This is a genomic window from Streptococcus sp. AM28-20, assembly GCF_003603595.1.
Lineage (GTDB): Bacteria > Bacillota > Bacilli > Lactobacillales > Streptococcaceae > Streptococcus > Streptococcus ilei.
This window is the reverse complement of record NZ_QTNK01000004.1, coordinates 1-57067: the sequence shown is the minus strand read 5'-3', so window position 1 is coordinate 57067 and position 57067 is coordinate 1. Positions and strand designations below refer to the sequence as shown.

The window sequence follows — 57067 nt, the reverse complement described above, 5'->3', positions numbered from 1 at the left end:
GATGGGGCCAAAGGATCAGCTCAAAGACTGGATGAACTCAGACGTCGGGAAGAGCAGTTAGAAAAGGCCATTCAGGCCTTGGAGCCTTTTATTCCTCAAAAGAAGGGATTAGAAAAACTAAAAGAAGCTCCCTTATCTTTGTCTTTTCACGATTTAGAGTCCCATGGGGTCATTCGTGATGAGCAACGTCTCTTACAGTCGGTGCAAAAACAATTGGCTGTCTTAGCAAAGGCACGGGATCGCATCCAGCTAGCCCAAGAAGAGCTTGCCTCTTTAGAAAAATGGGTTGACTTGTCAATGACACCTGACCAGCTCAAGCGTTTCCGCTATGTTCGTGGCTTAATCGGCACCATTCCCAATAGTGAACAGGATCAGGCGCGTCAAGCCTTGCTAGCGCACCCAGATGTAGAGGTTGATGTAGTTTTCAGCTCGGAAACAGAGCATGGAGTCGTTGTCCTGTATAAGTCTGGTGACTTAGCGGATATTCAAGATACGCTGACCAGTTCGCATTTCAAAGAGTTTGACTACAAAGGAGAGACCCTGCCCAAAGAACGTTTGGAGCAACTCAAGAGAGAGATCAAAGAACAAGGTGCTGTTGAAGCGGCTACTTTGGAAAGGCTCAGCCAAGCAAAGGAAGACCTCAATCAACTCAAGTACCAACTCGATTATGTCTTGAGTCTAGGAGCTCGGGAAGAGGCTAAAGGCTCTCTTGCCAGTACAACCCATCTAGTCGCATTAGAAGGATGGATTGAGACCTCTCAACTCGAAGCTTTAAAGGCCAAACTTCAAAAGGAATTTGGGGACCAAGTCGTCTTGCAGACGCGAGAGGTTACCCAAGAAGAATGGGATCAGGTGCCAATCAAACTGAAAAACAATGCCTTGGTGGAGCCCTTTGAGTTGGTGACCGAGATGTACGCCCTGCCCAAGTATTATGAGAAAGATCCGACGCCAATCGTCTCTCTCTTCTACTTTGTTTTCTTTGGCATGATGGTAGCAGATATCGGCTATGGCCTCTTGTTAACGCTGGCAACTGGCTTTGCTCTAAAAGCTTTCCAGCTACGGCCGAGCGCAGCAAAAAACCTTCGCTTTTTCTGCCTCTTAGGAATCTCAGTAGCCCTTTGGGGAGTCGTATATGGTTCCTTCTTTGGCTTTGAGATGCCCTTTGCTTTGATCAGCACGACCACCAATGCTATGACCATCTTGATCCTATCGGTTGTCTTTGGTTTCATCACCGTTTTGGTCGGCCTCTTCCTAGGTGGGATGAAAAATGTCCGCCTGAAAGACTACACCGAAGCCTACAATGCAGGCTTTGCCTGGGTCTTGATCTTATTAGGTTTGATGCTCTTAGCAGTCGGAAATATCCTACCAGGCTTATCCTACCTAGTTCCCATTGGCCAGTGGCTAGCTATTCTCAATGCGATTGGGATTCTGGTGGTGTCCATTGTCAGTGCCAAGAAATTATCAGGATTAGCAGCAGGTTTGTTTAACCTCTACAATGTTAGTGGCTATGTCGGAGACTTGGTCAGCTTCACCCGTTTGATGGCGCTCGGTTTATCTGGGGCTAGCATCGGGTCAGCCTTTAACTTGATTGTCAATCTCTTCCCGACTCTGGGACGGTTCACAGTTGGCCTTGTCCTCTTTGTCCTACTCCATGCTATCAACATGTTCCTGTCCTTCTTATCAGGATACGTGCACGGGGCTCGTTTGATCTTTGTCGAGTTCTTTGGCAAGTTCTACGAGGGTGGTGGCAAACCCTTCCGACCTCTAAAACCGTCAGAACGCTATGTTAAAACAAAAAAATAATTCAGTAAATCAATCATAAAAAATTTTATAGGAGTATATTCATGGAATCTTTAGCTTCATATTTCTCAACCCATGGGGGTGCCTTCTTTGCAGCACTTGGTGTAGCCATTGCAGTGGCTCTTAGCGGAATGGGTTCAGCCCTCGGTGTTGGTAAGACTGGTCAAGCTGCTGCCGCACTCTTGAAAGAACAACCAGAAAAATTTGCCCAAGCTTTGATCTTGCAATTGTTGCCAGGTACACAAGGTCTGTATGGTTTCGTTATCGGAATCTTGATCTGGTTGCAAATTAAGCCAGATATGGCTCTTGAAACAGGAGTTGCTTACTTCTTCACAGCTCTTCCAGTAGCGATTGTTGGCTATTTCTCAGCGAAACACCAAGGGAATGTCGCAACTGCTGGGATGCAAATCTTGGCAAAACGCCCAGAAGACATGATGAAAGGGGTTATCCTTGCGGCCATGGTTGAAACCTATGCCATCTTGGCCTTCGTTGTGTCCTTCCTTTTGACTCTTCGCGTCGGCTAATCTAGACACACCTAAGTCAAAGAAGAGGAGGCTTCTCTTCGTCTTTTATCGGTGGTGAAGAACTCCAAAGGAGGAAATAGAAACAATGACGGATTATTCCCAATTAAAGGACTCCATCCTTGAACAGGCCCATGAAAAAGGCCGGAAATTAGTGGCAGAAGCGACGGCTAAGGTACAAGCAGAAGCTCAGTTGCAGGAAACTCGTTTGGTAGAAGAAAAGTTACACCAACGGGCGGTTCAATTGCAGACGATTGAGCGCCGCTTGCAACGTGAAAGCCAACAAATCGAAAATCAAAAACGTCAATCAACATTGGTCACCAAGCAACGGGTTTTAAAAGAGCTGTTTGCGGACGCCTACCAGAAAATGGCGACTTGGTCGCGTGAAGAAGAACTTGCATTTCTTCACCGCGTTCTTCCTCGTTATGCAGACCAAGCAATGGTCTTAACCCTAGGTGCCGTGACGGCAGAAAAACTGACGGATCTAGATCGTCAGGATTTGATAGAGGCCTATCCACAGCTTCAGTTAGCGAAAGAAACTCTTGCCCAAGAAGCAGGTTTTATCCTTTCCTTTGGCAAAGTGGATGCCAGCTATCTCTACCGTGATCTCGTCGATGCTGTACGGGAGGAGCAGAGCTTCCATATGGCAGCTAGCATTTTTAAAGAAGAGAAGAACTAGGAGGGCCTATGAGTGAACGGACGTATTCTCAAGTAAATACCGGGATTAGTGTACGTGAAGCTAGTTTTTTGAGCCCAGCTCAGTTTGATGCCCTTCTGACTAGCCCAGATGCAGAAGCGCGTGCCAGTCTCTTGCAAGGGACGGCCTATGCCTTGGAGGCAGATCAACTGCGTCAAGTCCAAGTAGTCGAGCAAGCCTTGATGAAGCATCTTCTAGCAGAGTATGACTGGGCTTATCAAGTAGCTCCGAATCCAGCTGTGGTCGACCTCTTTGCCCTCAAGTACACCTATCACAATCTCAAGGTTTTCTTGAAAGAGCGAGCAACGGGGAGGGAGTTGAACTTCTTATTATTGGATGCAGGCCCCTATTCGTTAGCAGTTCTTGAACAAGTAGCCAAGACCTTTTCTTCAGAGAACTGTCCAGAGTTTATGGCTCAGGAAGTAGCAGCGACCTGGCAGGAATATGTCGACTATCAGGATATTCGGGTTCTGGAAATCGGCATGGATCTGGCTTACTTTGATCATCTCAAACGCTTGGCGGAAAACCTTGAGCATCCACTTTTAGAATCGCTGGTCACCTTGACCATTGATTGTTACAATGTCATCACAGTTGAGCGGGCCCTCAGCCTGAAAAAGCCAGGCAGCTTTATGAAGCAACTCTTGTCTGATGCAGGGACGCTCTCAGCAAGAGAAGTCATCCAATGTGTGGAGCAAGGCAACCTCATCAGTTGGTTCCAACAAGTCAATCCCTTGCCTTATGATGTGGAACTGACTCGGTACGAAGAGCAGATGCGAGCAGGGAGAGTGAGCGCTGAGACAGTGGAATACCTGGAGCATGTGATTAAGTACCGAATTTTGGAACAAGCTTCCTTTGAGACAGATGGCCCCTTGCCTTTAGCTCGCTATCTTTTCGGAAAAGAGCTGGAGGTGAAGAATTTACGTTTGGTCTTGACGGGTCTGGACAATCAGCTTCCAATTGACAAAATAAAAGAAAGGATGAGACCGATCTATGGCCAGTAAAACGCAAAAAATTGCCGTTGTGGGAAACCGAGATGCTATCCTTCCTTTTCAGATGATTGGCTTTCAGACCTTTCCCGTAGCAGAGGCTCAGGAAACCATTAATACCTTACGTCACTTGAGCCAAGAAGATTTTGGCATCATCTATCTGACGGAAGATATGGCTCAGGAAATCCCAGATACCATTGCCCACTACGATCGCCAAGTAACTCCAGCAGTCATCTTGATTCCTACTCATAAGGGCTCGACTGGGCTAGGACGCCAACGTATTCGGGATAATGTCGAAAAAGCAGTGGGGCAGGATATTTTATGAGAATAAATGAATTTGGCCAAGCGATTGGAGATGAACTGCCAGATTTTACACCGGGGCGTCTACCAGCTATTGAGCGGATTGAGGGTTGCTATACCGTAATCGAGCGCCTGTCAAAGGAAAAACACGGAGCGGATCTTTATCAGGTCTACGGGCCAGCCTCCCCAGCAGATATGTGGACCTATCTATTCAATGGCCCTGCCCACAATGAAGCTGAGTGGGATCGTCTGTTGGATGATCTCATGACAGCCCAAGGTCGCTTTTACTATGCGATTGTAGACAAAGATTCCGGCAAGGCTTTAGGGACATTCTCTCTCATGCGGATGGATCAAGCCAACCGAGTGATTGAAGTTGGAGCGGTGACCTACTCACCATTGCTTAAGAAGACACGCATGGCAACCGAAGCTCAGTATCTCTTGGCGCGCTATGTGTTTGAGGATTTGGGCTACAGACGCTATGAGTGGAAATGTGATGCCTTAAACCAAGCTTCTCGTAAAGCAGCTGAGCGCTTGGGATTCACCTATGAAGGCTGTTTCCGTCAGGCTGTTGTTTATAAAGGTCGGACTCGAGACACAGACTGGTTGTCCATCATTGATCAAGAATGGCCAGCTATCAAAGAGCGCTTCGAAGCTTGGCTGGATCCAACTAATTTCGATGAAAATGGTCAACAAAAGCAATCTCTAGCCGATATGGTGCAAAAGTAATACAAAGAAACAAAGGATTCCCAGGAGGAATACATGACTCAAGGAAAAATTATTAAAGTTTCCGGTCCCTTGGTGGTCGCATCAGGGATGCAGGAGGCCAATATCCAAGATATTTGCCGGGTCGGCGATCTTGGATTGATTGGCGAAATTATTGAGATGCGTCGGGATGAGGCATCTATCCAAGTATATGAAGAAACGTCTGGAGTCGGACCAGGTGAACCAGTGCTCACAACTGGGGCTCCCCTCTCTGTTGAGTTAGGACCAGGTTTGATCTCTCAGATGTTTGACGGGATCCAACGCCCCTTGGAACGATTCCAAGAAGTCACAGCCAGTGACTTCCTTATTCGTGGGGTTCAGGTTCCAAATCTAGACCGTAACACCAAATGGACCTTCGAACCGACTGTGGTAGAAGGGAGAGAGGTGGTCGCTGGAGACATCGTCGGTACCGTTCAAGAGACCAATATGGTGGAACACCGCATCATGGTGCCTTACGGAGTCAGTGGGCGTGTGACCAAGATTGCAGCAGGTTCTTACACAGTAGAAGAAGCAGTTTATGAGATTGAGCAAGCAGATGGCAGCCTCTTTACCGGAACCTTGATGCAAAAATGGCCGGTTCGTCGAGGCCGTCCCTTTGCACAAAAACTGATCCCAGTAGAGCCTTTGGTCACAGGTCAACGGGTTATCGATACCTTCTTCCCAGTGACAAAAGGTGGTGCTGCAGCTGTTCCTGGTCCTTTCGGAGCTGGAAAAACCGTCGTGCAACACCAGGTGGCTAAGTTTGCCAATGTGGACATCGTGATTTACGTTGGTTGTGGGGAACGTGGAAATGAAATGACAGACGTTCTGAATGAGTTTCCAGAATTGATCGATCCAACAACCGGCCAATCCATCATGCAACGGACGGTTCTGATTGCCAACACTTCGAACATGCCAGTGGCAGCGCGGGAAGCTTCCATCTACACAGGGATTACCATTGCCGAATACTTCCGTGATATGGGCTATTCCGTTGCCATCATGGCCGATTCGACGTCGCGCTGGGCAGAAGCTCTTCGTGAAATGTCTGGTCGTCTAGAAGAAATGCCCGGAGATGAAGGCTACCCGGCCTATCTTGGTAGCCGGATTGCCGAATACTACGAACGTGCCGGCCGGGTTAAGACACTCGGAACGACTGCGCGTGAAGGTTCTATTACCGCTATCGGTGCTGTTTCCCCTCCGGGTGGAGATATCTCAGAGCCCGTAACGCAAAACACCTTGCGGATTGTTAAGGTCTTCTGGGGACTGGATGCTCAGTTGGCGCAACGTCGCCACTTCCCAGCCATCAACTGGTTGAGCTCTTATTCCCTTTACCAAGATGAGGTAGGCCAATATATCGATCAGCATGAGCAGATTAGCTGGGCAGAAAAAGTCACCCGCGCCATGAATCTGTTGCAAAAAGAGAGTGAATTGCAAGAGATTGTGCGCTTGGTTGGTCTGGACTCCTTGTCTGAAAAAGACCGCTTGACTATGAATGCGGCCAAGATGATCCGTGAAGACTACCTGCAACAAAATGCCTTTGATGAGGTAGACACCTATACTTCTTTCAGCAAGCAGGTGGCCTTGTTGACCAACATTTTGACCTTTGATCAAGAAAGTCAAAAAGCATTGGAATTAGGGGCTTACTTCACAGAAATCATGGAAGGAACGGTAGACCTTCGGGACCGCATTGCCCGTAGTAAGTTCATACATGAGGATCAGTTGGCCACCATTCAAACCCTGAAAGAAGAAATCGTAGAAACCCTACACCAAATCGTAGCCCAAGGAGGAGTAGACAATGAGCGTGATTAAAGAATACCGTACTGTCAGCGAAGTTGTTGGCCCCTTGATGATTGTCGATCAGGTCCAAGGGGTTCGCTACAATGAACTCGTAGAAATCAAGCTCCATGATGGAACAACCCGTCAGGGACAAGTCCTCGAAGTCCAAGAAGACAAGGCCATGGTCCAGCTCTTTGAAGGATCTAGCGGGATCAACTTGGAAAAAGCCAAAGTCCGCTTTACCGGACGTCCCTTAGAACTTCCAGTGTCCGAAGACATGGTGGGCCGCATCTTTAACGGGATGGGCAAACCCATCGATGGTGGTCCGGAGATTATCCCAGAGAAGTACTTGGACATTGATGGACAAGCCATCAACCCAGTATCTCGGGACTATCCAGATGAATTTATCCAGACAGGAATCTCGGCCATTGACCACTTGAATACCCTGGTTCGGGGCCAAAAACTCCCAGTCTTCTCCGGTTCTGGTCTTCCTCACAAGGAGTTGGCAGCTCAGATTGCCCGTCAAGCGACGGTACTGAATTCCGAAGAAAACTTTGCCGTGGTCTTTGCGGCCATGGGGATTACCTTTGAAGAAGCAGAGTTCTTTATGAATGACCTTCGGGAAACAGGAGCCATTGACCGCTCTGTCCTCTTTATCAACCTAGCCAATGACCCAGCTATCGAGCGGATAGCCACTCCTCGGATTGCCTTGACAGCGGCAGAATATTTGGCCTATGAAAAAGACATGCATGTCTTGGTCATCATGACCGACATGACCAACTACTGTGAAGCCCTTCGGGAAGTATCCGCTGCTCGCCGGGAGGTTCCCGGACGTCGGGGCTATCCAGGTTACCTCTATACCAACCTATCCACCCTCTACGAACGTGCAGGACGCTTGGTTGGTAAGAAAGGATCTGTGACCCAGATTCCGATCCTCTCCATGCCGGAAGATGACATCACCCACCCTATTCCTGACTTGACAGGCTACATCACCGAAGGTCAGATTATTCTGTCCCGTGATCTCTACAACAGTGGCTACCGTCCACCGATCAATGTCCTTCCATCTCTTTCTCGTTTGAAAGACAAGGGGTCTGGTGAAGGGAAGACTCGGAAAGACCATGCGGCGACCATGAACCAGCTCTTTGCGGCCTATGCCCAAGGGAAACAAGCAAAAGAGTTAGCCGTGGTGCTTGGGGAGTCTGCCTTGTCAGATACAGACAAGCTCTATGTCAAATTTACTGATCGCTTTGAGAAGGAATACATCAATCAAGGCTTTACTACCAATCGGAGCATTCAAGAAAGTCTAGATCTGGGCTGGGAATTGCTGGCTATCTTGCCAAGGACAGAGCTCAAGCGGATCAAGGATGATATGATCGACGAATACCTCCCAAAAACTTCCAAGGAAGCACAAGCCTAGGAGTAGAAAGGAGGAAGTCAAATGGCACGATTAAATGTCAAACCCACCCGGATGGAGTTAAACACCCTCAAAGAGCGCCTGAAGACAGCAACTAGAGGGCATAAACTTCTCAAGGACAAACGAGACGAGCTCATGCGACGCTTCATCGAATCGGTCCGTGAAAATGACCGCCTCCGCCAGAAGGTTGAGGCAGCTCTCGTCGGAAATATGCAAGAATTTGTCCTCGCCAAATGTCTGGAAAATGACCTCATGGTCCAGGAAATCTTTGCGGTGCCGACGCGTGAGGTCAGCCTGCATATCGAGACGGAGAATATCATGAGTGTGCGCGTGCCCAAGATGCATGCCCATATCGATAATCCGTATGGAGACGATGAGGGAGACGTGGTCTACAGCTACGTGGCTTCCAATAGTCAGATGGATAGCACCATTCAAGAAATGGAAGAACTCCTCCCAGACCTGCTTCGTCTAGCTGAGATTGAAAAAACTTGCCAGCTCATGGCCGATGAGATCGAAAAAACGCGCCGTCGGGTAAATGGACTGGAGTATGCGACCATTCCAGACCTCAAGGAGACCATCTATTATATCGAAATGAAACTCGAAGAAGCCGAACGCGCCAATCTGGTCAGAATGATGAAGGTCAAATAAGATATAAAGCCCACAAAATGCAAGATGAAATTAGGAAATCCAACGACGGAGTGATTGCTCCTAGTTGGATTTATCTTTTTCCAAAGAGTTGTAGGCGTGTTCTATTAACAAGATACAAAGCCGTTAAAAATAGCACCCGAGTGATGTCTACAGGAGACGAACTTAGGGTGTTTTTAGCTTCTATTTTCGCTGAAAAATTCTCTAAAATCTCTTTGTTCAGGGCGTTTGAAGGCTTCTGATACAACAAATTTATTTGATTATCCAAATAGTACTAACTGTCACTAAATGTTAAGAGAATGTAACAAGGAAGGGTTAATGTTACAAATTAGGGTCAGTTAGATTAAAAGAAAAGAAGGGTCATTCCTCGGGCAAAAAATGTGGTAGAATATTAAATGTATCTGTCTGGAGATAAATCTCCGATAATAAGAAAACGAGGAAATAACGTATGAAGAAAGTAAACAAAAAAGCTCTAATTGCTTCGACTGTTGCTATGGCGGTCTTGCCATTTACAACTGGTAAAGCAGAATCAAATGGAGACTGGGTTGCCCGTTCTGTAGATGAAATTCGTGCAGATATTTCAACTTCAGAAAACAAACAAACCTACACTATCAAGTATGGGGATACCCTAAGCACGATTGCGGAAGCTTTGAATGTTGACGTAACTGTTTTGGCAAACTTGAACCAAATCAGCAACATTGATTTGATTTTCCCAGGAACTGTCTTGACAACAACTGTCAATGATCAAAACCAAGTGACAGGTGTAGAAATCCAAACTCCTACAGCAGGTAATGCTGATGCAACTGTGACAACTTCTGCTGATTTGACCAACAACCAAATTAAAGTAGACAACCAAACTGTTGCAGTGGGTGATTTGACAAAACCAGTAGCAGATGAGAGCAACCAACCTGTAGAACTCCCTCAAGCACCTGCAGTTGTAGCAGCAGTGGCAGACCAAGTATCAGAAAGCTTGTCAACTCCAGAAGCACCAGCAGAAACACCTGCACCAGCAGCCCCAGTAGCAGATGAAGCACCAGCACCAGTTGTTGAAGAGGCACCTGCGCAACCTGCTGCAGCGCCAGCTGAAGTAGCGGCTCCTGTAGCAGCACCAGTTGTTGAGGAAGCACCAGTAGCTCCAGTAGCTGAACCAGCTCCAGTCGTTGAAGTTCCAGCAGAACCAGAAGTTACTGCGGTTGCTTCAACACCACAATATGGTGCACCAGCACCAGTTGTTGACACGACAGCTTCAACTCCTTCAACTGCGACACCTACTTCAAATGAAGGTCTTCAACCTCAAGCGATTCGCTTCAAAGAACAAGTAATAAATGAACTTGGCTTGACTGATATCGGTGGTTACCGTCCTGGTGACCCAGAAGATCACGGTAAAGGTCTTGCAATCGACGTTATGGTTCCAGAAAGTTCAGCGATCGGTGACCAAGTAGCTCAATATGCAATCAATCATATTGAAGAAAATGGAATTTCCTACATCATTTGGAAACAACGTTTCTATGCTCCATTCGACAACATTTATGGACCAGCAAATACTTGGAATGAAATGCCAGACCGTGGAAGTGTAACAGAAAATCACTACGACCACGTACACGTGTCATTCAACCCATAATCAAGTCATAGCAAAGAGGTTGGGACAAAAGTCCCAGCCTCTTAATTGTCTTTGGATTGTCGAGCAAGACGCAGTGGTTGAGTGGGCTCTACTACGCTGATTTCATCAGCTTTTATAGCCCTACTCAACTGTGCGGAGGTGGGACGACGAAATCGAATTCTAACGAATGACCGATTTCTGTCCCACTCTCTTTTTTTGTATAAAAAATAAACCCCATTTGATCAATGGGGTTTATTGGATTAAAGGATAACATCAGATTTCTCTACTTGATAGAGAGCAATACTCATGAATAAAACAACAACCAGAAGAAGTAAAACTCCGGGTGTCCAAGAATGGAAGATTTGTTGGCTTGACCCAAATAAGATAGGTCCAAGTGCAGCAAAGATATATCCTCCTGTTTGAGCTAGCCCAGAGAGTTGAGCCGTTTTCTCAGGAGAGCTAGACTTCATGGAGAAGGTGACCATGAGGTAAGGGAATAAGATACTCGTAAAACTTCCAATCAAGATATTCAGAATCAACCAGTAAATGAAGTTGTTTGTCTTTATTAACAGCATGGCAATTCCAGTAAAACCAGCTAAAACAGTCGTTATCAGCATGATACGTCGATTTCGTTCAGTAAGGCTGGTGGTAAGACTTGGAATGGTCATAGAGAAAGGAAGACTCATCAGGGTGAATACAGATGCTAAAATTCCGGCATTGGCTTGACTGATACCAGCTTGGGTTGCCATAGTAGGAAGCCAGGTCATCGTGGTATAGAATAAGAGAGACTGGAGACCACAGAAAAGCATGATGGCCCAAACTTTGCCATTCTTATACCAGCTAGTCTTATTTTCATGAGAAGAAGAGCTTTTTTTCAAATAATGATTGTGGCGAGCATTAGGGAGCCAGATCACAAGAGCGACCGCACAGACAACTGTCAGCACCCAGACCAAGCCTTGCCAAGAGGTAGCTTGAGTAATAGGAACAGCGACAGAAGAAGCTACCGCAGTAGACAAGCCCATTGCAGTGATATAGAGGGTTGTTAAGAAGCCAAGACGTTTTGGTTCATTAGCTTGGATCAAGCTTGGTAGAAGGACATTGATAAAGGCAATAGCAGCACCAATCAAAAGAGTTCCCACATAGAGGAGAGGCAGATTGATGGTGCGTAGAGCAGATCCAATCGTCATCAGGATCAAAACTCCAAGAAAGAGTCGCTCAATCCCAAAGCGTCTCGCCCAGCTAGTAGCAAAAGGAGAGAAAATAGCGAATGTTAGGAGGGGTAGACTTGTCAAGAGGCCGAGAGAACTCACCTCAACACCAAAGCTAGCAGCAATATCTGATAAGACAGTGGAGAGGGTCGTAAATGGGGCCCGTAAGACCACTCCTAGTAATAAAATTCCTGGAATGAGAAAACGTGAATGGTTTTGTTTCATAGTGTACCTCCTTGCTTGAAAATGAACAGTATCCGTATCATTATAGCACAAGAACTTGGAGGAGGCAAAAGGATTATCGATGAATAAAGCTTGTAAAATAGCTGTTTTGCCTATAAATATAGTAAACAATAGAAAGATAGAGCTGAAAAAAATATTTTGAAGGTTTTCAAACTTTCTTCGCATATATATTTATAGGAACGTAGTTTTCGCTCCGCTCAAATTGCATCCATATCTCTAAATTCGGTTGAACTCTTTGAGTTCACCTCATTCAAATTTCTAAGGATCGTAGTTCTCACTAGCGTTCAAACTGCGTCAACGTACCTAAACTCACGGATGCTCGTAAAGATAAGGAACGTAGTTCTCTCTGTCGTTCGAACTGCATCAATGTACCTAAGCTCATCTACGTCCTTGTTAGGATTGGTTTAAGGAAATAGGTTTGGTAATAATTACATAACGCAGTGGTTGATTGGTATCTTTGTTCGCTCTTATAGCTCCAAAGATTACCTAATCAACTGTGCGGGGGGTGAGACAACGAACAATTTTAAAAAATTGTTCTGTCTCACTCCCATAAAAAAAGCCACCTGATTTGGTGGCCTTTATGGGAGATTATTATGAAAAAGTTTAGGATTTTCTATCAAACAAAGTTAGGAGGTCTTCATTTGATGGTATTAGTATAAATCGGAAAACTTAAAGAAAGCTTAAGATACCTTCCTGTAATTTAAAATCAGTCTTAAGACGGATGGTTTGATTTGTAGCTGTCATTCGATCTCATTCTAGGTTAACTTGCATTATTGTCAGAATTGTGAGAAAATAGTCTTCATCAAAGGAGGGAAAGGATAGCGAGATGAGAGAGGATATCAAGATTAACGACCGTGCCCTAGCACTGGAGAAACAATTGATTGAAAAGTTAGAGCTTGTGTTTGATACCGATGTTGAATTGGACGTCTACAACCTTGGTTTGATTTATGAGTTGGATCTGGATGAGGAAGGGACTTGCAAGGTAGTCATGACCTTTACCGATACCGCTTGTGACTGTGCGGAAAGTTTGCCTATCGAAATCGTCGCTCGCCTAAAAGAAATTGACGGTATTGAAGACGTCAAAGTAGAAGTAACCTGGTCGCCAGCTTGGAAAATTACCCGGATCAGCCGTTATGGACGTATTGCACTTGGCCTTCCACCGCGATAAATCAATAAAACTCACTTTACAAATTCGTAAAGTGAGTTTTTTCATATCTTATTGTTTACCAGACTGTTCCATATTCCAGAAGTCGGTTACGGCACCGCGTGAAGCAGAGGATACCGTGTGGGCATATTTTCCAAGAACCCCACGGCTATATAGTGGTGGCAAGGTAGTTTCAGCCTTCCGTTTCGCCAACTCTTCGTCTGAGACGTGCATGGTGATTTCTTTAGTATCTTGGTCAACTGTTACCAAATCACCAGTGTGGAGGTAGGCGATTGGACCACCGACCTGGGCTTCAGGTGCAATGTGTCCGACAACGAGACCATAAGTACCACCAGAGAAGCGTCCGTCTGTCAAGAGAGCCACCTTGTCTCCTTGGCCTTTCCCAACAATCATGGATGACAAGGACAGCATTTCAGGCATACCAGGACCACCCTTCGGACCTACGAAACGAACGACAACAACATCGCCATCCACGATTTCGTCCGAAAGAACAGCTTCAATGGCAGCTTCTTCGGAGTCAAAGACCTTAGCAGGACCGGTGATGTTACGCACTTTCACACCTGATACTTTGGCAACCGCCCCTTCTGGAGCCAAGTTCCCTTTCAGGATGATCAATGGACCATCCGCACGTTTTGGATTTTCAAGTGGCATGATGACTTTTTGACCTGGTGTCAAATCAGCGAAAGCTTCCAAGTTTTCTGCAACAGTCTTACCAGTACATGTGATACGATCCCCGTGAAGGAAACCATTCTTCAGAAGGTATTTCATGACGGCTGGCACACCACCAACATTGTAAAGGTCTTGGAAAACATATTGTCCAGAAGGTTTCAAGTCTGCCAAGTGAGGCACGCGCTCTTGGAAATCGTTGAAGTCTTCAAGCGTCAAGTCCACATTGGCCGCGTGAGCGATCGCAAGCAAGTGAAGGGTCGCATTGGTTGAACCACCAAGGGCCATAGTCACCGTAATGGCATCTTCAAAGGCTTCACGGGTCAAGATGTCAGATGGTTTGAGGCCCATTTCAAGCATCTTGACAACTGCACGACCTGCTTCTTCGATATCGGCCTTTTTGTCAGCTGATTCAGCAGGGTGGGAAGATGAACCTGGCAAGCTTATCCCAAGGACCTCAATCGCTGTCGCCATGGTGTTGGCAGTGTACATTCCACCACAACCACCAGGGCCAGGGCAGGCGTTACATTCCAGTTGCTTCACTTCTTCAGCCGTCATGTCACCATGGTTCCATTTCCCGATCCCTTCGAAAACAGAAACTAGGTCGATATCCTTGCCGTTCAGATTACCTGGGGCAATGGTCCCACCATAAGCAAAGATCGCAGGGATATCCATATTGGCAATGGCAATCATCGAACCAGGCATGTTCTTATCACAGCCACCGATGGCTACAAAGGCATCCACGTTGTGACCTCCCATAGCAGCTTCGATAGAGTCCGCAATGATATCACGAGAAGTCAAGGAGAAGCGCATCCCAGGCGTTCCCATAGCGATCCCATCCGCAACAGTAATGGTTCCGAATTGGACTGGCCAAGCTCCCGCATCTTTCACACCTTCTTTGGCCAATTTCCCAAAATCATGCAGGTGCATGTTACACGGTGTATTTTCTGCCCAAGTAGAGATGACCCCTACGATTGGTTTTTCAAAGTTTTCATCGGTCATCCCAGTTGCCCGAAGCATAGCCCGGTTAGGAGATTTAACCATGCTATCGTAGACGCTACTGCGATGGCGAGTATCTAATTCTGTCATCTGATTCCCTCTCACGTATTTTTTTATTATTATAGCACAATTTACAGTCCAACGATAGAAGAAAATTCTTGAATTTTCAGACAATTTAACAGAGTGAGGATGGAGAACAGCAGGATGAAAGAAATTATTTGAAAAAAGTTGTCAAGTAACTTTACTTTACAAAAAAGTTTTGTTATACTGTTAAAGTTGATGAAAATCAAACCTAATTGAATTTATATCTTAAAAGGAGAAAAACGAAATGGCAGTACCTGCACGTCGCACATCAAAAGCGAAGAAAAACAAACGTCGTACGCACTACAAAGTAACAGCTCCATCTGTAAACTTTGACGAAGCAACTGGAGATTACTCACGTTCTCACCGTGTATCACTTAAAGGATACTACAAAGGACGTAAGATCGCTAAAGCTGCATCAGCTGAATAATAGAAGGGAGATACCATGCGCGTAAATATTACACTTGAACACAAAGAATCTGGTGAACGCTTGTACCTTACTTCTAAAAACAAACGTAACACTCCAGACCGTCTTCAATTGAAGAAATACTCACCAAAACTTCGCAAACACGTTGTGTTTACTGAGGTGAAATAGGGGTTCACTACACGTCAATAGATGTTAGAAACCTTGATTTTAAGCGATTCTTGAAATTCTAAATTTCACTACATTGCAATATAAATCAACCGAATCACTACCTTTTTCACTACCTTTTTTGAAATAAGAATAATGATTCGGATATATAAAAGAAGAGGAACTTTATTGTGAAGCTCCTCTTTTTGTTATGTGTTATTTTTCTCACAGATCGTATGACCTGGTTTGACACAGTTGGATTTCAGGTACTTTCAGTTTAGCTTTATATCAACCATCATCAAAATCCAACTATTTTCTTATTTTAAAAAATATGAATAAGTTTGATTGAATGAGGGAATTTCTTTAAATTTTTTCTTAGCACCTATAAGTTAATAATACTATTCTTTAAATTATAGTTTATAATTATCTGATGTTTCAATGACCACAAAACAAAGTACAGCGAATCACTTCCTTTAGTCAAACATATAACTGAACAACATTGTTTATCTTCCTGCACTTTCATATTTTTTCAATCCTTTTCTAAAAATTGTACGACTGATAATAATCAAAAAAACTGTAAAAACTATTTGATAGAAAAATAGGTTCAATGTATCTTTCCCTAAAAATATTAATACTGCAGGATTGGCAATTAATAAATTGGGAACAAATAACATAGTGATCAATCTGTTAATACCTGTAAAAATATTATATGGATACTTAGAAATTCCAATATAATTCAAAAATACATCTACTTTTGAAAATTTAGTTGGGAACCAAAATGAACTAATCGTTATTAGAAACCAAATTGAATAATATATAATACAACCACACATTAAAGAAAGGATATAAAATAATATTTTTAATGAATTTAAATGTACATTTAAATTTCCATAACTTATAAAAATGATCGCAAGACCAAAAAAAGTATTCACGAATTGAACTAAATTAAATGATCTAAAAATATAGAACAACTGAGTATCAAACGGCCTCAATAAAATTTGATCCAAGTTACCACTCAAAATATCTGATTCTAAAATTCCCATACTTCTAATTAACAATCCCATCATAACTCCATCTACAATAGTGTAGGAACCTACCAAAAATAAAATTTGATAATAGTCCCAACCATTAAAAGAGTCTATGTTTAAGAAAATCAATCTAAAAAATACAATAGGTAAACCAATCCACAGTATCGACGAAAATAGACCACAAAAGAAGTCAAAATGAAAATTCATATCAGATTTAAAACCAAAATGAAGTAGCCTAAAAATTACTTTTATTCTAAACATTTTATCCTCCCACATTTGAGAAGTGCTCCACTCCTTTTCTCAATATGAATCTTGATATAATATAAAAAATGATGCACCAAATCAATTGAATACAAATAATTCTCAAATAGTCTATTAATTTATATGTATCATTACTAAACATCTGAAGCGGTTCATATACTAAGTATTTAAAAGGTAATACATCTAAAAACAGACGAAAATTATTTGAAAAAAAACTTAAAGGCAATAATATTCCTGATAAAAACTGAATTACTATTTCTTTAACAGTAAGGACAAAAAATATATTTTCTAACCAAAAAGAAAGCATACCTACACAACATGATATTAAAAACCATAGAACCATAGATAGAATAATTGCAATACTTCCTAAAATAAGAATTTCAATGGTTAATAACTCATTCTTGTAATAAACACTGGAGAATAAAATGACAGGAATGATGATAAATAATAAATGAGCAAGCCTATCTCCAAGCATTTTACAAAAATAATACTTATAAAAAGTAACAGGTTTTATTAATATGCTAAAAAAATTTCCTGAATGAACATCGTCATTGATTTCCCAATCAACTGGATAAAAAACAAAATATGAAAAAATTATAGTCCCCAAATAGTATTGAACCATTGAGGTAAAATCATATCCTGCTATATTTATCTGGTTACTCTGATATATATACGTCCATAAAAATACTGATATCATAATTTGTATACTTGCCTGTAACATTAACAATAGTACACTTGATTTATAGTTCAAAATAGATCGAAATGATATCAGAATAATAGACATTTCTTTTTTCAATTGTGCTCCTTTTTTGTAAAATAGTTTTGTAAAATAATTTCTTCTAAAGAAAGATTTGATATTTCAAAATCTTCTATATCTACAAGCTTATTGATTGATTCTAATGTCTCAAAGACAAAATCTCTAGGTATTTTTAGTATACATTCCGATTTTGTTTGAGAAATGACTACTACTCCTTTAACAGAGCATAACTCTGGTACCAAATCTAATGTCATTTTTATCTTTAAATATTTAAAATCAGAAAATTTAGATAAAATAACATCCATTGACTCCTGCAAAATAATTTTTCCTTTGTCAATGACGATTAATTCGTCACAAACAGACGAAATATCATCCATATCATGACTCGTTAAAATAATAGTAGTATGACATTCTTCATTCATTTTCTTTAAAAATGTTCTGATATCTTTTTTAGACTGTATATCTAACCCTATAGTAGGCTCGTCTAAAAATAATATTTCCGGACTTGTTAAAGATGCCGCGATAAACTCCATTTTCATTTTTTGTCCAAGAGAGAGGGTCCGGACCTGCTGGTAAAGCTGATCTTTTACATTCAACAAATTGCTTAATTCCTGAATTCGTTCTTGTAAAATCGCCGGTTCTACCTCATATAAAGTACCAATCAATTGAAAATAATCCATAGCCGAAACATCTTGAAATAACTGTAATTTATTTCCTACTACTATTGAAATTTTTTTTCTAAAATTTATACTTCTTTTAAATGGAATTTCTCCATTCACTTCTAATTTTCCGGAACTAGGATAAAGAGTCCCAGTCAACATTTTAATCGTTGTGGATTTACCAGCTCCATTACTCCCAATAAAGCCAACTATACTCCCTCTCTTAATCGTAAAACTAATATCTTGAACAGCTCGAATCGTTATTTGATTACGTTTCAAAAATCTCTTGATAAATGGGAGTCTTGAATCAAAATTATAAAAATTTTTAGATAAATTCTGAGCATTAATAACTATTTCACTCATATATCTCTCCTTTCGATAAAATATATTTACTTGTACTTTTTCCATACTTTACCAAAATGCTAAAGATTGAGCTAAAATCTTCGGGATGGGTAAAATAATATTTGTCTTTAAAAAGTTTCTCAAAACCTTCAAGGCGATTATTGAAATCATTAAATTTTGTATTGTCTAGCTGGTTGAATGTCTCTTTAATATCCATAAACTTTCTCCGTGATTCTTTATTTCACTTTATAAATAGAAGAGTGTCTATATATTTATAGATCCTCAAGAACTTGCATTTTATCAAGTATAAGTAGAATAGTATGTAAGGGTTTACATATTCATATTATATGATTATGTAAGGAATCCGTCAATTTTCCACATTATTATATGACAAAATGTATTTTTTAAAAATGCAAAAATCTATGAGCAAGATGTTTGACTTCCTTTTTTAAAGTATATATACTTATATTAACCTTAGAAAAGAAAAAATGTTTGAACAGATATTCAATAATAATTACTTTTTTTAAAATTAAAATTCGAACTTTAAATTTTTATCTTTTTTATATTATTGAGTAACCTAAATTGCCCAATTTGTAAAATTTAGCTAGACAAAAAAAGACATCCAAGAGAAATTTCTTAAATGTCTGTAAACGTTGATATAAGCGTGTTGATTAACGTTTTGATAATTGTGATGCTTTACGAGCTTTCTTAAGACCTGGTTTGGAAAGTATGAGTTTCAGTTGGACTAAAAATAGCGTAATACCAAGTCTTTTCAGAACGATATTTACTGATTAATTTCATAAAACTTGAATAAGTTTAAGCGAAATAGGGGAATTGCTTTAAATATTTTATTTACAATTATAATTTATCAATGGTTTTCCTTCAATAATAGTATATAATGGAAGAAAACTGAGTCAACTATCCAGAAAGATACTATTCTGTCTGAAATTAGAATATAGTAGCTAAGTGTAAAGAATATACTATAAGCTTTCCGAAAAATTAGTGTTTTCCGGAAAGTTGAGTAATGTAAAAAGATGTGTATGAAAACTTTAATTTAAGATTTAATCATTTGTCAAATTAAGCTAGACAAGAAAACCTCTAGCCATTAGCTAGAGGTTGCGATTTAGTCAGGTTTATTGATTTGAAAGTTTACGTTTCAATAAGATAGCACCTGATAGAACAACTGCTCCTAGGACAATGAATCCAGTAGCTGCGACGTCACCTGTACTTGGGAGAACTTTCTTACGACCTTTACCTTTGCCATCGCCGGTACCTTCAGTTGTTGAAGATGACGGAGTTGGTGTTGGAGTAGGAGTAGTCGTTGAAGTTGTAGTCGGTTCTTCGCTTGTCGTTGTTGTAGTGGTTGTAGCTTCTTTGGTTGTGGTCGTAGTTGAAGTTGTAGTCGGTTCTTCAGTTGTAGTCGTAGTTGAAGTTGTAGTCGGCTCTTCGGTTGTTGTGGTAGCCGAAGTTGTTGTAGTGGTTGTCGTTGTTGTTGTAGTGGTTGTTTCTTCCTTCGGATTGACGATCGTCTTAGTTACTGAGTGATCGGCTCCGAAATCTTCAGTATTGACTTCTGTATCTGCAGATTTGATGGTGTAGCCTGCGGGTGCTTCTGTTTCAGTTAAGATATACTTATCTTTTAGCAAAGCACTGACAGTAATGTTCCCGTTTTCGTCGGTTACATACTCACCGATGACTTGGTTGTTCGCTTGACGTACGACCTTGAATTTGGCACCTTGAAGAGGTTGGTTGGCATCGTCTACTTTGTGGATATTGATGGTAAATACATAACCGACACCAGAGCCACCAGCAATTTGTACAGCTGCAGCATTGGTTACTTGTTTTACCTCTGTATTTTTACCTTTTAGGATTGCATCGTTTTTTAGGAGTTCGCCATCTACAGGCTCGTAGTTGAGCTTAACATCATAAGCAATACGGTATTGGTCGTTTTCAGTGATGTCGCCTAAGTCAACTACAAAGGATTGACCGTCTTCGCTAATAGTCACCTTGTGTTGGTCAGTGACATCTGTTCGGTTGCTAAATTGCCATTCACCTTCAACAAAGGCAAAGGTCCCTTTCAGCACCTTGATGCTACCTGGTACATAAGAAGCGTTAGTAAATTTCATATGGTCTTCGATGGTAACGCTATTAATATTTTCTTTGGTTCGGTTGACAGAAATGGTATAAGATACCGTTTTGTGATCTTCGGAATTGACCCAGCTCGTCTTTGTCAAGACTTTGGGATTCCCGTCTCCAACTCCTTTGAAGGTCACCTTTCCGCCGATTTTTAGTTCGTTGTTAATGGTGATTTCAATCGGGATTTCTCCTTTTTCAGGGTGCTTCTTGAAATCAATCCGTGCATAGAAGAAGAAGGAGCCGTTTGTGTCAGAGTGTTTTTCAACATAGTCTGTGTAGGTGAGGGAAATCGATTTTTTTGCAGCATCTACGGTTGCATGAGCAATGATCTCGTTGGTATTCACATCTCGAATCTCGAAGTTATCCGAAGTAATCATTAAAGCATCTGGAACCGTCACGACCGTAGTATCCCCTGCCTTGACATTTTTTCCGGCCAAATCGTAGGTGGCATTAATTCGGAAAGTTGCCCATTGTTCTAACTCCCAAGTGAGATCTCCGCCCTCGTTATTGGTGACGTTGACACTGGTAATCGTGTCCGCAAATTTTCCTGTTATCGAGACAGTTGGTGTTTCAGCAGATGATTTATTCAAACCTAAAGTGAATAGGGTGGCTAGTAGACAAAGAACGAATGGGAAAATCCAAAATTTCTTTTTATCCATAATTTTCTTCCTTTTTCATAAAATGGGTGTTTAATAAACAATCCTACTCTTAGTTCAAATAAGACTATCAGTAGGTTTCCAAAAGATGGAGTCGATATTAAACTACACGGTGTTGCGACAGGTTACTAGGTTGTTCGTTACGAAGTTATTAAGAATAAAATCCTCCCTTTGTTAAAAAAATCACAAGATTGTCTTCTTAGGTAAATTGTAGCACAAAAAGCACCTTATTTCAACAGTATAACTTTGATTGTTAAAATAAAAATGAGTATAAAATAGATGGGTTAATTAGCTGAAATGAGACAATCTTTAGAACGGCTTTCAAACAGCTCTTTTCGAAGCGGTAACTATTGATTTTTCTCTAAAAAAGGGTATAATCAAAATCAAACTATTTAAAGGGAGTCTCTATGAAGAAGAGTTTTATTCACCAGCAAGAAGAAATTTCATTCGTAAAAACTACGTTTACCCAGTATTTGAAAGACAAGCTAGAAGTTGTCGAAGTCCAAGGACCTATCTTGAGTAAGGTGGGAGACGGGATGCAGGATAACCTATCTGGAGTGGAAAACCCTGTCTCTGTAAAGGTCTTGCAAATTCCCAACGAGACCTATGAAGTGGTTCATTCCCTTGCGAAATGGAAACGCCATACCTTAGCGCGATTTGGCTTCGGGGAAGGGGAAGGTCTCTTTGTCCATATGAAGGCCCTTCGTCCGGATGAAGATTCCTTGGATGCGACCCACTCAGTTTATGTCGACCAATGGGACTGGGAGAAGGTTATTCCAAATGGCAACCGCAACCTCGCTTACTTGAAAGAAACAGTTGAAAAGATCTACAAGGCCATTCGTTTGACGGAGTTGGCTGTTGAAGCTCGCTATGATATTGAGTCTATCTTACCTAAACAAATCACCTTTATCCATACAGAAGAGTTGGTAGAGCGTTACCCTGAACTGACACCAAAAGAACGGGAAAATGCCATCACAAAAGAATATGGAGCAGTCTTTTTGATTGGGATTGGTGGCGTCTTGTCAGATGGCAAACCACACGATGGACGGGCGCCGGACTATGACGACTGGACAACGGAGACCGAAAATGGCTACAAGGGCTTAAATGGGGATATCCTTGTTTGGAATGATAACCTTGGTGCGGCTTTCGAATTGTCTTCTATGGGGATCCGGGTTGATGAGGACACCCTCAAACGCCAGGTTGCTATTACAGGAGATCAAGATCGTTTGGAACTGGAATGGCATCGTGCGCTTTTGAATGGCCTGTTTCCACTAACTATCGGAGGCGGGATCGGTCAATCGCGGATGGCTATGTTCTTGCTTCGTAAGAAACATATCGGAGAAGTCCAAACCAGTGTCTGGCCACAGGAAGTTCGCGAACAATATGAAAATATCTTATAAGATAGTTGCAAGTAAAGCAACGAAAGAAATAGAGCCTTGCATTTGATGCGGGCTCTTTTTTTGGGGCCTGGAGAAGCTAGCTTTTTCTGTTCCTAATGGGCTTGTGGGATGATTTTATCGCTTGAGCACTGTCACGAACTAGAAATTATGATAGAATAAATAGTACAAAGCAAGCAAAGGAGTGGTGTCTATGAAATTACAAAAACCAAAAGGAACCCAAGATATCCTGCCACAGGAGTCCGCTAAGTGGCAATATGTAGAAGGATTTGCTCGCGAAACCTTTAAAAAATACAATTATGCTGAGATCCGCACACCGATATTTGAGCATTACGAGGTAATTAGTCGTTCTGTTGGGGATACAACGGATATCGTGACCAAGGAGATGTACGACTTCTATGATAAGGGAGATCGTCACATTACTTTGCGTCCAGAAGGGACAGCACCGGTGGTCCGCTCCTATGTTGAAAATAAACTATTTGCACCAGAGGTTCAAAAGCCAAGCAAGGTCTATTATATCGGTCCCATGTTCCGCTATGAGCGCCCTCAAGCTGGCCGTTTGCGTCAATTCCACCAGATTGGAGTAGAGTGTTTTGGATCTAGCAATCCTGCAACGGATGTCGAGACGATTGCCATGGCTGACCAATTCTTTAAAGAGATTGGCATTGAAAATGTCGTCCTCCACTTGAATACCCTTGGTAGCACAGCCAGTCGGACGGCTTATCGTCAAGCTTTGATCGACTACCTCCTTCCGATGAAGGACCAACTTTCAAAGGATAGCCAACGCCGTTTAGAGGAAAATCCGCTCCGCGTTTTGGATTCGAAAGAAAAAGAAGATAAACAAGCGGTTGAGAATGCTCCATCTATCCTAGACTACTTGGACGAAGAAAGCCAGGCACACTTTGATGCCGTGCGGGCTATGCTAGACGGTTTAGGAATTGCCTATGTCATCGATACCAATATGGTTCGTGGCCTAGACTACTACAACCACACCATTTTCGAATTCGTGACAGAAGTAGATGGAAATGAATTGACCGTTTGTGCGGGAGGTCGTTACGATGGCTTAGTAGAATATTTTGGTGGACCTGCAACTCCAGGATTTGGTTTCGGGATGGGACTTGAACGTCTGTTGTTGATTCTTGATAAACAAGGAGTTGAACTTCCTGTAGAGGCATCGTTAGATGTCTATGTAGCTGTCCTGGGTTCAGAAGCAGAAGTGGCCAGCTTGGAATTGGTTCAGGCTCTTCGTCGTCAAGGCTTTATCGCAGAACGTGATTACCTAGGACGTAAGTTGAAGGCTCAGTTCAAGTCAGCTGACGTCTTTGGGGCAAAAACTATCATTGCCTTAGGTGGTAGCGAGGTTGAAAGTGGCCAAATCACCGTCAAAAATAACCAGACTCGTCAGGAAGTGACCACTTCCATCGAAGAAGTAAAAAACGATTTTCAGACTATCTTGAATCAACTTTAAAAAGAAAAGACGGATGCCGAGAAGGTATCGGTCTCAGATTGAAGAAAAAGAATTCCTAGAATCTTTCCTTAGATTCAAAACTCCTGAATGCTTGAAACGCCACTGTTTCAAGCATTTTTCTCACGGCGGAAAGTTTCAGAGATTCTTAGATGACTCAAAGTAATAGGAGTCATTTTTTTGAACAATTATCTAGCTATTTTAAGTGAAAAATAGTCTGTCTTTTTGTGTGTCATCTATTTTCTCTTTGTGGAGAAAGCTGACAGCCGGGTCCATTTTTGATATACTAGTAGGGCATGCATGTGCCCTTTAGCACTTGCAATTCTAGTAAAGGAAAAAACAAGGTATGAGTGAAAAAGAAAAAGAATCGCATAAACTTGGCTTAAGTGTCGGGTCCAATTTTCAAGATACTCAAGAGCTACGAAAGGTATTGGAGCAATCGATTAGCCGGGAAGAAGAAGTTTTGACTGCTAGTCAACCGGTGGAATCAGATCAGAACCAGGAAGAGAGCCAGGTTAATGGAGAAGGGGTCGAAACAGAAGCTTCGACCGAAACTCTAAGTCGTTTATCACGATCTGGTCATAGTCGTAAAGAGAAGCTTGAAGCGAGGTCAAGAGACCAAGAGGATGTAGAAGAGTCGTTAGAAAACCAAGAAGATGAAAAGCCCTTGGGGCGCTATGCCATTAAGCGACCAGTTCCCTTGTCACTACCAATTGCTTTAAGTGTCCTACTTGGGATGGTCCATGTAGCTCTTCCTTTTATCAACTTAGTTGCGACTAACCAACAAACCCAGGACTTATATGCCGGTTGGGCGATTTCTCAAGGTCAAGTTCCTTATGGTCATTTCTTTGGGGTCAATGGTTTGCTCTACTATGGGCTCAGTGGTTTAGGAAGTTTGGTAGGAGGTCAAGTTCTCTTGGTGGCCTTCCAGATTTTAGCCTACTTTTTTGCTGGGACGAGCCTGTATCGGATGGTCAGAAGCTTGGTTGCAAGTGAAAAAATTGCAGGACAAGTTCAGCTACTCTTCTACCTTCTTGCTGGAGTGCTTGGCTTTGGTGGGAACTATGCTGTCTTTTATGCCCTTCCCTTCTTGTTTGGCTCTATGAATTTCATCCTTGCTTATCTAGAAGGTGAGAAAACGGACGAATCCTTTGTCGCCTATGGTGCAGGAGCCTGTTTGGCCTTTATGATTGTGCCATGGCTGAGTGTGATTTTTTATCTGCTTGCTTTTCTCGGATTGACAGCCTATCATGTGAAGCAAAAGAAATTAGCCCACGGCTTCTATCAATTCCTTGCTGCCCTCTTGGGATTCTCTCTTGTTTTCTATCCCTTGGGCTACATTACTGTGTGGAACGGCTCATTTGGGTATGCGATCCATCAGACCTTGTATAGTCTCCGCTCCCTCCAGTTTGATGCCGGGCATCTATTTGCCAACCTAGTTTATTACTGTTTATTGCTGTTGACGCTTGGTTTCGCTTCAGCTTTCGTCATGTCCTTCCGAAAAGTGTCGACAAGTGGTCAACGTGTGATTCGGTTTATGAGTTGGTTCGGTCTTCTGCTAGTTGTTGCAGTTGTGGTTGGGACACCAGAGCAAGGGGCCTATCAGTTCCTTAGCCTGTTACCTTTTGGTCTCCCCTTGTTAGCCCTTTGGTTTGCCGGGGATGAGTCTACTTACCAGCGCCGGAAGATGAAGAATAATTCTATCTGGGACCTTTATTTCTCCAGTCAAGCCTTCCTACCGATTTTGGCAATGGCTTATTTAGTGGGCTATCCAGTTGTGAATCAATTGGTTCTCCAAAGCAATCTAGCTAGTGACCGAAGTGCAATCGCTCAGTATATCAAGAGTCATAGCGATTCTAAAGATACGATCTATGCTTGGGATCAGACGGCTCATCTCTATCAAGAAAGTGGCCGTTTAGCAGCTTCAGCCCTCCTAACCCCAACTGCCTATATGGGGCCGAAGGAAAATCGAACCAATCTAATCAATCAGATTAAGCAAGCTAAGCCGAAGTTTATTGTGGTCAATAAAGACCTAGATGTAACGTCTGCTCTGCAAAAAGTTCTAACCAAAAATTACGAAAAAGTGAACCAGAAGGGTTCGCAGTACACCTTGTACCGATATAAATAGACTATCAATATCTTGTGGTTTTGAAATGAAATAACATTTTTTGCCACAAGATATTGATTTTTTATTTTTGAGTGATATAATATGGGGTGAATTCTATTTGTATTAAAAAGAAAGTGGGCGAGAGTATGATAACGTTACGAGAAGAGCATATCCAAAGTCTCCCCCAACTCTTTGTGGAAAAGAGAGATGGGCGGAAGGTCAAGTTTGATGTCGATAAAATTTACCGTGCTTTGGTCAAGGCGACAGAAGAAGTGACAGGCCTCACTCCGGCCCTGGAAGCGAAATTAGAAACCGTAACAGACCGGATCGTGGCTGAAGTTTTGGAACGCTTCCCTCGTGGCGTGAAAATTTACGAGATTCAAAATGTCGTCGAGCACGAGTTATTACAAGCCAATGAGTATGCGATTGCTGAGAGCTATATTACTTATCGGACCCAGCGGGATTTTGAGCGCTCAAAAGCGACGGATATCAATTTTACCATCGGCAAACTCCTCAATAAGGACCAAGCAGTGGTGAATGAAAACGCCAATAAGGACAGCGATGTTTTCAACACCCAGCGTGATCTGACTGCGGGGATTGTCGGAAAATCTATTGGTCTCAAAATGTTACCCAAGCACGTGGCCAATGCCCACCAAAAAGGGGATATCCACTACCATGATTTGGATTATAGCCCTTATACTCCAATGACTAACTGTTGCTTGATCGATTTTGAAGGTATGTTAAAGAATGGCTTTAAGATTGGGAATGCAGAAGTAGAAAGTCCTAAATCCATCCAAACTGCAACGGCTCAAATCTCGCAAATTATTGCCAATGTGGCCTCTAGCCAGTATGGTGGTTGCTCGGCAGACCGGATCGATGAAGTTTTGGCCCCTTATGCAGAAAAGAATTATAAGAAGCACTTGAAGGATGCTGAGGAGTGGGTTCTCCCTGAAAAACGCGAGGACTATGCTTGGCAAAAAACGAAAAAAGATATCTATGATGCCATGCAATCGCTGGAATACGAGATCAATACCCTCTTTACCTCCAATGGACAAACTCCCTTCACCTCGCTAGGCTTCGGTCTCGGAACCAATCGTTTCGAACGGGAAATTCAAAAGGCCATTCTGGAAATTCGAATTAAGGGACTCGGTTCAGAACACCGGACCGCTATTTTTCCGAAGTTGATTTTCACCTTGAAGAGAGGCCTCAACTTAGAGCCGGGGAGTCCCAATTATGACATCAAACAGTTGGCCTTGGAATGTGCAACCAAACGCATGTATCCGGATGTCCTCTCATATGATAAGATTGTCGAATTGACGGGCTCCTTCAAGGTACCCATGGGCTGTCGTTCTTTCCTTCAAGGGTGGAAGGATGAAAATGGTGTCGAAGTCAATTCTGGCCGGATGAATCTGGGAGTTGTGACGGTTAATTTGCCCCGGATTGCCTTGGAATCTGGCGGAGACAAGGAAAAGTTCTGGGAAATCTTTAATGAGCGGATGAACATCGCGGAAGATGCTTTGGTCTATCGGGTAGAGCGGACCAAGGAAGCAACCCCAGCTAATGCACCGATTCTTTATCAATATGGCGCTTTTGGGAAACGCTTGGGCAAATACGACCAGGTAGACCAACTTTTCCGCAACCGTAGAGCGACGATTTCACTCGGCTATATTGGATTGTATGAAGTGGCGACGGTCTTTTATGGGCCTAATTGGGAAGAAAATCCAGAAGCCAAACAATTTACAATCGAGATTATTAAGGATATGAAGAAACGGGTCGAAGAATGGTCCGATCAGTATGACTACCACTTCTCCATCTATTCGACACCGTCAGAAAGCTTGACAGACCGCTTCTGTCGCTTGGACACGGAGAAATTTGGGAAGGTTCCGGATATCACAGACAAGGAATATTACACCAATAGTTTCCACTACGATGTCCGCAAGAACCCAACCCCGTTTGAGAAATTGGACTTTGAAAAAGTCTATCCAGAAGCTGGAGCGACGGGTGGCTTTATCCACTATTGTGAGTACCCAGTTCTCCAACAAAATCCAAAAGCCCTTGAAGCGGTTTGGGATTATGCCTATGACAGGGTCGGTTATCTCGGAACCAATACGCCAATCGACCGTTGCTACAAGTGTGATTTCGAAGGGGACTTCGCGCCAACCGAACGTGGTTTTACTTGCCCAAACTGTGGCAATAGTGACCCCAAGACAGTGGATGTCGTCAAACGGACCTGTGGCTATCTAGGAAATCCTCAAGCTCGCCCCATGGTCAATGGCCGCCATAAGGAAATCGCTGCGCGGGTTAAACACATGAACGGGTCTACTATCAAATCAGCTGGACACCAAGTGAAAGATTAGAAAAGGAAGATTATGGGAAAATACCAATTAGACGATAAGGGCAAGGCTCAGGTACAACGATTCCACGAAAAACATTCGACAGGCGGAATCAATAAAAAAGACCGGGTAGCCAGCCTGAGAGAGCAATTTTTAAAGAAAGCTAAGAAAAAATAAAAGTGAGAGTTCGCTCTCGCTTTTCTCGTATGGGGAGGTAAAGATGGAATTACGCAGACCAACTCTAGCAGATAAAGAAACTGTATTAGACATGATGACAGAGTTTGAAGAGACCCAATCAGCCCATGACGGTGGATTTTGGGATGCTGAAGCTTTTGTTTATGAAGACTGGTTGAAAAGCAACCGTGATATGGAAATGGGGCTAGGGATCCCTGATGGTTGGGTGCCTGCTGTTCAGTTAGTCGCTTTTGCTAGAGACGGTCAAGCGGTTGGCTTTCTCAACCTCCGATTGCGTCTGAGTGACTATCTCCTAGAGGAGGGTGGGCATATTGGTTATTCCATCCGTCCCTCTGAACAGGGCAAGGGCTATGCCAAGGAAGCTCTCCGTCAAGGTCTTCAAGTAGCTAAGGAGAAGAACATCCATCTTGCTCTGGTGACCTGCAGTATTGACAATCCGGCTAGTCGAGCTGTTATCTTAGCTAACGGTGGCCAGTTGGAGGATGTTCGAAATGGAACGGAGCGTTATTGGATAGAGGTGGAGTAGAAGGATGACATGGAATACACCAAAACCAGGCGAATGGAAAAGCGAGGAACTGAGTCAAGGTCGGATTATCGATTACAAGGCCTTTAACTTTGTCGATGGCGAAGGCGTGCGCAACTCCATTTATGTGGCAGGATGCATGTTTCACTGCGAGGGCTGTTACAATGTAGCCACCTGGTCTTTCAATGCAGGAATTCCCTACACCAAAGAGTTGGAAGAGCAGATCATGGAGGATTTGGCCCAACCCTATGTTCAGGGCTTGACCCTGCTTGGGGGTGAACCTTTTCTCAACACTGGCATCCTGCTGCCCTTGGTCAAGCGGGTGAAAAGAGAACTCCCTGACAAAGATATCTGGTCTTGGACCGGTTACACCTGGGAAGAAATGATGCTGGAGACACCGGACAAACTGGAGCTACTTTCTCTGATTGATATTCTGGTGGATGGTCGCTATGATAAGAGCAAGCGCAACCTGATGTTGCAGTTCCGAGGCTCTTCTAACCAGCGGATCATCGATGTCCAACAGTCCCTCAAAGAAGGAAAAGTCGTCATCTGGGACAAGCTCAATGATGGCAAGGAATCCTATGAACAAGTGAAAAGAGAGTAGCGAGAGTCGGGGGGCAGATAAATCGATGAAGAGAGGTTTTCGTTGATTTTCAGTTTGCAAGAAGGGAGCTCTTTTTCAGACAATTTCATTCTCACTGATAAAATTCAGAAGAATTCATGGTATAATGGAATAGATTGTACAAAAGCTAGAACAGTCTAGCCCGTACAGTGAAGGAACAGAATGAGGAAATTTACATGACATTAGTTTATCAATCAACGCGTGATGCGAAAAATACTGTTACAGCCAGCCAGGCGATTTTGCAAGGTTTGGCTACTGATGGTGGCTTGTTCACTCCAGTGAGCTATCCAAAGGTGGACTTGGACTTTGACATATTAAAAGACGCTTCTTACCAAGAAGTTGCGAAACTGGTCTTGTCAGCCTTCTTGGATGACTTTACAGCAGAAGAGTTAGACTACTGTATCACCAATGCCTATGACAGCAAGTTTGATACACCAGCTATTGCCCCTCTTGTTAAGCTGGATGGCCAGTACAACTTGGAATTGTTCCACGGTTCAACCATCGCCTTTAAAGATATGGCCTTGTCTATCTTGCCATACTTTATGACAACTGCTGCCAAGAAGCACGGCTTGGAAAACAAGATTGTCATCTTGACAGCGACATCTGGAGATACTGGAAAAGCTGCTATGGCAGGTTTTGCGGATGTTCCAGGTACTGAGATTATCGTCTTTTATCCAAAGGACGGTGTCAGCAAGGTACAAGAGTTGCAAATGACCACACAAACTGGGGACAATACCCATGTGATCGCTATTGATGGAAACTTTGACGATGCCCAGACCAATGTGAAACACATGTTCAATGATGTAGCCCTTCGTGAGAAATTGGCAGCTAACAAGCTTCAGTTCTCATCAGCTAACTCTATGAATATCGGTCGTTTGGTCCCACAGATTGTCTATTATGTTTATGCCTACGCTCAGCTTGTTAAAACTGGTGAGATTAAGGCTGGTGACAAGGTTAACTTCACCGTACCGACAGGAAACTTCGGTAATATCTTGGCTGCCTTTTATGCTAAACAAATCGGCCTACCAGTTGGCAAGTTGATCTGTGCTTCAAATGATAACAATGTCTTGACAGACTTCTTTAAAACTCGTGTCTATGACAAGAAGCGTGAGTTTAAGGTAACTACCAGCCCATCTATGGATATCTTAGTCTCTTCAAACTTGGAGCGCTTGATTTTCCATCTTTTGGGGAATGATGCAGTTAAGACAGCTGAACTTATGAGTGCCTTGAACACCCAAGGTCAGTATGAGTTGACTGATTTTGATGCAGAAATTTTTGATCTCTTTGCAGCTGAATATGCGACTGAAGCAGAAACAGCTGCAGAAATCAAACGTGTTTACGAATCAGATTCTTATATTGAGGATCCTCATACAGCAGTTGCCTCAGCCGTATTTAAAAAATACCAAGAAGCGACAGGCGATGCGGCTAAGACCGTGATTGCATCAACTGCTAGTCCGTACAAGTTCCCAGTAGTTGCAGTAGAAGCTGTAACTGGAAAATCAGGACTTAGCGACTTTGAAGCCTTGGCACAGTTGCATGAGATTTCAGGTGTTGCCTTGCCACCAGCAGTGGATGGTCTTGAAACAGCTCCAGTTCGTCACAAGACAACGGTTGCAGCAGCAGAGATGCAGTCTGCAGTAGAAACTTATCTAGGACTTTAAAAGAGAGGAAGTAAACTCGGTTGGGAAACTAACTGAGTTTCTTTTCATCAGGAGGAAAGTGTGTCTCGTCAACAACAAGTAGATCGACAAGTTTTAAGGATTGCCCTTCCAGCCATCGGAGAAAATTTTCTCCAAATGCTCATGGGGATGGTAGATAGCTACTTGGTCGCTCAGTTGGGTTTAGTAGCCGTATCGGGTGTATCCGTTGCAGGTAATATCATCACGATTTACCAAGCTATTTTTATCGCCCTTGGAGCAGCGGTCGTGAGCCTCTTGTCCAAAAGTATGGGGCAAAAAGATCAGAAGGCCATAGCTCATCAAGCTACTGAATCTATCAAAGTAACAGTCTTATTAAGTCTTGTTTTAGGGGCTTTATCCCTCTGCTTTGGCAAGGAATTGATTGCCCTCTTGGGGGTTGAAACAGCGGTTGCAGCAGCTGGGGGCCTCTATCTAGCCCTAGTTGGAGGGAGCATCCTGTTTTTGGGCCTCATGACAACTTTTGGAGCCCTAGTCCGTGTGGCCCACAACCCGCGGACACCTATGTATGTCAGTTTGTTGACCAATGTGCTGAATGCTTTGTTATCTGGCATCTTGATGTTTGTTTTTAGGCTGGGCATCACTGGGGCTGCCTTAGGAACGGTTCTCTCTCGCCTGTTAGGGAGCTACTTGCTCTGGCGTCAAGTTCAACTTCCCTTGGCTCCTTTTCGTTGGGGCTTGGATCGAGACTTGCTCTCCCTTGCCTTGCCTGCTGCTGGTGAACGCCTCATGATGCGAGCAGGGGATATTGTTATTATTGCCATGGTGGCTGTTTTTGGGACCAGAGCGGTAGCTGGGAATGCCATTGGGGAAGTCTTAACCCAGTTCAACTATATGCCGGCTTTTGGGATTGCGACAGCGACAGTCATGTTGGTCGCCAAAAGTTTGGGACAGAATGATTGGCAAGGTATCAAGCAAATCACCAATCGCAGTTTCTGGCTCTCCTTTCTCTCCATGTTTCCTCTCGCCCTGACTATCTTCTTATTTGGAAGTCCTTTAACAGCCCTTTACACCATGGATCCAGGGGCCCTTGCTGCCTCCTTGTCTGTCATTTTGTTTTCCTTACTCGGGACACCTTTGACAGCTGGGACCGTCATCTATACGGCAGTTTGGCAAGGTCTGGGGAATGCCCGCCTTCCTTTTTATGCAACCACGATCGGTATGTGGGTGATACGGATTGGCTCTGGTTATCTGATGGGGGTTGTCCTTGGATGGGGCTTACCAGGTATTTGGGCAGGTACCCTCTTGGACAATGGATTTCGCTGGTTTTTCTTAAAAACACTCTATCATCGAAAATGGAAGGAATAAGACCTATGACACGAGCTTTTATTTGGGATTTGGATGGGACGCTTTTAGACTCTTATGAAGCTATTTTGGATGGAATTGCTGAAACTTATGCCCATTACTCTATAGACTTTGACCGGGAAGCGGTCTATGCCTTTATTCTCAATCAGTCTGTCCAAGCTCTTCTTGAAGAAGTGGCTAGAGAACATGACTTGGATGCAGAAGAGATGAATCGCTATCGCGCTTCTAGTCTGCGTGAGAAAAATGCCCAGGTCCATCTAATGCCAGGAGCTAGAGACATTTTAGCTTGGGCGAAAGAGGAAGGGATTGTTCAATTCGTCTATACCCACAAGGGGAAGAACGCCTACCCAATTCTGGAAGATTTAGGGATTCTATCCTATTTCCAAGAGGTCGTTACAACAGACAATGGCTTTAGGAGAAAGCCAGATCCAGAAGGAGTCGATTACCTAGTGGACAAGTACCAGCTGGATCGGAATGAAACGTATTATATTGGTGATCGAACCTTGGATGTTGATTTGGCAGACAATGCAGGAATCGGGAGTATTAATTTTTTGGATTACAAACCGGATGTGAATCATACGATTCATCGTTTGGATGAGATTCGTCTCTATTTTAAACAAGAAAAAAGTTAACTTATTTAACAAAGCAAGACATCTTTGTTGCTGAAATAGCGCTATGAAAAGAATCCGTAAACAATTTGTTTTGAAAATGAAACAATTCCTTAAGAAATCTTTAAGATAAATCCGATATAATAAAACCATAAACAAAGACCTCCTAACTTTGTTTATGAAATCCTAAAACTTTTCTTTTTCATAATAATCTCCCTAAAAGGCCACCAAATCCGGTGGTCTTTTACTTTGTTCTTATTAGGAAGAGATAATTTCGTTTGAGGGGAGCAAATTTCTTGCCTCGACTTTTTTTAAATGATATACTTGACAAGTCAATTATTGATAAATCAACAAATAGATCGGAGAGAAGGAATGGCAGAAATGCATGATTTGCTTTATCGGTTGAAGCTAGCTGATCAGTCTTCGACCCAATTATTTGAAAAGCAATTGGGAATTAGTCTGACCCGTTATCAGATGCTTCAGTTCTTATTAGCAGAAGCTCCGTGTAGCCAAGCGGCCCTTCAGGAGAAACTAGCGATTGACCCTGCAGCCTTAACCCGCCACTTCAAGGTCTTAGAGGCTGGGGGCTATGTTACTCGTAGTCGCAATCCAGAAAATCAACGAGAGGTTGTGGTGGAACTGAAGGAGCTTGCCAGAGATCGGTTGTTGGTCCATCCTCCAGCGCATCATCTACAGGTAAAAACCCAGATGGATCAGATTCTCTCTGAACAAGAGCGGAATCAGTTGAATGACTTACTCGAAAAGTTGGTATCTGGCCTCGAACAAATGACACTTTAAAAGGAGAATGATATGTCTGTTTTAACCATTGTTTTTGCAAGCTTTGCTGCTTTCGAACATTTTTATATTTTTTATCTAGAGAGTGTGGCAACCCACTCGGCATCGACTAGCCGTGTCTTTAATATGGATTAGGAAGAATTGACTCGTCCATCTGTGACGGTCCTCTTCAAAAACCAAGGCATTTATAATGCTCTGATTGGTGTCTTTCTCCTCTATGGCCTCTTTATAGCTAAAAATAGTGAAATTGTCGCGATCTTTCTGTTCTTTATTATTGGTGTAGCAGCTTATGGTGCTGTGACTTCTAATAAAAAAATTATCTTGACTCAGGGTGGGCCAGCGATAGTCGCCTTAGCCAGCTTTCTTCTGCTTGGTTAACTGTCAACTTTTTCGGAAGTGAGAGAGTTTTTTCATTCCTTCTCTTGGGTCTACGATGATAAAGACTTCATCTTCAGCTACCGGTCTGCAGGAAACACCAACCACGCCTTCCGCACTCAACTTTTAGTTTTCTTGAAGCTTTCTATAAGAAATCGTTTAGGTTTCTCTTGTATACTGTACTCATCCAATAAGAAATGAGGTACAGAAAATGAAAATCTCAGTAAATTATCCAAAACGTTTTAAGAAAATGCCACAACAAGGTTCTTGTTACGGTGAGTAGACGCTTCTCCTCATTTTTCATAAGAAACTCCTAAAGAAGACTCTACCCGAAAGGGTAGAGTTTTTATGTACCAGAGACCTTGTGATTCGTGGTATAATAGGCCTATGGAAAAAAAGAATAAATTACTACTCATCGACGGCTCTTCCGTCGCTTTTCGTGCCTTTTTCGCACTTTATAATCAAATCGATCGCTTTAAAAATGCCAATGGGTTGCATACCAATGCGGTCTATGGCTTTAATCTCATGTTAAGCCATCTCTTGGAGCGCATCCAACCAACCCATGTTCTCGTCGCCTTTGATGCAGGAAAGACCACCTTCCGGACGGAGATGTATGCCGACTACAAAGGGGGGCGGGCAAAGACACCAGATGAATTCCGCGAGCAGTTCCCTTTCATTCGCGAGCAATTAGACCATCTGGGAATTCGCCATTATGAGCTGGCCCAGTATGAAGCGGATGACATTATTGGAACGCTAGATAAGATGGCAGAAGCCACCTCGGTGCCCTTTGAAGTCACTATTGTCTCTGGGGACAAGGACTTGATCCAGCTAACGGATGACAATACGGTGGTTGAAATCTCTAAAAAAGGAGTGGCTGAGTTTGAAGAATTCACTCCAGCCTATCTGAAAGAAAAGATGGGGCTGACACCGGAGCAATTTATCGACCTCAAGGCCTTGATGGGAGATAAGTCGGATAATATCCCAGGTGTTACCAAGATTGGAGAAAAGACCGGGATCAAACTACTCCTAGAGTACGGGTCTCTTGATGGCATTTACGAGCATATTGACGAGATGAAGCCTTCTAAAATGAAGGAAAATCTCATCAACGACAAGGAGCAGGCTTACCTGTCCAAGACCCTTGCGACCATCGATACCAATGCACCTATTGAGATTGGCCTGGACGATATCACCTATACAGGTCCCCATCTTGAAAATCTGGCTAAGTTTTATGAGGAGATGGGCTTCAAGCAACTCCGTCAGGCCTTGGATTTAGGCGGAGAAGAAGCTGCTCCCATAACCATTAACTACACGGAGGTAGAGCAGGTCACCTCGGATATGCTCACAGAAGATAGTTTCTTCCATTTTGAGATCTTTGGAGACAATTACCATACAGAACCGATCATCGGTTTTGCATGGGGGACAAAAGGTCAGCTCTACGCTAGCACAGACAGTAGTCTTTTACAAACACCAATTTTTAAAGAATTTCTTGAAAAAACGCCCCTCAAGGTTTATGACTTCAAGCGGGCCAAGGTCTTGCTCAGCCACTTGGGCATTGCCTTGCAAAAGCCGGCTTTTGATAGTCGGTTGGCCAAGTATCTCTTATCGACCGTAGAGGACAATGAAATTTCAACTATTGCGAGCCTCTATAGCCAGATTGCGCTACCGCTCGATGAAGTGGTTTATGGCAAGGGAGCCAAAAAAGCCATTCCAGAAAAGGCGGTCCTATTAGAGCATTTGGCACGAAAAGTCGCTGTTTTACTAGACACTGAAGAGCCTATGACGGAGCAACTAAAAGCTCACGACCAACTAGATCTGCTCTATGATATGGAGCAACCACTAGCAGCTGTTTTGGCCAAGATGGAAATCGCGGGGATTAAGGTAGAACGCCAGACCCTCCAAGACATGCAGGTGGAAAACGAAGCAGTCTTGGAGCGCCTGACCCAAGAAATCTACGAGTTAGCAGGAGAAGAGTTCAATATCAATTCTCCAAAACAATTGGGGGTCATCCTCTTTGAAAAATTGGAACTCCCTCTTGAATATACCAAAAAGACCAAAACTGGTTATTCGACTGCTGTTGATGTTTTGGAACGCCTGGCTCCAATTGCACCGATTGTGTCTAAGATTCTCGAATACCGCCAGATTGCTAAGATTCAGTCGACCTATGTCATCGGGCTTCAAGACTGGATTTTGGAAGATGGGAAAATCCATACCCGCTATGTGCAAGACTTGACGCAGACAGGCCGTTTGTCTAGTGTGGATCCCAACCTGCAAAACATCCCTGTCCGTTTGGAACAAGGTCGTCTCATTCGTAAGGCTTTTGTTCCAGAAGAGGAAAACAGTGTCTTGCTCAGCTCGGACTATTCACAAATCGAATTGCGCGTCTTGGCCCATATTTCGGGAGATGAGCATTTGATTGATGCTTTCAAGCATGGGGCAGATATCCATACATCGACTGCTATGCGCGTCTTCAATATTGAAAAACCAGAAGATGTGACAGCAAATGACCGTCGCAATGCCAAGGCAGTAAACTTCGGCGTGGTTTATGGAATTTCCGATTTTGGACTGTCTAACAACCTAGGGATCAGTCGAAAAGAAGCTAAAGCCTACATTGAGACCTACTTTGAACGCTACCCGGGCATCAAGGATTATATGGAGAGAGTGGTGCGGGAAGCGCGTGATAAGGGTTATGTAGAGACCCTCTTTAAGCGTCGCCGGGAAATTCCAGATATCAATTCTCGCAACTTCAATATTCGAGGATTTGCAGAAAGGACAGCCATCAACTCACCAATCCAAGGATCGGCAGCAGACATCTTGAAAATTGCTATGATCCACTTGGATGAAGCGCTAGAAGCAGGGGCATATAAGACCAAGATGCTTCTTCAGGTCCACGATGAAATCGTCCTTCAAGTGCCGAAAGAAGAGTTGACCAAGATCAAGCAGTTGGTCAAAGAGACCATGGAATCTGCTATTGAGCTAGCGGTTCCACTGGAAGCTGATGAGAACGAAGGGCAAACCTGGTATGAGGCCAAATAAGATTGAGGTTGGAAAAGCACGTCTAGTGCTATCCAAATTGTTATAGCAAGAAATAGATAAAAAGGAGATTCATATGGCTTATTCTTTTCGCAATCCTAGTGATGGCGTTATCAAACATTACCTAGAAACCAGCAAGATTATCGCCGTAGTCGGACTATCTGACCGTGAGGATACGACCAGCCATCGTGTCAGCAAGGAGATGCAAGAGCGGGGCTATCGGATTATTCCCATCAATCCTCGTGCTGCAGGAGGCCAGATCCTTGGAGAAACGGTGTATGCTAGCTTGCAGGAAATTCCTTTCCCAGTAGATATTGTAGATATATACCGTCGCAGTGAATTTTTACCAGATGTTGCGCGTGATTTTATTGAGACGGATGCCAAGATCTTCTGGGCCCAATTGGAGCTGGAAAATCAAGAAGCAGAAGAAATCCTTCGTGGAGCTGGACGAGAAGATATTGTCATGAACCGCTGTATCAAACGTGAGCATACTCGTTTGGTCTTGGGAGAAGAATAGTCTTTGATTCATCTCAGAACCTCGTCTATTTCATCCAGTGATGAAGATGACACAAGGGGTAAAATAAATGAGGAATGATTTCCTTTTAGAGAATAAAGAACCCACCTAGTGCTTTGGAGAATGGCTCCAATCGAAGGTGGGTTCTCTTGTTTTCTTTGTTAATCGAGTGGGTTAGACTTAGGTAGATCCGGCGCCTTTTGCTGAAAGCGACTGTCCGCCTGCATCCGTTTTTGAAGGAGGGTATGGTAAAAGACAATTTGGCAACTGGTTGCATAAGGTTTGACATAAAAATTAGCAATTCCCAAAGTGAAAAAAGATAGAAGTTGCCAACCGATCAGACTCAAATCAAGAACAAGGCGGTGGCTCTTAAAACCTTTCATCTCTTCCTTGCTTTGACGGAGGATAGACATGGGACCGTCATAGGTTCCTGTCATCAGTCGACTATACAGGATCAACTCGACCAAACTATACTGATAATAAAAAGGGAGGAAGAGCAGGAGGCCAACCAGAGCCATTAAGAGCCCAGTTGTCATTGTTGGCGCTAACTTGAGAATCGCTTGAACTTCTGGAGTATCCGCTCTAAGGGGAGAGGTAGAGGAGAGGGATTCATTGATAGTGAGAACTTGATAGCTGACCACTGTTAAGAGGAGCTGACTCCCATAGAGGAGACTCCCCCACAAAGATAGGATAACTTGCTTAATGAATAGCGTCAAAAATGCTGGTGTAAAATATTGGCTCTGAAAGATGGTGAAGAGAGCAAAGTTCTTTTCTCCCTTGCTAGAGGCAGACATTAAAAAGCGAAAGGTGGCTCCTAAATAGAGGAAAGAAAGGATAAATCCAATGATGGCAGGGAAAATCTGTCGGCTTAGAAGAAAGAGCATCCCTTCTCTGAGTTCCATGTGAGCAAGTGTTTCAGTGATGTCTGTCCCTGTCAAAATGTAACTTGCAAGAATTGTCAGGAAAGTTGGCAAGGCGAAGTAGGAGAAGACCATAGGGTGTTGCAATTGCAGTTGCCGGGCTTGAGCGCGAACCAATTTGATATTCATAATGTCCTCTTTCATGGTAGTAGTACCCTTTATTATAACACAAGTCCGTGACAGAGCTGGTAAAATTTGGTACAATCGTACAGGTGCTCACAGGAGAACCTGTGACAGGAATAAGAAGGCTGGGACTGTCTTTCCCAGTACGGAGGTAACCATGACAGATTCACCGATTCAATATCGCTTGATCAAAAAAGAAAAGCATACAGGTGCCCGCTTGGGAGAAATTATTACCCCTCACGGAACCTTTCCAACCCCAATGTTTATGCCTGTAGGGACTCAGGCAACCGTTAAGACCCAATCGCCAGAAGAGCTCAAGGAAATGGGTTCAGGAATTATCTTGGCCAACACCTACCATCTCTGGCTTCGTCCAGGGGATGACTTGGTCGCAAAAGCAGGAGGACTGCATCAATTCATGAACTGGGACCAGCCAATTTTGACAGACAGTGGAGGTTTTCAAGTCTATTCACTAGCGGATACCCGCAATATTACTGAAGAAGGGGTAACCTTTAAAAACCACCTCAACGGCTCGAAAATGTTCCTCTCTCCAGAAAAGGCCATCTCCATCCAAAATAATCTAGGAAGCGACATCATGATGTCCTTTGATGAATGTCCTCAGTTCTATCAACCCTATGATTATGTGAAAAAATCGATCGAACGGACCAGCCGTTGGGCAGAGCGTGGTCTTAAGGCTCACCGTCGTCCTCATGATCAAGGCCTTTTCGGGATTGTTCAAGGGGCTGGATTTGAAGATTTGCGCCGTCAGTCTGCCCGTGATCTGGTCAGCATGGACTTCCCAGGATATTCTATCGGTGGGTTAGCTGTTGGAGAAAGCCATGAAGAAATGAATGCGGTGCTTGATTTTACAACTCCTCTCTTGCCGGAGAACAAGCCTCGTTACCTCATGGGAGTGGGAGCTCCAGACAGTCTAATCGATGGGGTAATTCGTGGAGTGGATATGTTTGACTGTGTCTTGCCAACGCGGATTGCGCGAAATGGTACCTGCATGACCAGTCAAGGACGCCTGGTGGTGAAAAATGCGCAATTTGCTGAAGACTTTACGCCGCTAGATCACGAATGTGATTGCTACACTTGTAAGAATTACACCCGGGCCTATCTCCGCCACCTCCTCAAGGCGGATGAGACCTTTGGGATCCGCTTGACTAGCTACCACAATCTCTATTTCTTGATTAACCTCATGAAGCAGGTCCGTCAAGCGATCATGGATGACAATCTCTTAGAATTCCGTGAGCATTTCGTCGAAAAATATGGCTATAACAAGTCAGGTCGGAATTTCTAGGAAGAGCTACATATAAAGAACAAAGGCTGGAGAAAAGACTACAGCCATCTGAGAATAATAGAAACAACTGCTAGACGCAGTGGTTGATTGCTATCCTTGGAGCTTATGAAGCTCCGAAGATAACCCAATCAACTGTGAGGGAGCAAGACAGAACAAATTTGGATATAAATTTGTTCTGTCTTGCTTCTTTTTTCTATATAATAGCAACTTTTTTAGTACTCTATTTCTTTCGAAAACACTTTCATTAAAAAAACGAAAAAAATCTGTTCAAATCCCTTGCATTGAGCCTTTCATTGTGTTAAACTACTATGGTGCTGTGAAAAACAGCTATTAGCTTTGATGCAAGAGGTTGCGACACGCTCGGTTGCATTGCCACGCAACGCATGTCGGTTTTCTTGTGGAGCTAGCCTATTATCTTAAATAGACGAAAAGGAGAAAAAGATGGCAAACAAAAAAATCCGCATCCGTTTGAAAGCGTACGAACACCGTACACTTGACACAGCGGCTGCAAAAATCGTAGAATCAGCTACTCGTACAGGTGCACAAGTTGCGGGTCCAATCCCACTTCCAACTGAGCGTAGCCTCTACACAATCATTCGTGCGACTCACAAATACAAAGATTCTCGCGAACAATTCGAAATGCGTACACACAAGCGTTTGATCGACATCATCAACCCAACTCAAAAAACAGTTGACGCTTTGATGAAATTGGATCTTCCAAGTGGTGTAAACGTAGAAATCAAACTTTAATCTAAAGCTTGATACATTGAGCATAAAAAACGCTCGTTAAAAACTTTTTGAATAAAAAATTATAGAAAAGGAACTATTTTCTCATGACAAAAGGAATCTTAGGGAAAAAAGTGGGAATGACTCAAATCTTCACTGAAGCTGGCGAATTGATCCCTGTAACAGTTATCGAAGCAACTCCAAACGTTGTTCTTCAAGTTAAAACTGTTGAAACAGATGGTTACAACGCTATCCAAGTTGGTTTCGATGACAAACGCGAAGTATTGAGTAACAAACCTGCTAAAGGACATGTAGCAAAAGCTAACACGGCTCCTAAGCGCTTCATTCGTGAATTCAAAAACGTTGAAGGCTTAGAAGTTGGTGCTGAAATCACAGTTGATACTTTCGAAGCTGGAGACATTGTTGATGTAACTGGTACTTCTAAAGGTAAAGGTTTCCAAGGTGTTATCAAACGCCACGGACAATCACGTGGACCTATGGCTCACGGTTCTCGTTACCACCGTCGTCCAGGTTCTATGGGACCTGTTGCACCTAACCGCGTATTCAAAGGTAAAAACCTTGCAGGACGTATGGGTGGCGATCGTGTAACCATTCAAAACCTTGAAGTTGTACAAGTTGTTCCAGAAAAGAACGTTATCCTTATCAAAGGTAACGTACCAGGTGCTAAGAAATCTCTTATCACTATCAAGTCAGCAGTTAAAGCTGGTAAATAATAAGGAAAGGGGAATACAGTCAAAATGGCAAATGTAACATTATTCGACCAAACTGGTAAACAAGCGGGCGAAGTTGTTCTTAACGATGCGATCTTTGGTATCGAACCAAACCAAGCAGTTGTATTTGATGTAATCATCAGCCAACGTGCTAGCCTTCGTCAAGGAACTCACGCAGTTAAAAACCGCTCTGCCGTTTCAGGTGGTGGACGCAAACCATGGCGTCAAAAAGGAACTGGACGTGCTCGTCAAGGTTCTATCCGCTCTCCACAATGGCGTGGTGGTGGAATCGTCTTCGGACCAACTCCACGTAGCTATGCGTACAAACTTCCTCAAAAAGTTCGTCGCCTTGCGCTTAAATCTGTTTACTCAGAAAAAGTTGCTGAAAACAAATTTGTAGCCGTTGATTCTCTTGAATTTACAGCTCCAAAAACTGCTGAATTTGCAAAAGTTCTTGCAGCTTTGAGCATCGATTCTAAAGTCCTTGTTATTCTTGAAGAAGGAAACGAATTCGCAGCTCTTTCAGCTCGTAACCTTCCAAACGTGAAAGTTGCGACTGCTACAACTGCAAGTGTTCTTGACATCGCAAATAGTGACAAACTTCTTGTTACTCAAGCAGCTATCTCTAAAATCGAGGAGGTTCTTGCATAATGAATTTGTATGATGTTATCAAAAAACCTGTTATCACTGAAAAGTCAATGGCTCAACTTGAAGCAGGCAAATATGTATTCGAAGTTGACACTCGCGCTCACAAACTTTTGATCAAACAAGCTGTTGAAGCTGCCTTTGAAGGTGTGAAAGTTGCGAATGTGAACACTGTAAATGTAAAACCAAAAGCAAAACGTGTTGGACGTTACACTGGTTTTACTTCAAAAACTAAAAAAGCTATCATCACGCTTACAGCTGATTCAAAAGCAATCGAGTTGTTCGCTACTGAAGCTGAATAATCTAAGGAGGAAATATCGTGGGAATTCGTGTTTATAAACCAACAACAAACGGTCGCCGTAATATGACTTCTTTGGATTTCGCTGAAATCACAACAAGCACACCAGAGAAATCTTTGCTTGTTTCATTGAAGAGCAAAGCAGGTCGTAACAACAACGGACGTATCACAGTTCGTCACCAAGGTGGTGGACACAAACGTCATTACCGTTTGATCGACTTCAAACGTAACAAAGACAACGTTGAAGCAGTTGTAAAAACAATTGAGTACGATCCAAACCGTTCTGCAAACATCGCTTTGGTACACTACACTGACGGTGTGAAAGCATATATCATCGCTCCAAAAGGTCTTGAAGTTGATCAACGTATCGTTTCAGGTCCAGAAGCAGATATCAAAGTCGGAAACGCTCTTCCACTTGCTAACATCCCAGTTGGTACTTTGATCCACAACATCGAGTTGAAACCAGGTCGTGGTGGAGAATTGGTACGTGCTGCTGGAGCTTCTGCTCAAGTGTTAGGTTCTGAAGGTAAATATGTTCTTGTTCGTCTTCAATCAGGTGAAGTTCGTATGATCCTTGGTACTTGCCGTGCTACAGTTGGTGTTGTCGGAAATGAACAACATGGACTTGTTAACCTTGGTAAAGCAGGACGTAGCCGTTGGAAAGGTATCCGCCCAACAGTTCGTGGTTCTGTAATGAACCCTAACGATCACCCACACGGTGGTGGTGAAGGTAAAGCACCAGTTGGTCGTAAAGCACCATCAACTCCATGGGGCAAACCTGCTCTTGGTCTTAAAACTCGTAACAAGAAAGCGAAATCTGACAAACTTATCGTTCGTCGTCGCAACGAGAAATAATTTTAAACTAGTCGCTTAAGTGGCTAGAGAATCCGCCAGCTCGGTAGCGCTCCTTGGGAGCGCAAGCCGCTGTGGTACTATATTTAAAGGAGAAAATAATAAAATGGGACGCAGTCTTAAAAAAGGACCTTTCGTCGATGAGCATTTGATGAAAAAAGTTGAAGCTCAAGCTAATGACGAAAAGAAAAAAGTTATCAAAACTTGGTCACGTCGTTCAACGATCTTCCCAAGTTTCATTGGTTACACTATCGCAGTTTATGATGGACGTAAACACGTACCGGTTTACATCCAAGAAGACATGGTAGGTCACAAGCTTGGTGAATTTGCACCAACTCGTACTTACAAAGGTCACGCTGCAGATGACAAGAAGACACGTAGAAAATAAGGAGAACATAAATGGCAGAAATTACTTCAGCTAAAGCAATGGCTCGTACAGTGCGTGTTTCACCTCGTAAATCACGTCTTGTTCTTGACAACATCCGTGGTAAAAGCGTAGCCGATGCAGTAGCAATCTTGAAATTCACTCCAAACAAAGCAGCTGAAATCATCTTGAAAGTATTGAACTCAGCAGTAGCAAACGCTGAAAACAACTTTGGTTTGGAAAAAGCAAACTTGGTAGTATCTGAAGCATTCGCAAATGAAGGACCAACTATGAAACGTTTCCGTCCACGTGCGAAAGGTTCAGCTTCACCAATCAACAAACGCACAAGCCACATCACAGTGGTTGTGACAGAAAAATAAGGAGGTAACATCGTGGGTCAAAAAGTACATCCAATTGGAATGCGTGTCGGCATCATCCGTGATTGGGATGCCAAATGGTATGCTGAAAAAGAATACGCGGATTACCTTCATGAAGATCTTGCAATCCGCAAATTTATTCAAAAAGAATTAGCTGACGCAGCGGTTTCTACTATTGAAATCGAACGCGCAGTAAACAAAGTTAACGTTTCACTTCACACTGCTAAACCAGGTATGGTTATCGGTAAAGGTGGAGCAAACGTCGATGCACTTCGTGCAGCTCTTAACAAATTGACAGGTAAACAAGTTCACATCAACATCATCGAGATCAAACGTCCTGACTTGGATGCTCACCTTGTTGGTGAAGGAATTGCTCGTCAATTGGAGCAACGTGTGGCTTTCCGTCGTGCTCAAAAACAAGCGATCCAACGTACTATGCGCGCTGGAGCTAAAGGAATTAAAACTCAAGTATCAGGTCGTTTGAACGGTGCAGATATCGCCCGTGCTGAAGGATACTCTGAAGGTACAGTTCCACTCCACACACTTCGCGCAGACATCGATTACGCTTGGGAAGAAGCAGATACAACTTACGGTAAACTTGGTGTTAAAGTATGGATCTACCGTGGTGAAGTTCTTCCAGCTCGTAAAGACGCTAAAGGAGGTAAATAACCAATGTTAGTACCTAAACGTGTAAAACACCGTCGCGAATTCCGTGGTAAAATGCGCGGTGAAGCAAAAGGTGGAAAAGAAGTATCATTCGGTGAATACGGTCTTCAGGCTACAACTAGCCACTGGATCACTAACCGCCAAATCGAAGCTGCTCGTATTGCCATGACTCGTTACATGAAACGTGGTGGTAAGGTTTGGATCAAGATCTTCCCACACAAATCATACACCGCTAAAGCTATCGGGGTACGTATGGGATCTGGTAAAGGGGCACCTGAAGGTTGGGTAGCACCAGTTAAACGTGGTAAAGTAATGTTTGAAGTTGCTGGTGTATCTGAAGAGATCGCTCGCGAAGCGCTTCGTCTTGCAAGCCACAAATTGCCAGTTAAATGTAAATTCGTAAAACGTGAAGCAAAATAAGGAGAGGTCATGAAACTTACAGAAGTAAAAGAATTTGTTAAAGAACTTCGTGGTCTTTCTCAAGAAGAACTCGCGAAGCGTGAAAATGAATTGAAGAAAGAATTGTTTGAACTTCGTTTCCAAGCAGCTGCTGGTCAATTGGAACAAACTGGACGTTTGAAAGAAGTGAAAAAACAAATCGCTCGTATCAAAACTGTTCAATCAGAAGCTAAATAATAGACTAGGGAAGGAGAATTTCAATGGAACGCAATAATCGTAAAGTTCTTGTTGGACGCGTTGTGTCTGACAAAATGGACAAAACAATCACAGTTGTAGTTGAAACTAAACGTAACCACCCAGTCTATGGTAAACGTATCAACTATTCTAAAAAATACAAAGCACATGATGAAAACAACGTTGCCAAAGAAGGCGATATCGTTCGTATCATGGAAACTCGTCCGCTTTCAGCTACAAAACGCTTCCGTCTTGTAGAAGTTGTTGAAGAAGCGGTCATCATCTAATCTGACCTGAAAGGAGAAAACTTAAATGATTCAAACAGAAACTCGTTTGAAAGTTGCTGACAACAGTGGTGCACGCGAAATCTTGACCATCAAAGTTCTTGGTGGTTCAGGACGTAAATTCGCAGGTATCGGTGATGTTATCGTAGCATCTGTAAAACAAGCTACTCCTGGTGGTGCGGTTAAAAAAGGTGACGTTGTAAAAGCTGTTATCGTTCGTACTAAATCAGGTGCTCGTCGTAAAGATGGTTCATACATCAAGTTCGACGAAAATGCTGCAGTGATTATCCGTGAAGACAAAACTCCTCGCGGAACTCGTATCTTTGGCCCAGTCGCTCGTGAATTGCGTGACGGTGGTTTCATGAAGATCGTATCACTTGCTCCAGAAGTACTTTAATATAAAAATCACAAACACAGTCCCCTGGCTCATTGGCCAGGGTGCCCAACGGGCGTAAGAATAAAAGGAGAATAAAATGTTTGTAAAAACTGGCGACAAAGTTCGTGTAATTGCTGGTAAAGACAAAGGTGTTGAAGCTAAAGTCGTTGCTGCTCTTCCAAAAGTAAATAAAGTTGTTGTTGAAGGTGTAAACCTTGTTAAGAAACACCAACGTCCAAATAACGAAAACCCTCAAGGTGCTATCATCGAAAAAGAAGCTCCAATCCATGTATCAAACGTTCAAGTCTTGGACAAGAACGGTGTTGCTGGACGTGTTGGCTACAAATTCGTAGACGGCAAAAAAGTTCGTTATAACAAAAAATCAGGCGAAGTGCTTGACTAATCACGAAGGAAAGGAGAAGTATAATGGCTAATCGTTTAAAAGAAAAATACCTTAATGAAGTAGTTCCAGCTTTGACTGAACAATTTAACTACTCATCAGTTATGGCAGTGCCAAAAGTTGATAAGATCGTTTTGAACATGGGTGTTGGAGACGCTGTTTCTAACGCTAAAAACCTTGAGAAAGCTGCTGAAGAATTGGCATTGATCTCAGGTCAAAAACCACTTATCACAAAAGCTAAAAAATCAATCGCCGGCTTCCGTCTTCGTGAAGGTGTAGCGATCGGTGCGAAAGTAACTCTTCGTGGCGAACGTATGTACGAATTCTTGGACAAATTGGTTTCAGTTTCACTTCCACGTGTTCGTGACTTCCACGGTGTTCCAACAAAATCATTTGACGGACGCGGAAACTACACACTTGGTGTGAAAGAGCAATTGATCTTCCCAGAAATCAACTTTGATGATGTTGATAAAACTCGTGGTTTGGATATCGTAATCGTAACTACTGCGAACACAGACGAAGAATCACGTGCATTGCTTACTGGCCTTGGTATGCCGTTTGCAAAATAATATAGGAGGTAAAACTAATGGCTAAAAAATCTATGATTGCTAAGAACAAACGCCCAGCTAAGTTCTCTACTCAAGCATACACTCGCTGTGAACGTTGTGGACGTCCACACTCAGTTTACCGCAAGTTTAAACTTTGCCGTGTTTGCTTCCGTGAATTGGCATACAAAGGACAAATTCCTGGTGTCACTAAAGCATCTTGGTAATTCTAGCTTCCAATCCCGTCGTGAATCGTCGTTATCTGCATTTGCCTAACTCAAGTTATGCCTGCAAGCAGATGCCTAGACTCACTTAGGAATTGAAACCTAGAAACATATTCTGAGCCTAGCTCAATCATTAACTAGCAAGTGAAAATTTCAAACTACTAGTAAGAGGAGAAATATAAAATGGTTATGACTGACCCAATCGCAGACTTCCTAACTCGTATTCGTAACGCTAACCAAGCAAAACACGAAGTACTTGAAGTACCTGCATCAAACATCAAAAAAGGGATTGCTGAAATCCTTAAACGCGAAGGTTTTGTAAAAAACGTTGAAGTAATCGAAGATGACAAACAGGGAATCATCCGCGTGTTCTTGAAATACGGAGCAAACGGTGAAAAAGTTATCACAAACTTGAAACGTGTTTCTAAACCAGGTTTGCGTGTTTACAAAAAACGTGAAGATCTTCCAAAAGTTCTTAACGGACTTGGAATTGCTATCCTTTCAACTTCTGAAGGTTTGCTTACTGATAAAGAAGCACGCCAAAAGAACGTTGGTGGGGAAGTTATCGCTTACGTTTGGTAATATTTAGCTCCCAATTTCGTTGTGACTCTTCGTTATCGTCTCTTGCCTAACTCAAAGTTATGCCTGCGAGACGATGCCTCGATTCACTTAGAAATTGAGACCTAAACATTAATTTTTAAATCAAAAAGATTTAAACCCCGTGAAAACTGGCCGTCATGGCCTGACAATTTAACAGGAGAATAAAAACATGTCACGTATTGGTAATAAAGTTATCGTGTTGCCTGCTGGTGTTGAACTCACTAACAATGACAACGTAGTAACTGTAAAAGGACCTAAAGGAGAACTTACTCGTGAGTTCTCAAAAGATATTGAAATCCGTGTGGAAGGTACTGAAGTAACTCTTCACCGTCCAAACGATTCAAAAGAAATGAAAACCATCCATGGAACTACTCGTGCCCTTTTGAACAACATGGTTGTTGGTGTATCAGAAGGATTCAAGAAAGAACTTGAAATGCGCGGGGTTGGTTACCGTGCACAACTTCAAGGAAACAAACTTGTCTTGGCTGTTGGTAAATCTCACCCAGACGAAGTTGAAGCTCCAGAAGGAATTACTTTTGAACTTCCAAACCCAACGACTATCGTTATCAGCGGAATTTCAAAAGAAGTAGTTGGTCAAACAGCTGCTTACGTACGTAGCCTTCGTTCACCAGAACCTTACAAAGGTAAAGGGATCCGTTACGTTGGTGAATTCGTTCGCCGTAAAGAAGGTAAAACAGGTAAATAATGTTGAGTGGTTGTCTATCAACCACCCACCTATTTTCCAACTCAGTGCTTAGCACATGATTTTAAAATTAAGAGGTGAAAATTGTGATTTCGAAACCAGATAAAAATAAAATCCGTCAAAAACGCCACCGTCGCGTTCGCGGAAAACTCTCTGGAACTGCTGATCGCCCACGTTTGAACGTATTCCGTTCTAATACAGGCATCTACGCTCAAGTAATTGATGACGTAGCGGGTGTAACGCTCGCAAGCGCTTCAACTCTTGACAAAGAAGTTTCAAAAGGAACTAAAACTGAACAAGCCGTTGTTGTCGGCAAACTTGTTGCTGAACGTGCAGTTGCTAAAGGTATTTCTGAAGTGGTGTTCGACCGCGGTGGATATCTATATCACGGACGTGTTAAAGCTTTGGCTGATGCAGCTCGTGAAAACGGATTGAAATTCTAATAGGAGGACACTAGAAAATGGCATTTAAAGACAATGCAGTTGAACTTGAAGAACGTGTAGTTGCCATCAACCGTGTTACAAAAGTTGTTAAAGGTGGACGTCGTCTTCGCTTTGCAGCTCTTGTAGTTGTTGGTGACCGTAACGGACGTGTTGGTTTTGGTACAGGTAAAGCTCAAGAAGTACCAGAAGCAATCCGTAAAGCAGTAGAAGATGCTAAGAAAAACTTGATTGAAGTTCCTATGGTTGGAACAACAATTCCACACGAAGTAACATCAGTATTTGGTGGAGCTCGTGTATTGTTGAAACCAGCTATCGAAGGGGCTGGGGTTGCTGCAGGTGGTGCAGTTCGTGCCGTTGTCGAATTGGCAGGTATTGCAGATGTAACATCTAAATCACTTGGATCAAACACTCCAATCAACATTGTTCGTGCAACTGTTGAAGGTTTGAAACAATTGAAACGCGCTGAAGAAGTTGCTGCCCTTCGTGGTATTTCAGTTTCTGACTTGGCTTAAGAAAGGAGATTCAAATGGCTCAAATTAAAATTACTTTGACTAAGTCTCCAATCGGACGCATCCCGTCACAACGTAAAACTGTTGTAGCACTTGGACTTGGCAAATTGAACAGCTCTGTTATTAAAGAAGATAACCCAGCAGTACGTGGAATGATCACTGCAGTATCTCACTTGGTAACAGTTGAAGAAGTAAAATAATCTATTTATAATAGAACAAGGTTTTCAGGGGTATGGGAAATTTCTCATCCCCTAAAACTAAATATAAGTATAGGCGAGTTTGTAGTCGGGACACCTTTTCCTGATTGCATGCGTTAGCAATTTACAAAAGAGGAGAAATTAAATAATGAAACTTCATGAATTACAACCTGCTGCAGGTTCACGTAAAGTCCGCAACCGTGTTGGTCGTGGTACTTCATCTGGTAATGGTAAAACTTCTGGCCGTGGTCAAAAAGGTCAAAAAGCTCGTAGCGGTGGCGGTGTACGTCTTGGTTTTGAAGGTGGACAAACTCCATTGTTCCGTCGTCTTCCAAAACGTGGATTTACAAACATCAACGCTAAAGAATATGCTATTGTAAACCTTGATCAGTTGAACGTCTTCGAAGATGGTGCTGAAGTAACACCAGTTGTACTTGTTGAAGCAGGTATTGTAAAAGCTGAAAAATCAGGGATTAAAATTCTTGGTAACGGGGAATTGACTAAGAAATTGTCTGTTAAGGCAGCTAAATTCTCTAAATCAGCTGAAGAAGCTATCACTGCTAAAGGTGGTTCAGTAGAAGTCATCTAAGAGGGGTGACCTATGTTCTTTAAATTATTAAAAGATGCATTTAAGGTGAAACAAGTAAGATCAAAAATTTTATTTACCATTTTTATCATACTTGTTTTTCGAATCGGAACCACGATTACGGTTCCTGGTGTGAATGCGAAAATCCTTAACAACTTACAAGATGTTTCCTTCTTGAATATGATGAGTTTGGTGTCAGGGAATGCCATGAGAAACTTCTCTGTCTTTGCCCTAGGGGTGAGTCCTTACATCACGGCTTCCATCGTTGTTCAGCTCCTTCAAATGGACTTGCTTCCAAAGTTTGTTGAGTGGGGGAAACAAGGAGAAGTTGGACGGAGAAAGTTGAATCAGGCAACACGTTATATCGCTTTGGTTCTAGCTTTTGTTCAATCCATTGGAATTACAGCTACTTTCCACACCTTGTCACAGGCTAAATTAGTGTCGACACCAAACGTTGAAACCTACATCTTAATTGGTGCAATTTTAACGACAGGTTCGATGATTGTGACCTGGTTAGGAGAACAGATTTCAGACAAAGGATACGGAAACGGTGTTTCTATGATTATCTTTGCGGGGATTGTTTCTTCAATTCCAGAGATGATCAAAGGTGTTTATGAAGATTCATTTGTTAACGTTCGTTCTGGACAATTGACTAATTCACTAATTTTCGTAGGTCTGTTAATCTTAGCGGTATTAGTGATTATTTATTTCACAACCTTCGTGGAACAAGCTCAGTATAAAATTCCAATCCAATACACAAAGATTGCACAAGGAGCACCATCTAGCTCATATCTTCCATTGAAGGTAAACCCAGCTGGAGTTATTCCTGTCATCTTTGCTAGTTCGATCACGGCTGCACCGGCAGCAATTTTCCAGGTCATTAGTGCCATGGGTTACAATGCTGGATGGGTTCGAACAGCACAATCTATGTTAGCAACCAATACACCTACTGGTGTAGCAATGTATGCTTTGCTAATCATTTTGTTTACTTTCTTCTACACATTTGTACAGATTAACCCAGAAAAAACTGCGGAAAATCTACAAAAGAGTGGTGCTTACATTCCAGGTGTGCGTCCTGGTAAGGGAACAGAAGACTACATGTCACGTCTTCTTAGACGTTTGGCTACGGTTGGTTCTCTATTCCTTGGATTTATCACCATTATTCCAATCCTTGCTCGGGATATCTTTGGTCTGACAGATACAGTTGCTCTCGGAGGAACTAGTCTCTTGATCATCATCTCGACTGGTATTGAAGGAATGAAACAATTAGAAGGTTACTTATTGAAACGCAAATACATTGGTTTCATGGATACAACAGAATAGAATTAGGTTGACATTGTCAACCTTCTATTTTGTTTTTGAATAAGTTTGTTAAATTGTAACAGGCTTATTTAAAAACAAAATAAGGAGCAAATGATTATGAATTTATTAATCATGGGATTGCCTGGAGCAGGTAAGGGGACGCAAGCAGCTAAAATTGTAGAACAATTTCAAGTTGCACATATCTCAACAGGGGATATGTTCCGTGCTGCAATGGCCAATCAAACCGAAATGGGTGTGTTGGCAAAATCATTCATCGATAAAGGTGAATTGGTGCCGGATGATGTAACCAACGGGATTGTAAAAGAACGTTTGGCTCAAGACGATATTAAGGAAAAAGGATTCCTTTTAGACGGTTTTCCTCGCACGATTGAACAAGCACATGCTTTGGATCAAATTTTGGTAGATCTTGGCCTTGAACTTGAGGGTGTAATCAACATCGAAGTGGATCCATCTTGCCTTCTTGAACGCTTGAGCGGTCGTATTATTCACCGCGAAACAGGTGAAACCTACCATAAAGTATTCAACCCACCAGCTGATTACAAGGAAGAAGACTATTACCAACGTGAGGACGATAAACCAGAAACGGTTAAACGTCGCTTGGATGTGAATATCGCTCAAGGTGAGCCGATTCTTGCTCATTATCGTGCTAAAGGTTTAGTCCATGATATCGAAGGAAACCAAGATATTAACGACGTCTTTAAGGATATCCAAAAAGTCTTAGAGAATTTGAAATAAAAACGTTTTAGTTGCTTGCAATAATTGACAACAAGTGATACAATGAATTAGTCTGACTTATAATTGTTACCTCTGTGCTCAGAGGAATGAATCGAAATTTATGGAGGTACTTTTGCGTGGCAAAAGACGATGTGATTGAAGTAGAAGGCAAGGTAGTTGATACAATGCCGAATGCTATGTTTACGGTTGAACTTGAAAATGGACATCAGATTTTAGCAACAGTTTCTGGTAAAATTCGTAAAAACTATATTCGTATTTTAGCGGGAGATCGTGTTACAGTGGAGATGAGTCCGTACGATTTGACACGTGGACGTATCACATACCGCTTTAAATAATCGAAAAACTTGGAGGGATAAAAATGAAAGTAAGACCATCGGTCAAACCAATTTGCGAATACTGTAAAGTAATTCGTCGTAATGGTCGTGTTATGGTAATTTGCCCAGCAAATCCAAAACACAAACAACGTCAAGGATAAGATAGAAAGGAGAAAACATGGCTCGTATTGCTGGAGTTGACATTCCAAATGACAAACGTGTAGTAATTTCATTGACTTATGTATACGGTATTGGACTTCCAACATCTAAGAAAATTCTTGCTGCTGCAGGCGTTTCTGAAGATATTCGTGTTCGTGACCTTACACCAGATCAAGAAGATGCTATCCGTCGTGAAGTTGACGCAATTAAAGTAGAAGGTGACCTTCGTCGTGAAGTGAACTTGAACATTAAACGTTTGATGGAAATCGGTTCATACCGTGGTATCCGTCACCGTCGTGGACTTCCTGTTCGTGGACAAAACACTAAAAACAATGCTCGCACTCGTAAAGGTAAAGCTGTTGCGATTGCTGGTAAGAAAAAATAAGAAAATAAAATAAGGAGGTAAAAAATCTTGGCTAAACCAACACGTAAACGTCGTGTGAAAAAGAATATCGAATCAGGTATTGCTCATATTCACGCAACATTTAATAACACAATTGTTATGATTACTGATGTGCATGGTAACGCAATTGCATGGTCATCTGCAGGTGCTCTTGGTTTCAAAGGTTCTCGTAAATCTACACCATTTGCTGCACAAATGGCTTCAGAAGCTGCTGCAAAATCAGCTCAAGAACATGGTCTTAAATCAGTAGAAGTTACTGTTAAAGGTCCTGGTTCTGGTCGTGAGTCTGCTATTCGTGCTCTTGCTGCTGCTGGTCTTGAAGTTACTGCAATCCGCGATGTGACTCCTGTGCCACACAATGGTGCTCGTCCTCCAAAACGTCGCCGTGTATAATCATCAACAATTACACAGCTTTTCGTTTCAGAGGGAGTATAGCAAATGATTGAGTTTGAAAAACCAAATATAACAAAAATTGATGAAAATAAAGATTACGGTGTATTTGTAGTAGAACCACTTGAACGTGGTTATGGTACAACACTGGGGAACTCTCTTCGTCGCGTATTATTGGCTTCACTTCCAGGTGCTGCTGTTACTTCAATTAATATTGAAGGTGTATTGCACGAATTTGATACAGTTCCAGGTGTCCGCGAAGACGTTATGCAAATCATTCTTAACGTTAAAGGGATCGCTGTAAAATCTTACGTCCAAGACGAAAAGATTATTGAACTTGATGTAGAAGGTCCTGCAGAAGTAACTGCTGGAGATATTCTTACGGATAGTGACATTGAAATTGTAAACCCTGATCATTATCTTTTTACAATCGGTGAAGGATCAAGCTTTAAAGCAACTTTGACTGTGAATAGCGGTCGTGGTTATGTTCCAGCTGATCAGAATAAAAAAGATGATGCACCAGTTGGTACACTTGCAGTAGATTCAATCTATACGCCAGTGACAAAAGTTAATTACCAAGTTGAACCAGCTCGCGTTGGTAGCAACGATGGTTTTGACAAACTAACCCTTGAAATTTTAACAAATGGAACAATTATTCCAGAAGATGCCTTAGGTTTATCTGCTCGTATTTTGACAGAACACCTTAACCTCTTTACTAACTTAACAGAAATCGCAATTGCGACAGATGTAATGAAGGAAGTAGATACAGCATCAGATGATCGAGTATTAGAACGTACCATCGAAGAATTAGATCTTTCTGTCCGTTCATATAACTGTTTGAAACGTGCCGGTATCAACACTGTGTATGATTTAACAGAAAAATCTGAACCAGAAATGATGAAGGTTCGTAACCTTGGACGTAAGAGTCTCGAAGAAGTTAAAGTTAAGCTTGCCGATTTAGGCCTTGGGCTAAAAAACGATAAATAGAGGAGGAATACATGGCTTACCGTAAACTAGGACGCACTAGCTCACAACGTAAAGCAATGCTTCGTGATTTGACAACAGATCTTATCATCAATGAAGCAATCGTAACAACTGAAGCACGTGCAAAAGAAATCCGTAAATCAGTTGAAAAAATGATTACCTTAGGTAAACGTGGTGACTTGCATGCACGTCGTCAAGCAGCTGCTTATGTACGTAATGAAGTTGCATCACAAAACTTTGATGAAGAAACTGGTAAATATTCAGAAACAACAGCACTTCAAAAATTGTTCTCTGAACTTGCACCACGTTATGCTGAGCGCAATGGTGGATATACTCGTATCCTTAAAACTGAACCACGCCGTGGGGATGCTGCGCCAATGGCAATTATCGAATTAGTATAAAATCATCAATTTTGTTGAGTGTTATGATGTTGGGAGGACTATACAGTTCTTCTTAGTCTAGCTCTGGTCTGCCGCTAGGATTTATCCTAGCGGTAACACTCATCATATTGAGGTAAATGGTAGACGCTTGTTTACGAAATTGCTTTAATTTAAAACAATTTCGTAAGCAGGCGTTTTTTGATATAATGGAAGAGTTATGACAGTAAAAGAAAAATCACAAACACTGGCCCAGCAACTATTGGCGAAGCGTTACCTGGCTTCCCTGAAAGAAAATCCAGATCAGTACATTGGAGTTGAACTAGAATTTCCGATCGTAAATACCTTGGGAAATAAAACGGATGTATTGGTTGCAAAGGCTCTTTTTAAGTATCTACAAGAGGTTGAAGAATTTGTAGCGATTAAACTAGATGAAGACGGCAATCCAGTCCAGTTGCAACATGAAATAAATAAAGATCAAATTGTATTCGAGTTATCCTACAATACCATTGAATTTGCGTTTGAAAAAGCTAAAACAATTCAAGAAGTTGAAAGACGTTTTAATCACTATTTAAGCATCATTCAACCATTTTTAAGAGAGAAACAACATCAAATTGAAGGACGTGGCCTTCATCCTTATTGGAGAATAAACGATAATCAACCTGTAAAAATTGATCGTTATAAAATGCTGATCCAATTCTTACAACTAGCTGAACAAACTACCAACCGTCAATTTCATAACTATCCAGACTATGGAACCTTTATTTGCGGAAATCAAGTGCAACTGGATGTTTCAAGAAATAATTATTTAAAAGTGATTAACGCGATGAATAAGGTGGAACCTGCAAAAGCATATCTGTTTGCTAATTCCATTTTCGATGGAGAAAACTGGGATACAACGATATCAAGAGATATTTTCTGGGAAGAGTCTATGCATGGTTATTACCAGGAAAATGTTGGTGTGAACTCAAAAGCGTTTATAAATGAACAGGACTTTCTGGATTATTTAGCGAAGACAGCCTTGTTTTATGTTTATCGTGAGGAAGAAATACTATATTTTGAACCAATTAGAGTAGAGGATTACCTAGGGAGAGAAAAAATAGTAGCTTATCGATTAAATGGAACGAGACAAGATATAAAACCACAAGAAGAAGACCTAAAGAATCATAGAAGCTACCATTTTCAAGATTTAACAACAAGAGGAACCATCGAATACAGAAGTGTTTGTACTCAACCGTTACATAAAACATTTGCACCAATTGCCTTTCATGTAGGATTGCATCATAATATCAAAGAATTGGAAGAGTATTTAGCTCAAAACAACTATTTTGATTTTAGCAAAGAAAATCCAAAAGAATTAAGAAGGCAATACTCTAAAAAACATTTAACTAAAAATGAATTGGAGAAAATTAAACACTATTCATTGGATCTACTAACAATCTCTAAAAGAGGATTGATTGATCGTGGAAAGCAAGAAGAACTTTATCTCGAAGGAATAATGAATGAGTTAGGGAAGTGCTAATTTAACAGCATTTCCTTTTTAAAATCAAAAAAATAACAAAAAAAATAAAAAAATAGAAAAAAGTTATTGACAAGTAGAGAAGGTCGTGATATACTAATATAGTTGTCGCGCGAGAGCGACAAAGACCTTTGAAAACTGAA

65 protein-coding genes and 1 pseudogene (1 of these 66 cut by a window edge) are annotated in these 57067 nt (G+C 42.3%); 58 read left to right on the top strand and 8 right to left on the bottom strand.

Going from position 1 to position 57067, the window contains the following annotated elements; all coding sequences use genetic code 11:
- From DW738_RS09445 to DW738_RS09400, 10 genes are all read left to right on the top strand, one after another.
- Positions 1–1803 carry the 3' portion of a V-type ATP synthase subunit I gene (locus DW738_RS09445; RefSeq protein ID WP_123160873.1) on the top strand. It extends 147 nt beyond the left edge of the window, so 1803 of the gene's 1950 nt are visible here — the last part of the coding sequence; its start codon lies off the left edge, out of view; its stop codon occupies positions 1801–1803.
- A gap of 41 nt (positions 1804–1844) precedes the next feature.
- The gene (locus DW738_RS09440) at positions 1845–2324 is read left to right on the top strand and encodes a V-type ATP synthase subunit K (RefSeq protein WP_023024938.1); all 480 of its coding nucleotides are present in this window, start codon (positions 1845–1847) and stop codon (positions 2322–2324) included.
- 85 nt (positions 2325–2409) lie between these two features.
- Positions 2410–3000, top strand: coding sequence for a hypothetical protein (locus DW738_RS09435; RefSeq protein ID WP_123160872.1), 591 nt, complete (start codon positions 2410–2412; stop codon positions 2998–3000).
- 8 nt (positions 3001–3008) lie between these two features.
- Positions 3009–4019 (top strand): V-type ATPase subunit, encoded by a 1011-nt coding sequence (locus DW738_RS09430; RefSeq protein WP_123160871.1) that lies wholly within the window; start codon positions 3009–3011, stop codon positions 4017–4019.
- The gene (locus DW738_RS09425) at positions 4009–4329 is read left to right on the top strand and encodes a V-type ATP synthase subunit F (RefSeq protein ID WP_023027501.1); all 321 of its coding nucleotides are present in this window, start codon (positions 4009–4011) and stop codon (positions 4327–4329) included. The genes DW738_RS09430 and DW738_RS09425 overlap by 11 nt, the downstream gene beginning before the upstream one ends.
- Positions 4326–5030 carry a GNAT family protein gene (locus DW738_RS09420; RefSeq protein ID WP_123160870.1) on the top strand — a complete coding sequence of 235 codons (705 nt, stop codon included), beginning with the start codon at positions 4326–4328 and terminating at the stop codon, positions 5028–5030. Before DW738_RS09425 ends, DW738_RS09420 begins: the two co-directional genes overlap by 4 nt.
- Positions 5031–5063: 33 nt before the next feature.
- Entirely contained in the window at positions 5064–6854 is a 1791-nt protein-coding gene (locus DW738_RS09415) for a V-type ATP synthase subunit A (RefSeq protein ID WP_123160869.1), read from the top strand.
- Complete coding sequence (locus DW738_RS09410; protein ID WP_023024949.1) at positions 6841–8238, top strand: V-type ATP synthase subunit B; 1398 nt, start codon at positions 6841–6843, stop codon at positions 8236–8238. Before DW738_RS09415 ends, DW738_RS09410 begins: the two co-directional genes overlap by 14 nt.
- Positions 8239–8259: 21 nt before the next feature.
- On the top strand, positions 8260–8883 hold the full coding sequence (locus DW738_RS09405) for a V-type ATP synthase subunit D (RefSeq protein WP_023027505.1): 624 nt from the start codon (positions 8260–8262) through the stop codon (positions 8881–8883).
- A gap of 445 nt (positions 8884–9328) precedes the next feature.
- A complete protein-coding gene (locus DW738_RS09400) occupies positions 9329–10501 on the top strand; it encodes a LysM domain-containing protein (RefSeq protein ID WP_023024953.1) in 1173 nt (390 codons plus the stop codon).
- Positions 10502–10740: 239 nt separating this feature from the next.
- On the opposite strand, the gene DW738_RS09390 is transcribed toward DW738_RS09400, so the two are convergent.
- Positions 10741–11913: an MFS transporter gene (locus DW738_RS09390; RefSeq protein WP_023024955.1), complete on the bottom strand. Its 1173-nt coding sequence runs from the start codon at positions 11911–11913 to the stop codon at positions 10741–10743.
- Between the two features lie 844 nt (positions 11914–12757).
- Between DW738_RS09390 and DW738_RS09385 the strand changes: the two genes are divergently transcribed.
- Positions 12758–13099, top strand: a complete 342-nt coding sequence (locus DW738_RS09385; RefSeq protein ID WP_006595245.1) for a metal-sulfur cluster assembly factor — start codon at positions 12758–12760, stop codon at positions 13097–13099.
- Positions 13100–13147: 48 nt separating this feature from the next.
- On the opposite strand, the gene ilvD is transcribed toward DW738_RS09385, so the two are convergent.
- On the bottom strand, positions 13148–14851 hold the full coding sequence (gene ilvD, locus DW738_RS09380) for a dihydroxy-acid dehydratase (RefSeq protein ID WP_023024956.1): 1704 nt from the start codon (positions 14849–14851) through the stop codon (positions 13148–13150).
- A 238-nt stretch (positions 14852–15089) separates the two neighbouring features.
- Between ilvD and rpmF the strand changes: the two genes are divergently transcribed.
- Both rpmF and rpmG read left to right on the top strand, forming a co-directional pair.
- Complete coding sequence (rpmF, locus tag DW738_RS09375; RefSeq protein WP_003009516.1) at positions 15090–15272, top strand: 50S ribosomal protein L32; 183 nt, start codon at positions 15090–15092, stop codon at positions 15270–15272.
- 15 nt (positions 15273–15287) lie between these two features.
- Positions 15288–15437, top strand: coding sequence for a 50S ribosomal protein L33 (gene rpmG, locus DW738_RS09370; RefSeq protein ID WP_001265622.1), 150 nt, complete (start codon positions 15288–15290; stop codon positions 15435–15437).
- 479 nt (positions 15438–15916) lie between these two features.
- Here rpmG and DW738_RS09365 read toward each other — a convergent pair whose 3' ends face one another.
- From DW738_RS09365 to DW738_RS09340, 5 genes are all read right to left on the bottom strand, one after another.
- Positions 15917–16702, bottom strand: a complete 786-nt coding sequence (locus DW738_RS09365) for an ABC-2 family transporter protein (protein WP_003013947.1) — start codon at positions 16700–16702, stop codon at positions 15917–15919.
- Position 16703: 1 nt separating this feature from the next.
- Complete coding sequence (locus tag DW738_RS09360; protein WP_003013825.1) at positions 16704–17498, bottom strand: ABC-2 family transporter protein; 795 nt, start codon at positions 17496–17498, stop codon at positions 16704–16706.
- Positions 17495–18481, bottom strand: coding sequence for an ATP-binding cassette domain-containing protein (locus DW738_RS09355; protein ID WP_003010129.1), 987 nt, complete (start codon positions 18479–18481; stop codon positions 17495–17497). Before DW738_RS09355 ends, DW738_RS09360 begins: the two co-directional genes overlap by 4 nt.
- Entirely contained in the window at positions 18474–18677 is a 204-nt protein-coding gene (locus tag DW738_RS09350; protein WP_003010127.1) for a hypothetical protein, read from the bottom strand. The genes DW738_RS09355 and DW738_RS09350 overlap by 8 nt, the downstream gene beginning before the upstream one ends.
- Positions 18678–19593: 916 nt before the next feature.
- Positions 19594–21255: an LPXTG cell wall anchor domain-containing protein gene (locus DW738_RS09340; RefSeq protein WP_165852138.1), complete on the bottom strand. Its 1662-nt coding sequence runs from the start codon at positions 21253–21255 to the stop codon at positions 19594–19596.
- 404 nt (positions 21256–21659) lie between these two features.
- Between DW738_RS09340 and asnA the strand changes: the two genes are divergently transcribed.
- From asnA to DW738_RS09265, 14 genes and pseudogenes are all read left to right on the top strand, one after another.
- Positions 21660–22652 carry an aspartate--ammonia ligase gene (gene asnA / locus DW738_RS09335; RefSeq protein ID WP_023024964.1) on the top strand — a complete coding sequence of 331 codons (993 nt, stop codon included), beginning with the start codon at positions 21660–21662 and terminating at the stop codon, positions 22650–22652.
- A gap of 190 nt (positions 22653–22842) precedes the next feature.
- On the top strand, positions 22843–24117 hold the full coding sequence (gene hisS, locus DW738_RS09330; RefSeq protein ID WP_023024966.1) for a histidine--tRNA ligase: 1275 nt from the start codon (positions 22843–22845) through the stop codon (positions 24115–24117).
- A gap of 343 nt (positions 24118–24460) precedes the next feature.
- On the top strand, positions 24461–26242 hold the full coding sequence (locus DW738_RS09325; protein ID WP_023024968.1) for a heme transporter CcmD: 1782 nt from the start codon (positions 24461–24463) through the stop codon (positions 26240–26242).
- 125 nt (positions 26243–26367) lie between these two features.
- A complete protein-coding gene (nrdD, locus tag DW738_RS09320; protein WP_023024970.1) occupies positions 26368–28578 on the top strand; it encodes an anaerobic ribonucleoside-triphosphate reductase in 2211 nt (736 codons plus the stop codon).
- A gap of 12 nt (positions 28579–28590) precedes the next feature.
- Positions 28591–28731 (top strand): hypothetical protein, encoded by a 141-nt coding sequence (locus DW738_RS09315; protein ID WP_006595204.1) that lies wholly within the window; start codon positions 28591–28593, stop codon positions 28729–28731.
- A gap of 43 nt (positions 28732–28774) precedes the next feature.
- Positions 28775–29275, top strand: a complete 501-nt coding sequence (locus DW738_RS09310) for a GNAT family N-acetyltransferase (RefSeq protein WP_023024972.1) — start codon at positions 28775–28777, stop codon at positions 29273–29275.
- A gap of 4 nt (positions 29276–29279) precedes the next feature.
- Positions 29280–29876 carry an anaerobic ribonucleoside-triphosphate reductase activating protein gene (gene nrdG, locus DW738_RS09305; RefSeq protein ID WP_023024974.1) on the top strand — a complete coding sequence of 199 codons (597 nt, stop codon included), beginning with the start codon at positions 29280–29282 and terminating at the stop codon, positions 29874–29876.
- A 194-nt stretch (positions 29877–30070) separates the two neighbouring features.
- On the top strand, positions 30071–31555 hold the full coding sequence (thrC, locus tag DW738_RS09300; protein WP_023024976.1) for a threonine synthase: 1485 nt from the start codon (positions 30071–30073) through the stop codon (positions 31553–31555).
- Between the two features lie 60 nt (positions 31556–31615).
- Positions 31616–32899 carry an MATE family efflux transporter gene (locus DW738_RS09295; RefSeq protein ID WP_123159684.1) on the top strand — a complete coding sequence of 428 codons (1284 nt, stop codon included), beginning with the start codon at positions 31616–31618 and terminating at the stop codon, positions 32897–32899.
- 5 nt (positions 32900–32904) lie between these two features.
- Positions 32905–33528 carry an HAD-IA family hydrolase gene (locus tag DW738_RS09290; RefSeq protein ID WP_123159683.1) on the top strand — a complete coding sequence of 208 codons (624 nt, stop codon included), beginning with the start codon at positions 32905–32907 and terminating at the stop codon, positions 33526–33528.
- A 348-nt stretch (positions 33529–33876) separates the two neighbouring features.
- Positions 33877–34302: a MarR family winged helix-turn-helix transcriptional regulator gene (locus DW738_RS09280; RefSeq protein WP_042507491.1), complete on the top strand. Its 426-nt coding sequence runs from the start codon at positions 33877–33879 to the stop codon at positions 34300–34302.
- A gap of 12 nt (positions 34303–34314) precedes the next feature.
- A pseudogene (locus tag DW738_RS09275) lies at positions 34315–34677 on the top strand (DUF1304 domain-containing protein).
- 384 nt (positions 34678–35061) lie between these two features.
- On the top strand, positions 35062–37707 hold the full coding sequence (polA, locus tag DW738_RS09270) for a DNA polymerase I (protein ID WP_123160867.1): 2646 nt from the start codon (positions 35062–35064) through the stop codon (positions 37705–37707).
- 73 nt (positions 37708–37780) lie between these two features.
- Positions 37781–38221 (top strand): CoA-binding protein, encoded by a 441-nt coding sequence (locus tag DW738_RS09265; RefSeq protein ID WP_123159681.1) that lies wholly within the window; start codon positions 37781–37783, stop codon positions 38219–38221.
- Between the two features lie 158 nt (positions 38222–38379).
- On the opposite strand, the gene DW738_RS09260 is transcribed toward DW738_RS09265, so the two are convergent.
- Positions 38380–39267 (bottom strand): DUF975 family protein, encoded by an 888-nt coding sequence (locus tag DW738_RS09260; RefSeq protein WP_243634265.1) that lies wholly within the window; start codon positions 39265–39267, stop codon positions 38380–38382.
- 151 nt (positions 39268–39418) lie between these two features.
- On the opposite strand from DW738_RS09260, the gene tgt reads away from it, so the two are divergent.
- From tgt to DW738_RS09105, 31 genes are all read left to right on the top strand, one after another.
- Positions 39419–40561, top strand: a complete 1143-nt coding sequence (gene tgt / locus DW738_RS09255) for a tRNA guanosine(34) transglycosylase Tgt (RefSeq protein WP_023024993.1) — start codon at positions 39419–39421, stop codon at positions 40559–40561.
- Between the two features lie 441 nt (positions 40562–41002).
- The gene (gene rpsJ, locus DW738_RS09250; RefSeq protein ID WP_003009585.1) at positions 41003–41311 is read left to right on the top strand and encodes a 30S ribosomal protein S10; all 309 of its coding nucleotides are present in this window, start codon (positions 41003–41005) and stop codon (positions 41309–41311) included.
- Between the two features lie 83 nt (positions 41312–41394).
- The gene (gene rplC, locus DW738_RS09245; RefSeq protein ID WP_003010846.1) at positions 41395–42021 is read left to right on the top strand and encodes a 50S ribosomal protein L3; all 627 of its coding nucleotides are present in this window, start codon (positions 41395–41397) and stop codon (positions 42019–42021) included.
- 24 nt (positions 42022–42045) lie between these two features.
- Entirely contained in the window at positions 42046–42669 is a 624-nt protein-coding gene (gene rplD / locus DW738_RS09240; RefSeq protein WP_003009591.1) for a 50S ribosomal protein L4, read from the top strand.
- A complete protein-coding gene (locus DW738_RS09235) occupies positions 42669–42965 on the top strand; it encodes a 50S ribosomal protein L23 (protein ID WP_006595190.1) in 297 nt (98 codons plus the stop codon). The genes rplD and DW738_RS09235 overlap by 1 nt, the downstream gene beginning before the upstream one ends.
- Before the next feature lie 17 nt (positions 42966–42982).
- Positions 42983–43816, top strand: a complete 834-nt coding sequence (gene rplB, locus DW738_RS09230) for a 50S ribosomal protein L2 (RefSeq protein WP_123160866.1) — start codon at positions 42983–42985, stop codon at positions 43814–43816.
- 103 nt (positions 43817–43919) lie between these two features.
- Positions 43920–44201 carry a 30S ribosomal protein S19 gene (gene rpsS / locus DW738_RS09225; RefSeq protein WP_000533766.1) on the top strand — a complete coding sequence of 94 codons (282 nt, stop codon included), beginning with the start codon at positions 43920–43922 and terminating at the stop codon, positions 44199–44201.
- 11 nt (positions 44202–44212) lie between these two features.
- Positions 44213–44557 (top strand): 50S ribosomal protein L22, encoded by a 345-nt coding sequence (gene rplV, locus DW738_RS09220; protein WP_006595188.1) that lies wholly within the window; start codon positions 44213–44215, stop codon positions 44555–44557.
- Positions 44558–44569: 12 nt separating this feature from the next.
- A complete protein-coding gene (gene rpsC / locus DW738_RS09215; RefSeq protein ID WP_006595187.1) occupies positions 44570–45223 on the top strand; it encodes a 30S ribosomal protein S3 in 654 nt (217 codons plus the stop codon).
- Positions 45224–45226: 3 nt separating this feature from the next.
- Entirely contained in the window at positions 45227–45640 is a 414-nt protein-coding gene (gene rplP, locus DW738_RS09210) for a 50S ribosomal protein L16 (RefSeq protein WP_023024998.1), read from the top strand.
- Between the two features lie 9 nt (positions 45641–45649).
- Positions 45650–45856: a 50S ribosomal protein L29 gene (gene rpmC, locus DW738_RS09205; protein ID WP_003002350.1), complete on the top strand. Its 207-nt coding sequence runs from the start codon at positions 45650–45652 to the stop codon at positions 45854–45856.
- Positions 45857–45879: 23 nt separating this feature from the next.
- Positions 45880–46140, top strand: coding sequence for a 30S ribosomal protein S17 (rpsQ, locus tag DW738_RS09200; protein WP_000440801.1), 261 nt, complete (start codon positions 45880–45882; stop codon positions 46138–46140).
- A gap of 25 nt (positions 46141–46165) precedes the next feature.
- Positions 46166–46534, top strand: coding sequence for a 50S ribosomal protein L14 (rplN, locus tag DW738_RS09195; protein ID WP_023025002.1), 369 nt, complete (start codon positions 46166–46168; stop codon positions 46532–46534).
- 76 nt (positions 46535–46610) lie between these two features.
- On the top strand, positions 46611–46916 hold the full coding sequence (gene rplX, locus DW738_RS09190; protein ID WP_006595185.1) for a 50S ribosomal protein L24: 306 nt from the start codon (positions 46611–46613) through the stop codon (positions 46914–46916).
- A 23-nt stretch (positions 46917–46939) separates the two neighbouring features.
- Entirely contained in the window at positions 46940–47482 is a 543-nt protein-coding gene (gene rplE / locus DW738_RS09185; protein WP_006595184.1) for a 50S ribosomal protein L5, read from the top strand.
- A 17-nt stretch (positions 47483–47499) separates the two neighbouring features.
- The gene (locus DW738_RS09180) at positions 47500–47685 is read left to right on the top strand and encodes a type Z 30S ribosomal protein S14 (protein WP_001085699.1); all 186 of its coding nucleotides are present in this window, start codon (positions 47500–47502) and stop codon (positions 47683–47685) included.
- A gap of 180 nt (positions 47686–47865) precedes the next feature.
- Positions 47866–48264: a 30S ribosomal protein S8 gene (gene rpsH / locus DW738_RS09175; protein WP_006595183.1), complete on the top strand. Its 399-nt coding sequence runs from the start codon at positions 47866–47868 to the stop codon at positions 48262–48264.
- A 187-nt stretch (positions 48265–48451) separates the two neighbouring features.
- Entirely contained in the window at positions 48452–48988 is a 537-nt protein-coding gene (gene rplF / locus DW738_RS09170) for a 50S ribosomal protein L6 (RefSeq protein ID WP_009732027.1), read from the top strand.
- Between the two features lie 83 nt (positions 48989–49071).
- On the top strand, positions 49072–49428 hold the full coding sequence (gene rplR, locus DW738_RS09165) for a 50S ribosomal protein L18 (RefSeq protein WP_003010871.1): 357 nt from the start codon (positions 49072–49074) through the stop codon (positions 49426–49428).
- 17 nt (positions 49429–49445) lie between these two features.
- Positions 49446–49940: a 30S ribosomal protein S5 gene (rpsE, locus tag DW738_RS09160; RefSeq protein ID WP_123160865.1), complete on the top strand. Its 495-nt coding sequence runs from the start codon at positions 49446–49448 to the stop codon at positions 49938–49940.
- Positions 49941–49954: 14 nt separating this feature from the next.
- Positions 49955–50137, top strand: coding sequence for a 50S ribosomal protein L30 (gene rpmD, locus DW738_RS09155; RefSeq protein WP_002894509.1), 183 nt, complete (start codon positions 49955–49957; stop codon positions 50135–50137).
- A gap of 145 nt (positions 50138–50282) precedes the next feature.
- The gene (gene rplO, locus DW738_RS09150; protein ID WP_006595181.1) at positions 50283–50723 is read left to right on the top strand and encodes a 50S ribosomal protein L15; all 441 of its coding nucleotides are present in this window, start codon (positions 50283–50285) and stop codon (positions 50721–50723) included.
- A gap of 12 nt (positions 50724–50735) precedes the next feature.
- Entirely contained in the window at positions 50736–52043 is a 1308-nt protein-coding gene (secY, locus tag DW738_RS09145; RefSeq protein ID WP_023025007.1) for a preprotein translocase subunit SecY, read from the top strand.
- A 96-nt stretch (positions 52044–52139) separates the two neighbouring features.
- Complete coding sequence (locus tag DW738_RS09140; RefSeq protein ID WP_006597039.1) at positions 52140–52778, top strand: adenylate kinase; 639 nt, start codon at positions 52140–52142, stop codon at positions 52776–52778.
- A gap of 116 nt (positions 52779–52894) precedes the next feature.
- Positions 52895–53113, top strand: coding sequence for a translation initiation factor IF-1 (gene infA / locus DW738_RS09135; RefSeq protein WP_001029883.1), 219 nt, complete (start codon positions 52895–52897; stop codon positions 53111–53113).
- Positions 53114–53136: 23 nt separating this feature from the next.
- Positions 53137–53253 (top strand): 50S ribosomal protein L36, encoded by a 117-nt coding sequence (gene rpmJ / locus DW738_RS09130; RefSeq protein WP_001808836.1) that lies wholly within the window; start codon positions 53137–53139, stop codon positions 53251–53253.
- 17 nt (positions 53254–53270) lie between these two features.
- Positions 53271–53636 (top strand): 30S ribosomal protein S13, encoded by a 366-nt coding sequence (gene rpsM, locus DW738_RS09125; protein WP_003009631.1) that lies wholly within the window; start codon positions 53271–53273, stop codon positions 53634–53636.
- 27 nt (positions 53637–53663) lie between these two features.
- A complete protein-coding gene (gene rpsK / locus DW738_RS09120) occupies positions 53664–54047 on the top strand; it encodes a 30S ribosomal protein S11 (RefSeq protein WP_001118385.1) in 384 nt (127 codons plus the stop codon).
- Positions 54048–54092: 45 nt separating this feature from the next.
- Complete coding sequence (locus DW738_RS09115) at positions 54093–55031, top strand: DNA-directed RNA polymerase subunit alpha (RefSeq protein ID WP_006595177.1); 939 nt, start codon at positions 54093–54095, stop codon at positions 55029–55031.
- 11 nt (positions 55032–55042) lie between these two features.
- Complete coding sequence (rplQ, locus tag DW738_RS09110; protein ID WP_006595176.1) at positions 55043–55429, top strand: 50S ribosomal protein L17; 387 nt, start codon at positions 55043–55045, stop codon at positions 55427–55429.
- A gap of 196 nt (positions 55430–55625) precedes the next feature.
- Positions 55626–56927 carry a gamma-glutamylcysteine synthetase gene (locus DW738_RS09105; RefSeq protein ID WP_023025011.1) on the top strand — a complete coding sequence of 434 codons (1302 nt, stop codon included), beginning with the start codon at positions 55626–55628 and terminating at the stop codon, positions 56925–56927.
- The last annotated feature ends 140 nt before the right edge of the window (positions 56928–57067 follow it).

Coding starts and splice junctions, on each gene's coding strand:
- rpsQ (WP_000440801.1), top strand. CDS start 45,880: ATGGAACGCAATAATCGTAAAGTTCTTGTTGGACGCGTTGTGTCTGAC.
- DW738_RS09420 (WP_123160870.1), top strand. CDS start 4,326: ATGAGAATAAATGAATTTGGCCAAGCGATTGGAGATGAACTGCCAGAT.
- DW738_RS09310 (WP_023024972.1), top strand. CDS start 28,775: ATGGAATTACGCAGACCAACTCTAGCAGATAAAGAAACTGTATTAGAC.
- rpsS (WP_000533766.1), top strand. CDS start 43,920: ATGGGACGCAGTCTTAAAAAAGGACCTTTCGTCGATGAGCATTTGATG.
- rpmC (WP_003002350.1), top strand. CDS start 45,650: ATGAAACTTACAGAAGTAAAAGAATTTGTTAAAGAACTTCGTGGTCTT.
- rplX (WP_006595185.1), top strand. CDS start 46,611: ATGTTTGTAAAAACTGGCGACAAAGTTCGTGTAATTGCTGGTAAAGAC.
- DW738_RS09440 (WP_023024938.1), top strand. CDS start 1,845: ATGGAATCTTTAGCTTCATATTTCTCAACCCATGGGGGTGCCTTCTTT.
- DW738_RS09365 (WP_003013947.1), bottom strand. CDS start 16,702: ATGTTTAGAATAAAAGTAATTTTTAGGCTACTTCATTTTGGTTTTAAA.
- rpmF (WP_003009516.1), top strand. CDS start 15,090: ATGGCAGTACCTGCACGTCGCACATCAAAAGCGAAGAAAAACAAACGT.
- thrC (WP_023024976.1), top strand. CDS start 30,071: ATGACATTAGTTTATCAATCAACGCGTGATGCGAAAAATACTGTTACA.
- DW738_RS09435 (WP_123160872.1), top strand. CDS start 2,410: ATGACGGATTATTCCCAATTAAAGGACTCCATCCTTGAACAGGCCCAT.
- DW738_RS09355 (WP_003010129.1), bottom strand. CDS start 18,481: ATGAGTGAAATAGTTATTAATGCTCAGAATTTATCTAAAAATTTTTAT.
- DW738_RS09385 (WP_006595245.1), top strand. CDS start 12,758: ATGAGAGAGGATATCAAGATTAACGACCGTGCCCTAGCACTGGAGAAA.
- secY (WP_023025007.1), top strand. CDS start 50,736: ATGTTCTTTAAATTATTAAAAGATGCATTTAAGGTGAAACAAGTAAGA.
- rpmJ (WP_001808836.1), top strand. CDS start 53,137: ATGAAAGTAAGACCATCGGTCAAACCAATTTGCGAATACTGTAAAGTA.
- DW738_RS09235 (WP_006595190.1), top strand. CDS start 42,669: ATGAATTTGTATGATGTTATCAAAAAACCTGTTATCACTGAAAAGTCA.
- rpmG (WP_001265622.1), top strand. CDS start 15,288: ATGCGCGTAAATATTACACTTGAACACAAAGAATCTGGTGAACGCTTG.
- DW738_RS09140 (WP_006597039.1), top strand. CDS start 52,140: ATGAATTTATTAATCATGGGATTGCCTGGAGCAGGTAAGGGGACGCAA.
- DW738_RS09290 (WP_123159683.1), top strand. CDS start 32,905: ATGACACGAGCTTTTATTTGGGATTTGGATGGGACGCTTTTAGACTCT.
- DW738_RS09430 (WP_123160871.1), top strand. CDS start 3,009: ATGAGTGAACGGACGTATTCTCAAGTAAATACCGGGATTAGTGTACGT.
- hisS (WP_023024966.1), top strand. CDS start 22,843: ATGAAATTACAAAAACCAAAAGGAACCCAAGATATCCTGCCACAGGAG.
- rplF (WP_009732027.1), top strand. CDS start 48,452: ATGTCACGTATTGGTAATAAAGTTATCGTGTTGCCTGCTGGTGTTGAA.
- rpsH (WP_006595183.1), top strand. CDS start 47,866: ATGGTTATGACTGACCCAATCGCAGACTTCCTAACTCGTATTCGTAAC.
- rpmD (WP_002894509.1), top strand. CDS start 49,955: ATGGCTCAAATTAAAATTACTTTGACTAAGTCTCCAATCGGACGCATC.
- nrdG (WP_023024974.1), top strand. CDS start 29,280: ATGACATGGAATACACCAAAACCAGGCGAATGGAAAAGCGAGGAACTG.
- rplO (WP_006595181.1), top strand. CDS start 50,283: ATGAAACTTCATGAATTACAACCTGCTGCAGGTTCACGTAAAGTCCGC.
- rplN (WP_023025002.1), top strand. CDS start 46,166: ATGATTCAAACAGAAACTCGTTTGAAAGTTGCTGACAACAGTGGTGCA.
- DW738_RS09325 (WP_023024968.1), top strand. CDS start 24,461: ATGAGTGAAAAAGAAAAAGAATCGCATAAACTTGGCTTAAGTGTCGGG.
- rplP (WP_023024998.1), top strand. CDS start 45,227: ATGTTAGTACCTAAACGTGTAAAACACCGTCGCGAATTCCGTGGTAAA.
- DW738_RS09315 (WP_006595204.1), top strand. CDS start 28,591: ATGGGAAAATACCAATTAGACGATAAGGGCAAGGCTCAGGTACAACGA.
- tgt (WP_023024993.1), top strand. CDS start 39,419: ATGACAGATTCACCGATTCAATATCGCTTGATCAAAAAAGAAAAGCAT.
- rpsJ (WP_003009585.1), top strand. CDS start 41,003: ATGGCAAACAAAAAAATCCGCATCCGTTTGAAAGCGTACGAACACCGT.
- DW738_RS09260 (WP_243634265.1), bottom strand. CDS start 39,267: ATGAATATCAAATTGGTTCGCGCTCAAGCCCGGCAACTGCAATTGCAA.
- rplC (WP_003010846.1), top strand. CDS start 41,395: ATGACAAAAGGAATCTTAGGGAAAAAAGTGGGAATGACTCAAATCTTC.
- DW738_RS09180 (WP_001085699.1), top strand. CDS start 47,500: ATGGCTAAAAAATCTATGATTGCTAAGAACAAACGCCCAGCTAAGTTC.
- DW738_RS09390 (WP_023024955.1), bottom strand. CDS start 11,913: ATGAAACAAAACCATTCACGTTTTCTCATTCCAGGAATTTTATTACTA.
- DW738_RS09410 (WP_023024949.1), top strand. CDS start 6,841: ATGAGCGTGATTAAAGAATACCGTACTGTCAGCGAAGTTGTTGGCCCC.
- rpsM (WP_003009631.1), top strand. CDS start 53,271: ATGGCTCGTATTGCTGGAGTTGACATTCCAAATGACAAACGTGTAGTA.
- DW738_RS09280 (WP_042507491.1), top strand. CDS start 33,877: ATGGCAGAAATGCATGATTTGCTTTATCGGTTGAAGCTAGCTGATCAG.
- nrdD (WP_023024970.1), top strand. CDS start 26,368: ATGATAACGTTACGAGAAGAGCATATCCAAAGTCTCCCCCAACTCTTT.
- asnA (WP_023024964.1), top strand. CDS start 21,660: ATGAAGAAGAGTTTTATTCACCAGCAAGAAGAAATTTCATTCGTAAAA.
- DW738_RS09425 (WP_023027501.1), top strand. CDS start 4,009: ATGGCCAGTAAAACGCAAAAAATTGCCGTTGTGGGAAACCGAGATGCT.
- DW738_RS09105 (WP_023025011.1), top strand. CDS start 55,626: ATGACAGTAAAAGAAAAATCACAAACACTGGCCCAGCAACTATTGGCG.
- rplE (WP_006595184.1), top strand. CDS start 46,940: ATGGCTAATCGTTTAAAAGAAAAATACCTTAATGAAGTAGTTCCAGCT.
- rplD (WP_003009591.1), top strand. CDS start 42,046: ATGGCAAATGTAACATTATTCGACCAAACTGGTAAACAAGCGGGCGAA.
- rpsE (WP_123160865.1), top strand. CDS start 49,446: ATGGCATTTAAAGACAATGCAGTTGAACTTGAAGAACGTGTAGTTGCC.
- DW738_RS09265 (WP_123159681.1), top strand. CDS start 37,781: ATGGCTTATTCTTTTCGCAATCCTAGTGATGGCGTTATCAAACATTAC.
- rplV (WP_006595188.1), top strand. CDS start 44,213: ATGGCAGAAATTACTTCAGCTAAAGCAATGGCTCGTACAGTGCGTGTT.
- polA (WP_123160867.1), top strand. CDS start 35,062: ATGGAAAAAAAGAATAAATTACTACTCATCGACGGCTCTTCCGTCGCT.
- DW738_RS09415 (WP_123160869.1), top strand. CDS start 5,064: ATGACTCAAGGAAAAATTATTAAAGTTTCCGGTCCCTTGGTGGTCGCA.
- DW738_RS09340 (WP_165852138.1), bottom strand. CDS start 21,255: ATGGATAAAAAGAAATTTTGGATTTTCCCATTCGTTCTTTGTCTACTA.
- rplQ (WP_006595176.1), top strand. CDS start 55,043: ATGGCTTACCGTAAACTAGGACGCACTAGCTCACAACGTAAAGCAATG.
- DW738_RS09400 (WP_023024953.1), top strand. CDS start 9,329: ATGAAGAAAGTAAACAAAAAAGCTCTAATTGCTTCGACTGTTGCTATG.
- ilvD (WP_023024956.1), bottom strand. CDS start 14,851: ATGACAGAATTAGATACTCGCCATCGCAGTAGCGTCTACGATAGCATG.
- DW738_RS09115 (WP_006595177.1), top strand. CDS start 54,093: ATGATTGAGTTTGAAAAACCAAATATAACAAAAATTGATGAAAATAAA.
- DW738_RS09405 (WP_023027505.1), top strand. CDS start 8,260: ATGGCACGATTAAATGTCAAACCCACCCGGATGGAGTTAAACACCCTC.
- DW738_RS09350 (WP_003010127.1), bottom strand. CDS start 18,677: ATGGATATTAAAGAGACATTCAACCAGCTAGACAATACAAAATTTAAT.